Source organism: Archangium sp. (assembly GCF_045802675.1).
GTDB lineage: Bacteria > Myxococcota > Myxococcia > Myxococcales > Myxococcaceae > Archangium.
This window is the reverse complement of record NZ_JBJMQO010000063.1, coordinates 1-57,671: the sequence shown is the minus strand read 5'-3', so window position 1 is coordinate 57,671 and position 57,671 is coordinate 1. Positions and strand designations below refer to the sequence as shown.

Here is a 57,671-nt window from a genome sequence, read left to right as displayed (position 1 = left end):
TCGAAGACCACCCGCGTGACGTAGCCCTTCGCGTCCAGCAGCTCGGTGAGCAGCTCGGCCGCATCGCGGTTGTCGTCCACGACGAGCAGCCGCAGGGCGCTCGCCAGGTCCTGGGTGGAGACGGCGGGCGGGTGGCTCCGGTGCTCGTCCTTCGCCGGCGCGTACGGTGTGGCGAGCGGCAGACGGACCACGAACTCGCTCCCACGGCCCAGGCCCTCGCTGCACGCGGACACGGTCCCCCCATGCAGCTCGACCAGGCTGCGCACGATGGCCAGGCCCAGTCCGAGCCCTCCCTGGGAACGGTCGATGGAGCGGCCCTCCTGGACGAACATGTCGAAGATTCTCGGCAGGACGTCGGGGGAGATGCCCGCGCCGTTGTCCCGGACCCGCAGCACGGCCTGCTCCCCTTCCCCCGTCGCGGTGACGACGATGCGCCCGCCGGGGTCGGTGTACTTCGCCGCGTTGTTGAGGAGGTTCGCCATCACCTGGGCGAGCCGCGCCGGGTCGCCATCGACGAAGAGCGGTTCGCCCGCCCTGGGCAGCTCCAGGTAGTGCGAGCGCTGCTCGAACAGGGGACTCGCCATCTCGGCGGCCTTGGACAGGACGGCCAGCAGCTCGATGCGCTCGCGCTTGAGCTGGATCTTCCCCCGGGTGATGCGGGAGACGTCGAGCAGGTCATCCACGAGGCGCATGAGGTGCTCGACCTGCCGCCAGATGATCGTCCGCTCGCGCTCGAGGGAGCCGCCCGCCTTCATGCTCATCAGCTGAAGGGCCGTGACCATCGGCGCGAGCGGATTGCGCAGCTCATGGCCCAGCATCGCGAGGAACTCGTCCTTGCGCCGGTCCGCCTCCCGCGCCTCCTGGTAGAGGCGGGCATTGTCGAGCGCCACTCCCGCGCGCAGGCCCAGCTCCTCGACGAACTCCAGGGAGTCCGCGTTGTAGAGGCCTGGCTCCCCGAGCCCCAGGACGATGGCGCCGAGCACCCGGCCCCGCGCGGAAATCGGAGCGACGACCGCGTGGATCGAGACACTGGGCCGCGGCTCTCCCTCCGCCGGGAGCAGCTCGCGCGCCAGCTCACGCGCCCGCTCGGCCTGGCTCTCGTCACGGTGGACGCACACCGTCTTCGTCTCGTCCGCTCCGGACGGGGAGTGCTCCACTACCCGCAGCACGGTCCAATCAGCGAACCGGGGCACCAGCAGGTGGGCCACCCGCGTGAGGGCCGCGCCTACGTCGAGCGACGAGCCGAAGAGCGCGCTCGCTTCCGACAGCAGCTCCGCCCGCCGCTGCCGGGCCTCCGCCATGAGCCGGGCACACCGCTCGGCCTCGAGCAGCCGGGCGCGATCACACGCCTGGGCCGCTTGCTGGGCGATGGCCTGGATGAAGGCACGCTCGTCCTCCCCGAAGGGCCGGGGCTCGGCGAAGCTGAGGCACAGCACGCCGAGGCAACGCTTGTCGACCATCAGGGGAGCGGCCGCGTAGCCCCTGAAGGAAGCTCGAGGCCTCCCGGGCTCCGGCGTGGTGGGGTGCTCGAGGCACCCGTAAACCCCCCGCTTCAGCCGAAAGGCCTCCCCGATCGGAAGAGCGACCTCCACCGGAATGCGCCGGTAGCCACGTACGAGCGTCTCGGGATAGCCCACGGCCTGGACCAGGTGCAGCTCGGCGCCGAGCTCATCCACCAGGTACAGGCTCCCCGCGCGCGCCTCCAGGGCGGCCAGGCCCCGGGAGAGCACCACCTCGGCGACCTGCGTGACGGTGTGCGTGCGGGAGAGCCCATCCAGGGCGGAGTGGAGCATCGCGAGCGCGGAGTTCACCCGCTCGAGCCGGGCCCGCTCCTTGGCGAGCGTGTGCCGCGCTCGCGCCTCACGGCTCGACTGCATCGCGAGTGCCGCCTGGTTGGCGATCGTCTGGAGCAGGTGGCGCTCGTGCACGGTGGGGAAGTTCTCGCGCCACGAGCCAACGACGACCGTGCCCGGCTCCCCCAGCAGAGAGGCCGAGACCACCCGGAGGGACGTCCGTCCGATGCTGTTCGGCCGTGGCAGCTCGAAGTGCGCGGGCGAATCCGGGCTCGCGGCCCGGCTCACGGACAGGAGCGCCTCACCGTCCAGCTCCGCGGGATAGCGCCGCTCGAGCCCGCCCTCCGGTCCCTCGATGCGCAACAGGGCCACATCGAGACGCAGCAGGGACACGAGGAGGTCCAAACCGCTCTCGGCGATCTCCCTCGGCTCCCGGCCCTGCCAGACCGACGGCAGCTCGAGCAGCGAGAACAGATCATTGACCTGCCGGCGAAGCGCGAGTGCGCCCAGCTCGGCCAGTTCCGACAGCCGGAAGACTGTCTGCTCCCCGCTCAAAGGAAGGACCTTCCTGGCTCAAGCCCGTTTGTTCGTGGACGTGCCGAGGAGCTCCTCGGGCGGGACGTAGTACGGATTCTCGCGAAGCACGCCCTCGACGAGGGCGTAGGGGTGGGTCCGCAGCACGTCTATAACGGCCAGGCCACTGAATCGGTTGAGATCGTAGATGCAGATGGCGGGCTGCTTCAGCCGGTCGAGCAGGCGGTTGGCACACGACTCGTACTCCATGATGCGATCCACGCCAGGCCGATCCTCGAGCGCCCACTCCATGTGGCCCATCATGCGAACGCGCGAGAAACCCTCGGCGCGGCTGGTGTTCACCAACTCCTCGAGGAGCGCCGCCATCGTGTCGCTGTCGAACCGTCCCTCCTTGAGGTAGGCGTCGGTCCAATCCACCACCTCGAGCTGCCCCGTCCGCAGGCAGTTGCCGGTGGGCACGCCCATCGCATCGAGGTGGCGCAGGTGGTCATGTTTCAGCCGGGGGTCACAGATGTGGACCGCCTTCTCGCCCGCGTCGATGCCCTCTTTGATGTACGAGCGAAGCACCTCGTACTCTTCCTCCCGAGAGCGGAAGAACGCGGCGATATGGAAATGCTCCAGCGTGCGTCCCGCGATGGTCACGTCCTTCAAGGCAGTCCTCCTTGATGAGGGCGAACAGCTCTTCAACTCCTCACGCCCTTCCCCCCGGGAAGCCCCGCTCCTCCGCCACAGACCTGCAAAATACACGCATGGTTGAGGAATAGCGCCACGCTGCCCCTCGGGCCGTCCGCTGATGGACAGCCGCGAGTCCGACGCTGGTGGAGGATCGTCGTACGCCCGATCGACTCGCACCGTGCCCCTCGCCCCCGGGAGTGGGACGGGGTGAGGGTAACGAGCACCCCCGGTTGAACCCTGGAGTCCAGGTTGACGCCAGGAGCCCACGGGCATATAAATTGGTCAACCAACCTAGAAATGGAGCCGCGGATGGCCCGCCCATCGAACACGGAAGAGCGCCGGCAGCAGATCGTCGAGGGGCTGCTGCGCGTCATGGCCGAGCGTGGCTACGAGAGGGCGTCCATCTCGGAGATCGCGAAGGCCGCGGGGCTGAGCCAGGGACTGGTGCACTACCACTTCACGGAGAAGCAGGAGATCCTCCTGACGCTGGTGGAGCAGCTCTCGGGGCGAGTGCGTGCGCGGGTGAAGGCGCGGATTGACCGGGCGCGGGGTGGAGCCCGGGCGCAGGTGGACGCGTTCCTGGATGCGTTCCTGGCCACGGGAGATGACGCGGACCCGGCGTCGGTGGCCGCTTGGGTGACCATCAGCGCCGAGGCGGTGCGCCAACCCGAGGTGCGCGCGGCCTACGAGAAGGTGGTGCGCGCGGACCTCGAGCACCTGGAGGAGCTGGCCGCCGCGGTCATCGGACGCAGACGGTCTCGCGCGGTGGCGGCGGGCCTCTTCGCGGCGGTGCAGGGCTATTTCGTGCTGGCAGCGGCGGCTCCGGGGCTGATTCCCCCGGGCTCCGCCGCGAGCATCGTGAAGCGAATGGCCGCGGGACTGCTCGACGCGGCGGAGCCCTCGGAGGGCACATGAAGACCGCACTGAATACCGGGATGAAGCTCGGGCTGCTCACCAGCCTCTACCTCTCGCAGGGCCTGCCCTTCGGCTTCTTCACGCAGGGGCTCCCGGTGCTGCTGCGCAAGCAGGGCATGTCGCTGCCGGACATCGGGCTCACGAACCTGCTCGCGCTGCCCTGGGCCCTCAAGTTCCTCTGGGCCCCGGTGATGGACCGGTACGGCTCGGAGCGGCTGGGACGGCGGCGCGGCTACATCCTCCCGCTCCAGTTCCTCTCGGCGGCGCTGCTGCTGGGGCTCGCCCTTCCCGAGGGCACCGTGAGCGTGACGGCCCTGCTGGTGGCCGTGCTGCTCGTCAACCTGCTCGCCGCCACGCAGGACGTGGCGACGGACGGGCTCGCGGTGGAGCTGCTCGAGACCCACGAGCTCGGCTGGGGCAACGGCATCCAGGTGGCGGGCTACCGGGTGGGGATGATTCTCGGCGGCGGGTTGATGCTCATCACCTTCGACGCGCTGGGCTGGCGCCCCACCCTGCTGAGCCTGGGCGTGTTGCTGCTCGTGGCCACGGTGCCGGTGGCCCTCTTCCGCGAGCCCCCCTCCCCCACTCACCGGAGCGAGGGCCAGGACATGGGGCGCTGGCTGCATGAGGCCCTGATGTACTGGGTGCGCCGCCCGGGTACGGGTGCGTGGTTCACCCTGCTCGTCCTCTTCAAGGCCGGCGAGAACCTGGCGACGGGCATGCTGCGCACCTTCCTCGTCGACGAGAAGCTCAGCTTGTCGCAGGTGGGCTGGATGCTGGGCCTCGTGGGCTTCACCGCGGGGCTCGTCGGCGCGCTGCTCGGTGGTGCGCTCGTCAACCGGCTGGGGCAGCGGCGCGCGCTGCTCGTCTTCGGCACCCTACAGGCGGGCGCGGTGCTCCTCTATGCACTGGCCGCGCGCGGAGCCACCTCCCTCCCCCAGCTCGCGCTCGTGTGCGGCGTGGAGCACCTGACGAGCGGCATGGCCACCGCCGCCCTCTTCACGGTGATGATGGATATCTGCCGCCCGGAGCACGCCGCGTCCGACTACACGGTGCAGGCCTCGCTCGTGGTGATGGCCACCGGGAGCGCCGCGGCCGTCAGTGGCTTCAGTGCCCAGGCGCTCGGCTACGCATGGCACTTCACGCTCGCGGCGGCCCTGTGCGCCGTGGCCGTGGCCTGGGTGGCCCTCACCTTCCATCCGCCCCGGACGCTCGTGTCCGGAGGCCAACCGGAGGTCTCGTCATGAGCATCGCCGTCTACGCCGGCAGCTTCGATCCGGTGACCGCGGGCCATCTGTCCGTCATCCGCCAGGCCGCGCGCCTCTTCGGCCACGTCGTCGTGGTGGTGGCCATCAACCCCGAGAAGCGCACCCTGCTGTCCGTGGCCGAGCGTGTGGAGCTGCTGCGCGAGGTGGTGGCGCTCCACCCCAACGTCTCCGTGTCCAGCACCGAGGGGCTCATCGTGGACTACGCGCGGGCCATTGGCGCGAGCGTGCTGCTGCGCGGGGTGCGCGGCGCCACGGATGCCCAGTTCGAGACGACGCTGGCCCAGGCCAACCGCGCCCTCGCGCCGGACCTGGCCACCCTCTTCCTCCCCGCCGAGGCCCACCTCGCCGAGGTGAGCAGCAGCCGCCTCAAGGAGAAGCTCGAGCGCGGCGAGGACGTTTCCGATTTCTGCCCGCCCGCCGTCGCGGCCAAACTGCGCCAGCGGATGAGTCCCCCTTCCCTCCGGAGCCCTCGATGAGCCTGTCCTTCATTCCCCTCGGTGTCGGCGATGCCTTCTCCGCGCTGCGCTACTCCTCGTGCCTGGCGCTCGAAGCCGAGGGCCAGGTGCTACTGCTCGACTGTCCCCACCCCATCCGCAAGATGATGCGCGAGGCCAGTCTCTCCGCGGGCGTCGAGCTGGACGCGGACCGCGTGTCGGGGCTCGTCCTCACGCACCTGCACGCGGACCACAGCTCGGGTGTGGAGGGGCTCGGCTACTTCTCCTTCTTCGTGCTGAAGCGAAAGCTGCGGCTGCTCGCGCACCCCGAGGTGAAGCGCCGGCTGTGGGACGGCCACCTCGCCGCGGGCATGGAGGACCTCATCCGCAAGCCCGGCGGCGAGCCCCAGCGCCACGAGTTCGACGACTACTTCGAGCCCCTCTCGCTCTCCACGGAGTCCGCCGTGAGCTTCGGGCCCTTCTCCATCGAGTGCCGCCGCACGTACCACCACGTCCCCACCACGGCCTTGCGCATCCGCGCGGGAGGCCGCTGCCTGGGCTACAGCGCGGACACCGCCTACGACGAGGGCCTCATCTCCTGGCTCGCCGAGGCGGACCTCGTGGTGCACGAGACGAACTACGGCGTGCACACGCCCTACGAGAAGCTCGCGGCGCTGCCCGCGGAGCTGCGCGCGAAGATGCGGCTCATCCACTACCCGGACGACTTCGACCTCGAGGCGAGCAACATCGAGCCGCTCGCGCAGGGGCGCCGCTACAACGTGTGAGCCCGGCCTCGGGCCCTCTACGCCGCACGCGTCGACGAGCGGGGTACCTCCAGCGCATGCTCGCTCCCTTCCCGGGGGTCCTTCGGGCGTCGCACCTCGGGCAGGGGCCTCATCGCCTGCCCGCCGCCCCCAGGGCGAGGGAGTGGGCGGCGCTCGCCATACCGCGTCACGAAGGCGTCACGCCACAGGTGCACAACCTTTCCGGAAATGGGAGATTCACCGTCCCGGCGAACTTCCCATGTCATTTTCCTCTCGTCTGCTGAGCCCCCTGGCCTCGTCCCTGGCCGCCCTGCTCCTCGCCAGCTGCGCCTCGCTGTCCCGCGGCGCGCCCCCCGCGGCGCCCCCGTTCGCCGAGAGCACTTCCCCCGAGGCTCCGCAGGACGACGAGCCCACCGTCACCGTCACGCTGCTGCACGTCAACGACGTGTACCAGTTCTCCCCCGTGGACTTCGGGGCGAGGGGCGGGCTCGCGCGCCTGTCCACGCTGCGCAAGCGCATGGTCGCCGAGTCCCCCAACACGCTCTTCCTGCTCGCCGGTGACACGCTCGGCCCCTCGGTGGAGTCCACCTTCCACAAGGGCAAGCAGATGATCGACGCGTGGAACGCGCTCGGTCTGGACTTCGCGGTGCTCGGCAATCACGAGTTCGACTTCGGCCCCGACGTGATGCGCCAGCGCATCAAGGACTCGCACTTCACCTGGCTCGGCGCCAACGTGATGGACAAGCAGACGGGCCACACCTTCGGGGACACCCCGCCCTTCGTCATCCGCGACGTGGGCGGCGTGAAGGTGGGCATCTTCGGCGTGCTGCTGGGCAAGACGAAGTACAGCTCCAAGCCCGGTCCGGACGTCATCTTCACGGACACGTGCGCCAGGGCGCGCGAGCTCGTGCCGCAGATGCGTCAGCAGGGCGCCCAGGTCATCGTCGCGCTCACGCACCTGTTCGTCGCCGAGGACAAGGTGCTCGCGCGTTGCGCGCCCATCGATCTCATCCTCGGGGGCCACGAGCACGTGATGATGCACGCGGTGTCCAACGGCACGCCCATCGTGAAGATGTCCTCCGAGGGGCGTGAGCTGGGCGTCGTCACCCTGCACGTGGGCACCCAGAGCCACAAGCTCAAGAGCATGGACTTCGACGTGCTGCCCGTGGTGCCCGAGGTGCCCGAGGACCCCGCCTTCGCCACCGCCATGCACGAGTACGACGCCCTCATGGCCGAGCTCTCCCAGCCCGTGGGCCGCACCTCCGTCGCCCTGGACGCCATCGAGGAGTCCAACCGCACCCACGAGACGAACCTCGCCTCCTTCGTCGCCGACGCCTACCGCAAGGCCACGGGGGCGGAGATCGCCCTCATCAACGGCGGCTCCATCCGCTCGGACTCGGTGCTGCGCCCGGGCCCGCTCACGCGGCGGGATGTGCTCGCCATTCATCCCTTCCCGGGCTCGGTCGTGAGCATCGAGGTCACGGGCGCCGTGCTGCGTCAGGCGCTCGAGCAGGGCGTGAGCCGCAGCGCCGAGGAGACCGGCCCCGGCCGCTTCCCCCAGGTGTCCGGCATCCAGTACGCCTTCGACGTGTGCCGGCCCGTGGGCAACCGGATCGTCCGCGTCACCGTGAATGGCGAGCCGTTGGATCCGAAGCGCACGTACGTGCTCGCCACCAACTCGTACATGGCCGAGGGCGGCGACGGGTACACCATGTTCAAGGGCGCGAAGTACCGCATCCCCGTCCAGAAGGCGAAGAGCACCCAGGACGTGCTGCGCGAGGCCTTCGCCTCCGCCCCGTCCATCGCGCCTACGGCCGACGGCCGCATCGAGCGGCTGCGCGGGGGGGCTCGCGACGTAGCGAAGAAGGATGAGAAGGACACTCCGGCCGCCTGCGCCGTTGCTCCGGCTCACGCCGCGCAGTAGGGCGCACGGCAGAGGAACACGGGCCCGGATCCCCTCACCCCCGCCCTCTCCCGGGAGGAGAGGGAGCTCAGGCCCAGCCTCGCATCCGGTACACGAAGCGCCCGAAGAGCTCTCTCAGTGCGTCCGTTCCCGCGGAGAGGTTGGAGGCTCTCGGCTGCCACCAGGCCGCTCTCACGTGCCAGTCGTGGGCTCGCACGTCCACCACCAGCGTGTCCGGCTTCAGCCCCACCGCCTCGAACGTGCCCAGCGCCCTCGGCATGTGCGCCGCGCTCGTGATCAGCACCAGCCGCTTCCAGCCCTTCTCGCGGATGATGCGCTCGGACTCCACCGCGTTCTCCCGCGTGTTCCGGCTCTGCCCCTCGAGGACGATGCGCTCGGGCGGAATTCCCCACAGCCTCAGTTGCCGCGCCAGCACGTCCGCCTCCACCAGCGCCCCTGGCCTCGTGTCCAGCGTGCCCGCGGAGAGCAGCGCCTGCCGCGCATGGCCGTCCCGCAGCAGCTCGAAGCCCCGGAGGATGCGCTCCACCGCGGGGTTGTATTCGGGGAGACCCGAGCGCTCCGTGGCGTCCGCGTCCACCGCTCCGCCCAGCACGATGACGGCATCGTAGGTGACGTCCGGCCGGTACGTGGACACCGCGCCCCGCTCCACCTGGCGCTGCAGCAGGTTGGCCATCGGCTCGGTGGAGAACGCGTACAGCACCAGCAGCCCCAGCACCTGCATCCACGCCGCGAGCCTCGCCCGCCCGCGGCGCAGCAGCAGTCCTCCCAGCCCCAGCAACAGGGCCCAGGACAGAGGCGCGAGCAGCAGATCCAACAGCTTCGAGAGGAAGACGAACACGCCGCGCTACCGCTCGCCCCAGTGCAGCTTCTGCCGGAGGATGGAGAAGTAGCCCACGCGCGGGTTGCGCACCAGGTTCACCCGGTTGGGCGAGCGCACCACCTCGATGCTGTCGCCGCACTGCAGGCTGTGGCCCGTCTGCCCATCCAGCGTGAGGAAGGTGTCCGCCGTTTCAGTCGCCAGCGTGACGCGGATGGTGCGGTCCGCCGGCACGATGATGGGCCGGTGCGTGAGCGCGTGCGAGCAGATGGGCGAGAGCACCGTGCAGTCCACCGACGGGTGCACGATGGGCCCTCCCGCGCTCAGCGAGTACGCCGTGGAACCGGTGGGCGTGGCCAGGATGACGCCGTCCGCCTTGTACGTGGCGATGGGTACGCCCTCGATGGACACCTCGTGGTCCGCGATGCGCGCCAGCGCGCCCTTGTTGATGACCACGTCGTTGAGGACCTCGTCCTGCACCAGCACCTTGCCCTCGCGCACCAGCCGCGAGCACAGCTTCATCCGCGAGTCCGTCTTGAAGCGGCCGGCGAGCACCTCGTCCAGCGAGGTGAACAGCTCCTCGACGGGGATCTCCGTCATGAAGCCCAGGCTGCCCAGGTTGACGCCCATGATGGGCGTGGGGCGGCCGTCGAGCAGCCGGGCCGCGTGGATGAGGGTGCCATCACCTCCCAGCACCACCACCAGCTCCGCCCGGGCCGCCAGCTCCCGGTCGTCCACGCGCTGCCAGCCAAGCGTATGGGCCAGGAGCCGGTCGCCCAGCACCTCGAGCGAGGGGTAGTGTTCGCGGATGCGCGCGGCGAGCTCCGCCGCCTCGGGCTTGTCCTTCTTCGCAACGAGCACCAGGGTCTGCACGATAAGGACGGGTTCTAGTCCAGACGGCCAGGGGAGCGCTGGACGAAATGGCCGCTTCGATGACCCTGTGACACGAGCCCCCTGGACGACAGGATTGCCCATGGACCTCTTCGAGCATGCCAGCCAGAAGGACGCGGCCACCCTGGCCCCCCTGGCGGAGCGGATGCGCCCCACCCGGCTGGAGGATTTCGTCGGCCAGGAGCACCTCACGGGAGAGGGCCGCTTCCTGCGCCGGGCCATCCAGCAGGACCAGGTGCCCTCGCTCATCCTCTGGGGCCCCCCGGGGACGGGCAAGACGACGCTCGCCCATGTCATCGCCCACTCCACCGGCTCCGCCTTCGAGTCCCTCTCCGCCGTGCTCTCCGGCGTGAAGGACATCCGCGAGACGGTGGCCCGGGCCCAGGAGCGCTGGAGGATGAACCGTCAGCGCACCCTCCTCTTCGTGGACGAAATCCACCGCTTCAACAAGGCGCAGCAGGACGCGCTGCTGCCCCACGTGGAGAAGGGCACCGTCACCCTCATCGGCGCCACCACGGAGAATCCCTCCTTCGAGGTGAACGCGGCCCTCCTGTCTCGTGCGCGCGTCGTCACCCTGCGCGGGCTGGAGGAGGAGGAGCTCGTGGCGCTGCTGCGCCGGGCGGTGGTGGACCCGCGGGGACTGGGCGGCCGGGTGGAGGTGGACGACGAGGCGCTCGTGTTCATCGTCCAGGCCTCGGGAGGAGACGCGCGCCGGGCACTCACCGCGCTGGAGGCGGCGGCCGCGCACGGCGGCACCCGGGTGGACAAGGCCAGCGCCGAGGAGGCCCTGCAGCACAAGGCGCTGCTCTACGACAAGGGCGGCGAGGAGCACTACAACGTCATCAGCGCCTTCATCAAGAGCATGCGCGGCTCGGACGTGGACGCGGCGCTCTACTGGATGACGCGGATGCTGGAGGCGGGCGAGGACCCCGTCTTCATCTTCCGGCGCATGGTCATCTTCGCCTCGGAGGACATCGGCAACGCGGACCCGAGGGCGCTGAGCGTGGCGGTGGACGCGCTGCGGGCCTTCGAGCTGGTGGGCCTTCCCGAGGGCACCCTGCCCCTCACGCAGGCGGTGACGTACCTGGCGCTGGCGCCCAAGTCGAACGCGGTGCTCACCGCGTACGCCGCGGCCCGCGCCGCCGTCACCGAGCGCGGGCCCCTCCCCGTGCCCCTGCACCTGCGCAACGCGCCCACGAAGCTGATGAAGTCGCTCGGGTACGGGGCGGGCTACAAGTACCCGCACAACTTCGAGGGCCACTACGTCCCCGAGGACTACCTCCCCGAGGCCCTGCGCGGCCAGCGCTTCTACCAGCCCACGCAGAACGGCCTCGAGAAGGAGCTGTCCGAGCGCTACGAGGAGATTCAGCGTCAGCTCGAGGGCCGCGAACGCGAGCCCGGAGAGGACGGCTGAACCCTCGACGGCGTGACCCGGATGGTAGGCTCTCGTGCATGAGGGCCACCCTTCCGATGGTGCTGGCGGCACTGCTGCTGTGGCCAGCGCAGGCCGTGCGGGCGAAGTGCATCGACGACGAGGCGCGCGTGACGGGGGACACCCTGGAAACATGCGAGGCGAACGCCACGAAGCTTCTCGACGAGAAGCTCCTGGGCGAATGCGTCCAGGCGCCGAACTGGAAGGCGAAGGTCGCCAGCCGGCTCGCGGACTGCACCCGCCAGGTGATGAACGATCGGCTGGACGTGCGGCTGCTGAAGCTCAAGAAGGCGGACCGCAAGCAGTTCTCCGCCGAGATGAAGCTGCAGAAGCTCTACAACCAGTCCATCCAGGAGCAGTGCTCGCTGTACGAGGCGTGTGGAGGCGATTCCAACGCCCGGCGCGCGAGCGAGTGCCGCGACCAGTTCCACCGCTACCGGGCCGCGCAGGCCGTGCCCATCAACGAGGACGAGCTGACGCTGAAGGACGGCATTCCGCGGACGGATGCGTCGCCGCTGCGCCAGCAGTTCGCCGAGGCCCTCTGCGCGCTCCCGAAGAAGGTCTGGGCGGGAGACACGGTCCCCGACAACTGCGTCCCGCGCGCCCTCGCCGGGTTGGAGCAGGCGGTGGGCCCCTTCCAGCCCCAACCCTGCACCCGCTTCGAGTGCCCCGTGTCCCAGCGCATCCAGCTCGACCTGAAGGCCTGGGAACAACCGGAGGGCACCTCGGGAACGGAAGGACCCGGCGAGCATCTGGTGTGGCGGCTCCTCCGGCAGCTCGGAGAAGAGCCCACGGAGACGAAGTGCCAGCTGGCAACGCCCAGTGTCTCCCTGGTCGACGATCTGGCCCTCGTCGACGCGGAGACGCAGGACCGGTTGCTGCGCTTCGACTTCGACTCCGACTGCTACGGATTCCCCGCGACCCTGCTCGTCGTGCTCCACCCGCTCGGCGAGGACGAGTGGTGCAAGCTGGGGACCCTGGGCGCGAATGGCCGGGGATTCGGGGGGTGCTCGGCCGACAATCCCCTGAGCTTCGAGAGCGTCCACCTCACCGATCGCGGCCGGGAGACGCTGCGCATCGTCACCCGCCAAAGCGACTCGGCGCTCCGGGACGATGGCAACCGGGAGTGCGCGGAGTCGAAAGAGACGACCTTCTACGACGTGCGCGGCGCGGAACTCGTCCCCGTCTTCGACTCGAATGGCGAGGCCCGCGTCATCCCCGAGGGCCCCTACCCGCGCGCCATCCTCGCGCCGAGCAAGGAGGACTACATCACGGACACCGTCTACCGCTTCGTCGGCGGCGAGTACGTCACCACCCCCAAGCCCTCGAAATGAAAAAGGCCCCCGGGAGCACCGGGGGCCTGGGACTCAGGACGCCGCCTCGAGCGCGTCGTCGTCGTCCCCGTCCTTGCCGCGCTTCATGGAGCGCCCGGCCACCTCGTACTGCTTGAGCAGGCGGCGGAAGTTGGAGCGGTCGACGCCCGCGGCGCGCGCGGCGCTGGAGACGTTGTGGTTGTGCTTCTCGAGGAGCGCGGTGAGGTAGCGCCGCTCGAAGGCGCGCATGGCCAGGCGCTTGGCCTGGGCGTACGGCAGGTGCGCGAGGCTGAACACCTCCACCTGCGCTCCGGCCTGCGGCGCGTCCTGGAAGCCCGGCGGCAGGTCGTCGGTGTCCAGCACTTCCTTGGACGTGAGCACCACCGCGCGCTCGATGACGTTCTCCAGCTCGCGCACGTTGCCCGTCCACCGGTTGCAGGTGAGGGCCTCCATGGCGCGCGGCGTGAAGCCCGTCACGCGCTTGTCCACCTTCGCCGTGTAGAGCTTGAGGAAGTGGTGCGCCAGCAGCGGCACGTCCTCGGGCCTGTCGCGCAGCGGCGGCAGGTCGATGGTGATGACGTTGAGGCGGTAGAAGAGGTCCTCGCGGAACTTGCCCTGCTCCTTGGCCCGGTTCAGGTCCACGTGCGTGGCGGCGATGACGCGCACGTCCACCTTCACCGGCTCGTTGGCGCCCACGCGCTTGACCTCGCCCTCCTGCAGCACGCGCAACAGGCGCACCTGGGTGGCGGGAGGCACGTCGCCAATCTCGTCGAGGAAGATGGTGCCGCCGTCCGCGGCCTCGAAGAGGCCCTTCTTGTTCGAGGTGGCCCCGGTGAAGCTGCCCTTCACGTGGCCGAAGAGCTCGCTCTCCAGCAGCGTGTCCGACAGCGCCGAGCAGTTGACCGCCACGAAGGGCTTGTCCTTGCGCGCGCTGCGGTAGTGGATGGCCCGCGCCACCAGCTCCTTGCCGGTGCCGCTCTCGCCCTGGATGAGCACGGTGGCCGTCGAGTGGCTCACCGTCTCCACCAGCTTGAAGACGGCGCGCATCTGCGAGGACTGGCCGATCAGCTCCTCGAACTGGTTGCGCGCGGTGAGCGCCTCCTCCAGCGTCCGGGCCCTGTCGCGCAGGGCCTTGCGCTCGGCGGCCTTGGCCACCGTCATGCTCACTTCGTCGATGTTCTCGAAGGGCTTGGTGAGGTAGTCGTACGCGCCGGCCTTCACCGCCTCCACCGCCGTCTCCACGGTGGCGAAGGCGGTCATCATGATGACCTCCACGTCCGGCCTCGCCGCCTTGATACCGCGCAGCAGGTCCATGCCGGACAGGTTGGGCATCTTGATGTCCAGGACGGCCACGTCGATGGACGGGTCCTTGGCCGCCGTGAGTCCTTCCACGGCATCGTCGATGGAGACGACCTGGTAGCTCTCCCGGGTGAGGATGGACGTGACCGCCTTGAGGACGATCTGATCGTCATCCACGACCAGGACCTTCGCACGCTTGGTGGTGGTGGACGGCTGCGGGGTCACGGCAACCTCTCGAGCTGCAGGGGAATGGGGATGTAGACGGTGAAGCGCGAGCCCTCACCCGTCTTGGTGTCCACCTTGAAGATGCCGCCGTGGTCCTCGACGATGCGGTAGGCGATGGACAGGCCCAGGCCGGTGCCCTGGCCGGGCGGCTTGGTCGTGAACGACGGCTCGAAGATGCGCGCCAGGTAACGCTCCTCGATGCCGCTGCCGGTGTCGGTGACCCGGAAGTAGCAGCGATCGCCGTCCCGGCCCGTCTCCAGCACGAGCACTCCACCCTCGGGCGGCAGCGCGTGCAGCCCGTTCTGCAGCAGGTTGAGCAGCACCTGCGACAGCTGCCCCGGATCGCCGAACAGCTCCGGCAGATCCGTCGCCAGGCGCAGCTCCAGCTTCACCTTGGGGTAGCTCTTGAGCTGGGCCCCGAAGAGCACCGCCGAGTCCTCCGCGCACTTGTTGAGCGGGAAGCCGCGGCGATCCTCCGTCCGGCTGTGGCGGCTGAACTTCAGGAGGCTCTCGACGATGCGCTTGCAGCGCAGCGCGCTCTCCTCGATGAGATCCAACGACTCGAGATCCGAGGCGGTGCGGCCCTCGTCGCGCTTCATCAACTGCGCGAAGGCGAGGATGCCGCCCAGCGGGTTGTTGATTTCGTGCGCCACGCCGCCGGCGAGCTGGCCCACCGCCGCCATCTTCTCCGTGTCGATGAGCCGGCGCGTCATCTCGCGCTCGTCGGTGATGTCCCGGTAGGAGCACACCGCGCGGCCCTCGCCCGTGAGCGGATAGGCGGCCATGGCGTAGGTACGCCCGCGCTGCGAAATCTCCGCGCGAGCCCCCTTGCCGCTCTGCAGGGCCTCGGGCACCGGGCAGCCCGCGCAGGGCGTGTCGCGGTCGAACAGCAGCTTGTGGCACAGCTGCTCGCTGCCCTCCTCGGACAGCGGCTCGCGCAGCCGGTCACCGGCCAGCAGGGTGTACGCCCGGTTGGCCCGGCGCACCCCGTAATCGCGGCGCACCACGGCCAGCGGCGTGTCCATGGAGTCGAACGACAGCTCCCACTCGCGCTTGGCCTGGCTCAGCAGGTGCGTGCGAAGGGCCACCCGCGTCTCCAGCTCCGCGTTGAGCCGCCGCAGCTCCTCGTTCTGCTGCTGCGTCACCCGGAGCAGGCGCTCGTTCTCCGTCTGGAGCGCGTACTGCTCGAAGGCGCTCTTGACCGTGAGCACCAGGTGACTGTCGTTCCATGGTTTGGAGATGAAACGGAAGATCTCCGACCGGTTGATGGCCTCCTCGATGGCCTGCTGATCGGCCTGGCCGGTCAGCATGATGCGCTGGGCCCGTGGCACCTGCGCCTTCACGCGGCTGAGGAACTCCACCCCGTTCATCCCCGGCATGCGGAAATCGGAGATGACCACCTCGGGCGTAAAGCGTTCGAGGGCCTTGAGGCCCTCCTCCGCATCGGAGGCCGTCTCGATCTGCCAATCGCCGCGACGGAGCACCCGCCGGATGGACTTCAGGATGTACTCCTCGTCGTCCACCAGCAGCAGCCGTCCGCGTGGCACCGCTCCCTGTGTCTGCGCCAGTTCCAGTGGCAACCTCGTCCTGGGTCCAACCCCGAAGCATTGCAATGACGCGGCCAACCTCCACCCCCGCGCAAAGCCCCCTGATACCGGGTACTTCCGCACCCGGGGCTCGCGCCCACCCTGGGTCTCTCCATACCCCGACCTATGAATCGGGTCAATGATGACCCACTCGGAGTATGAGAGCGGGCTAGCGGGAGAGGGCCCTGTCGAAGCTCAGGCCGGCGGCGTGGACGCAGATGCGGTTACGGCCCTCGTCCTTGGCCCGGTAGAGGGCCTGGTCGGCGGAGCGTACCAGTTGCTCGGCGTTGTTGACGGCGTGGTGGGGGAAGGAGGACAGGCCCACCGAGGCGGTGACGCGCAGGGTGCGCTCGGGGCCGGTTTTCAGCGCGCCCAGCTCGCGCCAGACGCGCTCGGCCACGGTGAGGGCACCGGCCAGCGGGGTGCGCGGCAGGAGGATGGCGAACTCCTCGCCTCCATAGCGGGCGAGCAGGTCCGTCTCGCGCAGGCTGCGCTGGAGGGAGGCCGCCACGTCGCGCAGCACGAGGTCGCCCACCTGGTGGCCGTGCGTGTCGTTGAAGGCCTTGAAGTGGTCCAGGTCGATGAGGATGAGCGAGAGCGCGTCGTCATAGCGCTGGGCGCGCCGGAACTCCTCGCGCAACCGGTCCTGGAAGTAGCGGTGGTTGTGCACCCCGGTGAGGCCGTCGGTGATGGACAGGCGCTCCAGGGAGGCCACGCGCGAGAGGAGCGCCTCCAGGCGCTCGCGCTCGTGGAGGCAGCGGGCCACACGGGCCACCAGCTCCTCGGTGTCCACGGGGGTGCGCACCACCTCGGCGCCCAGCCGCAACACGGCCACCGCCGCCGCGTGCTCCTCCTCGGGCACCAGGGCGATGACGCTCAAGCCCTGCCCGGCGTCCTCGCGCCCCATCAGGTGCTGCAGCAGTGCGCGCGAGGGGCCCCCGGCGGGACCCAGCACGAGGAGCACCAGCTGGGCCTCGTCAATGAGGCGTTGGGCCGCCGCACCCGCCGACACCAGCCGGACGGAGTAGCCCTCGTGCTCCAGGGTGCTCGCCAGGCCCGCCTGCCGCTCGGGCAGTTCGTCCACCAACAGAATGAGGCGCCTGTCTCCCACATCGTTCCCCGAAACCAAGCCCAAGCCGCGAGGCTACCACGGGCGTGTGACGCCGGGCGACCGTTGGATTGCGGTCGCCCGGCAATGTTTGATAGCCACCCGGCTCGTCACACCGCCGTGTCACAGGGGCGCACCGCCGAGGTCTCTCACCGTGGGCAAATCTCCCAGTATCAGCTTGTTCTTCCCCGCCTGGAACGAGGAGGACTACGTCGAGCGGTCGGTATCGCGCGCCATGGAAGTGCTACCGCGGCTCACGGACGACTTCGAAATCATCGTCGTCAACGACGCCTCCACGGACCGCACGCAGGAAATCTGCGAGCAGCTGGCGGCGCGCATCCCCCAGTTCCGGTTCATCACCCACCCCGTCAATCTGAAGCTGGGCGGGGCGATGCGCACGGGCCTGTCCGCGTCCACCAAGGACGTGGTGGTGTACTCGGACATCGACCTGCCGTTCGACTTGAAAGAGCTGGAGCGGGCGCTGCACCTGATGAAGTACCTGGAGGCGGACATGATCTGCGCCTTCCGGCACGACCGCACGAGCGAGGGCCCCAAGCGCATCGTCTACTCGTTCGCCTACAACCTGCTCATCCGCACGCTGTTCGGTGTCCACGTGAAGGACATCAACTTCAGCTTCAAGGTGATGCACCGGCGGGTGCTGGAGGCGGTGGAGCTCAACAGCCAGGGCTCCTTCATCGACGCGGAGCTGGTGGTGAAGGCCATCCACCAGGACTTCCGCGTGTTCCAGATGGGCGTGGACTACTTCCCGCGCACGCGCGGCATCTCCACGCTGTCCTCGCCCACGGTCATCGCGAAGATGGTGCGCGAGCTGGTGAAGCTCTACCCGGAGACGCGTCACCCCCAGGTGGCACAGCGCCCGGTGCGGCTGCCGCCCTCGGTGGCCCCGCTGCACGGCATGGCGCGCGAGCGCGAGCGGGCGCGCGGCCACGGGTAGCGCGGTGGCCGCCACACGCCTCGTCGTCAACGCGGACGACCTCGGGCTGCACCCGGCCCTGGACGCGGGCATCCTCCGGGCGCACCGCGAGGGCATCGTCACCAGCGCCACCGTGCTGGTGAGGGGCCCCGATGCGCCGGAGGCGGTGGAGCGGGCCCGGGCGCAGGGACTGGCCCTGGGCGTCCACCTGGCCCTCTCCACCCGGCTGCCTCCGGCGGCGCCCGCCTCGCACGTGCCCACGGTGGCTCCCGGCGGACTCCTGCGCACGAGCTGGGCGGACTTCGCCCGGGCGTGGCTCACCGGCCAGGTACGCCGCGAGGAGCTGGAGCTGGAGCTGTCCTCGCAGGTGGCACGCGCGCGGAGGCTGGGCGCGGAGGTGGACCACCTGGATGCCCACCAGCACCTGCACCTGCTGCCGGGCGTACGCCCACTGGTGGAGGCCCTGGCCGTGCGCGAGGGGCTCCCCCTGCGCTGGCCGGACCGGCTCCCCCGCGTGTCGTGGCTGCGAGCGCCCGGGCCGGCCGTGAAGACGTCACTGCTGACGCTGCTGGCCCGTGCCGCCCCGCGGCCCGCGTCCGGAGTGCGGCGGGTGAGCTCGGGCGGCGTCTTCGAGGCGGGACAGCTCACCGAGCCCGCCCTGCTCTCGCTGCTGGAGTCCCTGCCCTCGGGGGACTTCGAGCTCGGCTGCCACCCGGGCGAGGGCCGTCCGCACGTGCCGGAGGATCCAGCCTGGAGCTACGGCTGGCAGTCCGAGTTGGATGCGCTCACCAGCCCGCGCGTGCGCGCGTGCGTCGAGCGGCTCGGGGTGGAGCTGACCACCTACGGCGCGCTGGCCGCTCCCAGCGCCACTGTCCCGGCTTGAGGTGGGTCGGTCTCGACCCCCGCCGAGGGAGTAAGGTCCCGCCCATGGCACAGGAGCCTGTCCGTCCCCTCACCACCGACGACGCGCGGTACACGGAGCGCCTGCTGCGCAGTGACACCCTCTGGTGGAAGCGCTGGCTCGACGTCCAGGCGCCCTACCGGTGGAACCTGCGGAGGCTGGAGCCGGGCTTCACCCTGGACATCGGGTGCGGCATCGGCCGGAACCTCGCCCACCTGAGGGGCCAGGGTGTGGGGGTGGACCACAACGCGGCCTCCATCGCGCTCGCCCGGAAGCGCGGGCTCCTCGCGTTCACGCCCGACGAGCTCCAGGCCTCGGAGTACCACCGGCCGGGGCGCTTCGACTCGTTGCTGCTGGCCCATGTGCTCGAGCACCTGCGCGAGCAGGACGCCGTGGAGTTGGTGCGCGGCTACGCCCCCCTGCTCAAGCCCGGCGGCAAGCTCATCCTCGTGACGCCGCAAGAGGCCGGCTACCGGAGCGACCCGACGCACGTGGAGTTCGTGGACCTCGCCGCGCTCGAGCGCCTCATTCGCGCGGTGGGCTTCCAGCCGGTGCGCGGCTACTCGTTTCCGTTCCCGCGTCCGGTGGGCAAGCTGTTCACCTACAACGAGTTCGTGGCGGTGGGCCTGAAGCCCTGAGCAACGCCCCCCCTACGGGGTGGCCTCGGCCACGTAGAGGATGTGGGGCGTGGAGTAGCCCTGCCCCAGTGCCACCGTCTCGCAAGGGGAGAAGCCGGCCTCGCGCAGCAGGGCCTCCACCGCCTCGCGCGGCTGGAGCACCAGCGCGCCCCCGGCCTTCGTCCGGCCGAGCAGCTTCACCATCACCACCTCCTGCGCCAGGCACTTGAGGTGCTTCCAGGAGCGGTCCCCCTCGGCCTCCTTCAGCAGCAGCCGCCCCCCGGGACGCAGCAGGCGCCGGGCCTCGCGCAGGAAGCCGGGCCAGCGCTCCACCGGCAGCAGGTAGAGGACGTCGCACACCACCACCGCGTCGAACTGGCCGGGCATGCGCTCGGCGAGCGACTCCACGGTGCCCACCTCCGTCTTCACGTTGGGCAGACGGCCGGGCCCCTGCCGGGCCCACTCGATTTTACGCGGGTCAGGATCGACCCCGTACACGGTGCGCCGGGAGTCGCCGAGGGCGAGCAGCGCGGAGAGCAGGCCATGGCCGCAGCCCACGTCGGCCACCCTCCCACCCGGGGGTACACGGGCGGCGACGGCCTCGAGGGGCGCGGAGAAGGCGCGGGCGTGCACGTGGAAGCGCTCGCCGGGAGGCAGGTGGGAGAAGAGCGCGAGGGCCGGTGGGAGGGGAGCGTTCACGAGATGTAGTGGTCCAGGCCGAAGGCGGCCGACAGGAGGACGAGCGACACGGCGCCCACGGCGAGCAGGGCCTGACGCACGCGCGGGCGGTCGCGCAGCAGCAGCGCGAGGGTGAGGAAGAGCGGGAAGGCGGAGATGAGGTAGCGCCCCATGCCCATGAAGTCCTTGGTGGCCACGGTGGGGATGCCGACGAGCGCGGCGCAGAACACGCCATAGCCCCAGCCCAGGCGCCGGAAGGTGGGCCACACCAGCGCGAGCGCCCCCAGGGTCAACAGCCCGTGGAGGATGAGCCGCAAGCGCGTCTCGCCATTGGTGGCGTGGGAGAAGACGGTGTGGAGCCAGTGCACCTTCAGCCACGACTCCCAACCGGGAGCCTGGCCCCACCCCGCCTGCGTCTCGGCGAAGGCGAAGGGCGCGCCGAAGCGCTCCCCGAGGTAGAGCATGTAGAGCCCGAAGCCGAGCGCGGACAGCACGGGCAGCAGGTCCAGGGCGCTCCAGCGCAGTCCCCGCTCGCGCTTCCACTCGAGCCGGCGCGCCATCAGCCCCAGCACCACCGCGGGCGCCACGGGCCGCGCCGCCGTCGCCACCGCGCCCAGCAGCACCGCCGTCACCAGGTGCCCCTTCTCCAGCAGGAGGAAGGCCCCCACCACCAGCAGCAGGAAGAGCGCGTCGGAGTACATCACCCCGTAGAGGAAGAAGGTGAAGGGGTAGAGCGCGAGCAGCAGCGCGGCCTGGAGCGCGGTGGTCTCGTCCTCCACGCGCGTGCGCGCCCAGCGCAGGAAGAGCAGGAGCGCGAGCGGCCCACACAGCAGGGTGACGAGCACCCCCGCCTGGTACACGTTCGGCCCGAGCCGCTCCACGGCGCGGATGGCCAGCGGGTAGAGCGGGAAGAAGGCCACCGAGTTCTGCTGGCCGGGCGTGTACTCGTACCCGTCCTGGGCGATGCGCATGTACCAGCTCGAGTCCCAGCCCACCCAGCCCATCACCACGTACTCGTCGAGCCGCACCACCGGGGCCTTGGGGTCCTTGTGGTGGAAGCGCCAGGCCCCCACCCCCGCGGACACGGCACAGGCGAGGACGGCGGCCAGGATGACGAGGGCCAGGGTGCGGGAGGCGGAGCGGACCATTCGGCGCATGGCATCGTCCAGAACCCCGCCCCGGTCAAGACCCGAGGCGCAAGGGCCCGGACCCGGAGTACGGGTGCGCGGCGCTCCGTCTCGAGCGCCTCACACGGCGCTTTCCGCACCGCCACCGCTCACCGACAATGCCGCCTCCCCCCCAGGAGAGTGCATGTCCCTCCCGTTCCGCAGCCTCATGGTGCTCGTGCTCGTCACGCTCGCCGGCCCCGCGAGGGCCCAGGCCGCCAAGACACCGCAGCAGCCCTATGGCGACTCGCCCGAGCGCGCCGAGTACATCCGCTCGCACTACACCAAGTTCGAGTACCGGATTCCGATGCGCGACGGCACGCGGCTGTTCACGTCCGTCTACCTCCCCAACGACGCGCGCCCCGGCGGCAAGACGTACCCCGTGCTGCTCGTGCGCACGCCCTACTCGGTGGCGCCGTACGGGCTGGACCGCTATGCGCGCCGGCTCGGGCCCAACGCGCAGTACGAGAAGGACGGCTTCATCTTCGCCTTCCAGGACGTGCGCGGGCAGCACATGTCCGAGGGCGAGTTCGTCAACATGCGCCCGCACCTCGCCAAGAAGAGCGGCGCCAGGGAAATCGACGAGAGCACCGACACCTACGACACCATCGACTGGCTGGTGAAGAACGTGCCGGGCAACAACGGCCGCGTGGGCCAGTGGGGCATCTCCTATCCCGGCTACTACACGTCCGCGGGCGCCATCGACTCGCACCCGGCGCTCAAGGCCGTGTCGCCCCAGGCCCCCATCGCCGACTGGTTCTGGGACGACATGCACCGCCACGGCACCTTCAACCTGGTGCTCGCCTTCAACTTCTTCTCCACCTTCGGCAAGCCCCGGCCCCAGCCCACCGACACCGAGGAGTGGAAGCACTTCGAGCACGGCACGCCGGACGGCTACCAGTTCTTCATGGACCTGGGGCCGCTGAGCAACGCGGACACGCGCTACTTCAAGGGAGACGTCGCGTTCTGGAAGGACATCACCGCCCACCCCAACTACGACGCCTTCTGGCAGTCGCGCAACCTCCTGCCGCACCTCAAGAACATCAAGGCCGCGGTGATGACGGTGGGCGGCTGGTTCGACACCGAGGACCTCTACGGCCCGCTGCACACCTACGGCGCCATCGAGAAGCAGAACCCCGGCATCTCCAACACGCTCGTCATGGGCCCCTGGCCTCACGGCGGCTGGCTGCGCACGGAGGGCTCCTCGCTGGGCGACGCCGACTTCGGCTTCCCGACGAGCACCACCTTCCAGGAGCTGGAGCTCGCCTTCTTCAAGCACCACCTCAAGGGCGGCGACAAGCCGGACCTGCCCGAGGCACTGGTGTTCGAGACGGGCGCCAACCGCTGGCGACGCTTCGACACGTGGCCGCCCAAGCAGGTGCGCGAGGCGCGGCTCTACTTCCAGCCCAAGGGAGGCCTCACCTACGCGCCGCCCACGAGCACCGAGGAGTCCTTCGACGAGTACGTGAGCGATCCCAACAAGCCGGTGCCCTATACGCAGGAGCTCACCACGGGCTGGGCCAAGGGCTACATGACCGAGGACCAGCGCTTCGCCGCGCGCCGCCCCGACGTGCTCGTCTACCAGACGGCGCCGCTGGAGAAGGACCTCACGCTGGCGGGCCCGCTGGAGGCGGAGCTGTGGGTCTCCACCACCGGCACCGATGCGGACTGGGTCGTGAAGCTCATCGACGTGAACCCGGGCAAGATGCCCGACGCCTCGCCGGGGGCCGGCGGTGACGACCCGGACAAGCGCGACCGGGGCGGCCAACAGACGCTGGTGCGCGGAGAGCCCTTCCGCGGCCGCTTCCGCGACAGCTACAGCGAGCCCAAGCCCTTCAAGCCGGGCGAGCCGACGAAGGTGCGCTTCACCATCAACGACATCTTCCACACCTTCAAGCGTGGGCACCGGGTGATGATCCAGGTGCAGTCGAGCTGGTTCCCCTTCATCGACCGCAACCCGCAGACCTTCGTGCCCAACATCTTCGAGGCGAAGGACGAGGACTTCGTGCGCGCCTTCCACCGCGTGTACCGCTCGGCGGCACACCCCAGCTCGCTCGAGGTGGGCGTGCTGCCCGCGGTGGACGACTGACGCCTTCCCACGGCACCGGAGGAGGAGGGAGCGGCACGAGCCCCCTCCCCTCCCCGGGTGACTAGCGCGGGTAGAACGTCTGGCCCGCCTTCACCCGCTCCACCAGGTACGGCGCGGGGGTGAAGCGCTCGCCGTACTTGTCCTGGAAGTGCTCCAGGCGGCGCAGCAGCTCGGTGGGGCCGAGGCTGTCCGCGTAGCGGAAGGGGCCTCCGAGGAACGGCGGGAAGCCGAGCCCGAAGATGGCACCCACGTCGCCGTCACGCGCGCTGCGCAGAATCCCCTCGCCCAGGCAGCGCACGGCCTCGTTCACCATCTGCAGGGCGCACCGCTCGGCCATCTCGCGGCCATCCAGGCTCTTGCGGTTCCTCCCGTGCGGCAGCAGCTCGTAGACGGAGACGTCCACCTCCTTCTTCTTGCCGTCGTAGGTGTAGAAGCCCTTCTTGTTCTTGCGGCCCAGACGGCCCTCGGCGACCACCTTCTCCAGGGCCTTGGGCGCGGCCATGCGCTTGCCGAAGGCGGCCTCCATGATGGGGCCCACCTTCTGCGCCACGTCGATGCCCACCTCGTCCAGCAGGGTGATGGGCCCCACGGGGAAGCCGAACTCGACGAGCGCCTTGTCCAGCTCGGCGATGTCCGCGCCATCGGCCAGCAGGTGCGCCGCCTCGTTCATGTACGGCGCGAGGATGCGCGAGGTGTAGAAGCCCGGCCCGTCGTTGACGACGATGACCGTCTTGCCCTGCTTCTTGCCCACCTCCACGCAGGTGGCCGTCACCCAGTCGGCGGTGCCCTTGTGGGTGATGATCTCCAGCAGCGGCATCTTGTGCACCGGGCTGAAGTAATGCATCCCGATGACCTGCTCGGGCCGCCGGGAGCCCTTGGCCAGCTCGGTGATGGGGATGCTGGAGGTGTTGGAGGCGAAGATGCAGTCCTCGCGCGTGACGAGCTCCACCTCGCCCATGATGCGGTGCTTGAGGGCCAGGTCCTCGAAGACGGCCTCGATGACCACGTCCACGTGCTTGAAGCCCTCGTAGCCGGTGCCGCCGGTGACGAGCGCCATCTTCGCGGCCGCGTCACGCCACGTGAGCGAGCGCTTCTTCACCCGCTCGTCGTAGATGCCCTGCACCTGCTTGAGCGCGCGGCCCACGCCGGCATCGTCCTTGTCCTTCACGCGCACCGGCACGCCCTGCAGCGCCGAGCTCACATAGGCGATGCCTCCGCCCATCAGCCCGCCGCCGAGCACGCCCACCTTCTTCACCTCGCGCGGCTTCACATCCGGATGGGCCGTGCCGTTCTCCTTCTTGAGCGCGGTGGTGGCGAAGAAGATCTCCACCAGGCGCTTGGAGACGTCCGTCACCACCAGCTCGCCGAAGAACCGGGCCTCGGCCTCCAGGCCCGCCGTGCGGCCGGACTCCACGCCGATGCGGATGGCCTCCAGCGCCTTCTCCGGCGCCGGGTACTTGCCGCGCGTCTTCTTGCGCAGCTGCTTGCGCGCCTGATCGAAGAGCACCTTGCGGCCCACCGGGTTGTCCTCGAGCGCGACCTCGGCCCACATCTCCTTGTTGGCCAGTCCCAGCAGCAGGCCGCCCAGGCCGCCCTTGCGGCCCTGCTGCGCCACCGCCTTGAGGCCCTGGCCCCGGGGACGCTCCACCTTCATGCCCTCGGCCAGCTCGCGGGCGCGCCGCACGGCCACGGTGCGCAGGATGGGCGCGGGCACCACCTCGTCCACCAGGCCCAGCTTCTTCGCCTTGGCGGGCTTCACGTTCTTGCCGGCGAGGATGAGGTCCAACGCGGCCTGCACGCCGATGAGGGCCGGCAGCCGCTGGGTGCCACCCGCGCCCGGAATCAGGCCGAGCTGCACCTCGGGCAGGCCGAGCGTCGTCTTCGGGCTGTCAGTGGCGATGCGGTAGTCACAGGCCAGCGCCCACTCCAGGCCGCCGCCCAGGCACGCGCCGTGGATGGCCGCCACCACCGGCTTGGGGAACGCATCCAGCCGATCAAACCCCTGCTGCCCCTGGCGCGCCGCGGCGGTGGCCTCGGCGGCCGTCTTGATGGTCTGGAGGAAGTCGATCTTCGCCCCGGCCACGAAGCCGTCCTTCTTGCCGGAGATGAAGACGACGGCCTTCACCGCCGGGTCCTTCTCCGCGCGGGTGAGCAGCGAGGCGAACACCTCACCCGACTCGGGGGAGAGCGTGTTCACGGACTCGCCCGGCAGGTCGAACACGAGGAGCGCGACACCGTCCTCGACATGGTAGGAGAAGCCCTGCTTCGCCTCGAGCTCCTGAGCAATCATCGCAGCCATCACGCACGCTCCAGGACCACCGCGGCTCCGAGGCCACCGGCGGCGCAGACGGTGCACAGCACCGTGTTCTTGTTCTGACGCTTCAGCTCATGCAGGGCCTGGGTGACGATGCGCGCCCCCGTGGCCCCGAAGGGATGGCCGATGGAGATGGAGCCACCCGACAGGTTGAGCCGCGTGCGGTCCACCTCGCCCACCGGCCCGCTCCAGCCGGCCTTCCGGGCGAACTCCTTGGAGGCCAGCGCCTGGAGGTTGCTGGCCACCTGGGCCGCGAACGCCTCGTGCATCTCCACCAGGTCGATGTCCGAGAGCTTCATGCCCGCGCGCTCCAGCGCGATGGGGACCGCGTACGCCGGGCCCTGCAGCAGCTGGTCTCCCGGATCCGTGGCGGCATAGGCGTGGGCGCGCAGGTAGCCGAGCGGCTCCAGGCCGAGCGCCTTCGCCCGCTCCTCGCTCATCAGCAGCAGCGCGCCGGCGCCGTCGGTGAGCGGCGAGGCGTTGCCCGCGGTGATGGAGCCGTACTTGCGGTCGAACACGGGCCGCAGCTGGGAGAGCGCCTCGAGGCTCGTGTCCTCGCGGACGATGTTGTCCTTCTGGGCCACCTTCTCGTACCTGGGCGGCATCACCACGTGCATCACCTGGGCGTCGAAGAAGCCGTCCTTCCAGGCGCGCGCGGCGTTGTGGTGCGAGGCGAGCGCGATGCGATCCTGCTCCTCGCGGGAGATGCCGTTCTCCTTGGCCATCTTCTCGGCGCTCTCGCCCATGGTGAGGCCGGTGGAGTACTCGGCGATGGCCGGGGGCACGGGCACCAGGTCGCGCGGCTTGAGCGTCTGGAAGGCCTTGAGCTTCTCGGCGAGGCTGCGCGCCTTGGAGGCGGCCACCAGCGCCTGGGCCAGCGGGCGGCTGGTGAAGATGGGCGCGTCCGACATGGACTCGGTGCCACCGGCGATGGCCACGTCGGCCTCGCCCACCGCGATGGCATTGGCCGCCGTCGTCATCGCCTGGATGGACGTGGCGCAGGCGCGCGCCACGGTGAACGCTTCAATCTTCCGCGGCAGCCCCGCGGCCAGCACCACCTCGCGCGCGATGGACGGCGCGGTGAGCGTGGGGATGACCTGGCCGAACACCAGCTGATTGATTTCGTTGGGATCTATCTCCGCGCGCTGTACCAGTTCCTGGACCACCATCCGGCCCAGGTCCAGCGCGGTGAGCTTCGCGAAGTCGCTGCCCGCCTTCACGAAGGGCGTCCGCAATCCGCGGACGATGGCCACTCGACGGTGGCCGTTACGCTGCTTCTCGCGTGCCATATGTGCCTCACCTTCACTGCGTGGTGAGGCGCATCTAACGGACCGTGGCGCATCGCGTCAACGGGAGATTGATTCCAGAGTCAACCAGCGGCACCGGACGCCCTGGCTCCCTCGGAGGACAGGCTCAGGGGGCGGTGCCCGGCTGTTGGGCAGCCGACTTCGCGAGGAGGAACTCCTCCAAGGGGCGCAGCTCCGGGACGGAGGACCACAGAGAGGACAGGTCCGCCTGCTCGAGCCGGCGCAGCAGGACGTCCGGGAAGGGCTTCTCCCCCGCCTGCGCGAAGAGCTCGGCGAGCACCCGGTTGGGCTCGTAGCGGCCACGGATGAGCTGCTCGAACGAGGGGCTCACCGGCAGCAGGGAGCGCAGCAACTGCTCGTCGCGGAAGAGGAGCACGGCGATCTCGGGTGGGATCAGCTGGACATACCATCGGCCCAGGGAAGGCCCCAATCCACCGATGTTGAATTCCATCAGGCCGGCCTCCTCCGCCATCACGGTGGGCGAGAGCGTGTCCGAATCGGCCACCACGGCCACGGGCACGTGGTCCAGATTTCGGATGGTCGACGCCGAGGAACCAGCTCCGCCACGGCCTTGCCTCACCCTGATCTCGATCCCCTGCTCGCGCAGGCGCGGATGACCATCCACCAGGCGCCCCAGGATCCCACCCGCCACACGTCCCGTGGTCACGATGACCATCCTCATCGGAAATCACTCCTGTCCAACAGGTTCAACTCCGCCGACCCCATTTCCACCGCGTGGCGCAGCTTGGCCCTCATGCCCTTGAGCAACCGCCGTCCGCGGAGGGCCAGATCAATCTCATCTCCCGTCCACAGCAGCACATCTGGCGGCGGCATCATCCGCATCAACGAGGTCGCGACCTGCGAGAACTCGCCCGTGTTGAACAACGCCCCGATGGTGGCTCGCGGACGGCGCAGAAGCTGGGCCTTCAGCTTGACGATGGCAACGGTATCTACTGGTCTGGTCACGTCTTTGAACTCTACCAGACAGGACACCCCATCGAAATAGAGGGCGCCGTCGATCTGCTCCAGCAGCAGTCCATCCTGCTGGACCCGGTACGGCCAGATCACCTCGGCGCCCTCCAATTGGAAGGCCCTCAGGACGAGGTACTCCAGCAGAATTCCCGCGGGCCAATCGGGTGGCGAGCGCCCCTCCCGAAGACCCGTCCACAGCTCCAACAACCCCTCATGCCCGAGCGCGAGCACCCTGCGCTGGTACTCGCCGCTCCTGCCCTCTTCCGTCATGGCCCCCGTCCCCTTCCCCGACCTTCCGCGCCACCCTACCGGGGGCCTCTGACATCCCCGGATGACTCACGGGGTCAGGCCCTCACGCCCCCTGACGGAGCGCGAAGCCGTGCTTGTGCACGGCCTCCACCATGAACTTCGCGGCCTCGGGATCCGTGGGCGGGAGGATGCCGTGGCCCAGGTTGAAGATGTGCCCCACGGGCCCGGCGCGGCGCAGGATGTCCACCACGCGTGCCTCCAGCTCCTCGCGCGGCAGGAAGAGGTGGAGCGGATCCAGGTTGCCCTGCACGGCCACGTCGGGCCCGAGCACGCGCCGGGCCTCGTCGATGGGCGTGCGCCAGTCCTGTCCGATGACGTCCGCGCCCGTGCGCTTGAGCAGCGGCAGATGGTTGGACATGCCCGTGCCGAAGACGATGACGGGCACCCCCTTGGCCTGCACCTCCTTCACCATGCGCGTGAGGTACGGGAGGCAGAAGCGCTCGTAGTCCCAGGGGGACAGCTCGCCGCCCCACGAGTCGAAGATTTGAACGATGCTCGCGCCCGCCTCCACCTGCATCAGCAGGTAGGGAATGAGCGTGTCCGTGAGCTTCTGGAAGAGCGTGTGCACCAGCTTCGGCTGCTCGAAGAGGAGCCGCTTGATGAGGATGTAGCTCTTGGAGCCGCCGCCCTCGACCATGTACGCGGCGAGCGTGAAGGGCGCCCCGGAGAAGCCGATGACGGGCACCGAGTCATGGAGCGCGCGCCGGGTGCGGCGGATGGCCTCGGCGACGAAGCCGGTGCCCTGGACGGGGTCGGGCACGCCGAGCCGCTCGATGTCCGCGGCGGTGCGCACGGGGTTGGGGAAGTGCGGCCCCTTGTCCCCGAGCTCGAGCTCAATCCCCATGGCCTCCACGGGGATGAGGATGTCCGAGAAGATGATGGCGGCATCCACCCCCAGGCGGGTGATGGGCTGGACGGTGACCTCGGCGGCGAGGTCCGGGTTCTTGCACAGGTCCAGGAAGCCGATGGTGCCGCGCACGGCACGGTACTCGGGGAGGTAGCGGCCGGCCTGGCGCATGAGCCACACCGGGGTGGTGTCGGTGGGCTGGCGGCGAGCGGCTCGGAGGAGGCGGTCGTTCAAGGGGTGGGCTCCGTGTGGGCCCCTCTCGCGGGGAGAGCGGGCGGCGTGAGGGTTGGCAGGAGCCATGGCCAGGGTCAACGCTCCTGTCAGGACGAGGCGGAATGATCCGTCCGTCAAAAACGTATGCTTGACAGTGCCGGTCGTGGCCGATACAAGGCCGCCCCGTCGCAACGCGGTGACGCAAGCGAGGGGCGGATAGCTCAGCGGTAGAGCGTCGCCCTTACAAGGCGAGGGTCACAGGTTCAATCCCTGTTCCGCCCAAGCAGCAGTCGCAGATAGCGGTGTCGTGGGGAGTTAGTTCAGTTGGTTAGAACGCCGGCCTGTCACGCCGGAGGCCACGGGTTCAAGTCCCGTACTCCTCGCCAAAAGAAGGGCCCGGAATCGCAAGGTTCCGGGCCCTTCGTCTTTTGGCTCCCCCTGCTCCTCCCCGCGCCCATCGTGTCCAGCAAGCGGATGGCCGCTTCCCTCACCGCCGGGGAGTGGGGCTGGCTTTAGCGGAGGCCCATGTCCGGACCAAAGCCGGGAGGTGGGGAGGAGAGGCTCCCGCGGCAGCACCGAGGCGAGCAGCTCCGGGGGCCGCGGAGGCTGAGACCCCGGACGCGTGCGGCAGCGCGCCTCTGCCGTTCAGGGCCCATCCATCTCCCCATGCGTCTCATGGCAGCTCATCTTCGCTGTAGAACGTGTATTCCGCGTTCGCACTGCCCTTCGTCCACTTCACTTGCGCGAGCGCGTCCCTGGCGTGTGACTCAATCGAGTCGTGCTCGAAATAGCCTTTGTCGAACCCGGCATAGTCTCGTGGCGTGAAGTCCGTCTCCCGGTAGAACACCCTGAAGGTCGCGGCGTATTTGTCTATCTCGCCCTGGGACAGGGTCTTGGCGTTGTATGCCTCAATGACGGATTTCAACTCCGAGCGATCCTTCGGAGGGTGGGCGATCACGAAGTATTCGTTCTTGATCCGATAGGATTCGCCTGAAGCCGTCGTGCCCGTTTCGATGGAGGTCAGACGCGCGAGCGGAAAAACCTCCGTCTGCTGCTTCTTGCAGGAAGAGAGGAGGCTCATGGGCAATGCGATGGACAGAAGCAGCAGGGGTCTCATGACGCAGTCACGGGATGCTCTAGGGGAAACCAGTCCCACCCGGCGCTCGACCTTCATGGCTCAAGGGAGCTGACCCTCGAATGAATAGGTCATTTCCGCTTCCGTGATGAAGGGCTTGTAGGCGAACCGCTTCAGGTGCTGCAGGATGAACCAGGCCCTGAACCCGGCTCCGAATTTGTAGAACTTCTCCACATCGGGTTGATCCAGACCGAAATGGTCGTAGAGCGTAACGCTGAAGTTCCCCTTGTAGCGCTTACCGGACAGCTCGTAGCTCGTGATCGCGACCTTGTAGGCCCACGTGTCATTGATCGCGATGGTCAAGCCCGAGACGATGTCCTCCTTGGTGTTGAAGACGGGCCGGCCAATCAACTTGACGTCCAGGTTCTTGGTCAGCTTGCTGATATCTCCGTTGTGATTCTTGATGGCTCCGGCCAGGGCTTTGCGGATCTGCTCCACGAACCGCTTGGTGGACGCATGTTCCCGCACCGCGCTCGTCAGAATCGCGTCGGAGTAGGCCGCCCCCGTGTTGCTTTCGAACCTGTCGACCATCCTCTGGATGTTTCCCTCCAGGTCCCCCTTGGCGAAAAGGGTGGTCGACATGAACCGCAACGAATCGAAGAGGGTCTTCGCTGAAACCTTGTCGAGGCCCACCGTGAAATCGTCCACCTGGAACATGAACGACAGGTTCTCGATCTGGTCCTGGGTGTAGTCGCCGTACCGCATGTCGTTGGCAGCGGTCCCATCGTCATTGAGCCCTGGCTTCCTCTTGGAGTCAGCGACGATCACCGGGAGGAGGCTGCCGGGTTTCTTGTCGACGCTCATGGCCGCCCAGGTCTTGGGGCCCACGATCCCGTCCGCCGCCAATCCCATGCTCTTCTGGAAGAGTTTGACGGCTTCGACCGTCTTGGCCCCATAACGGCCGTCAATCTTGTCCTTATAAAATCCAGCCTTCAGCAGGCGCCCCTGGAGGTCGACCACGGCCTCCCCGCTGGAGCCCAATCGGAGTATCTCCTGGGAGCCGCCAGCGGAGGCCGCGTACTGGTTCATCTTCAACGACTGCTTCCCGCCGATGCCCGGGCGCGCTGGCGAGGCCCCTCCACCCACTGTATGCGTCCGTGCCATCTTTGTTTCTCCCGAGTTGGAGGGGAAAAATGCGGACGCCAATGTAGCACCGCGCCCCTCGAGCCTCCCAGTCCGGTCCCGAAAGGAATCGCCCGAATGAAGCGCCATCCGTCGTTTCCGCTCCTGCTCCTGCTGGCCCTCGTGTCCTGGACCGGGCTCGCCCGCGCCGCCGAAGTCGTGGTGTGGCACGGCTACCGTGCCTCCGAGCGCGCCGCCCTGGAAAGGGTCGTCGCCGCGTACAATGCGGCCCAGCCCCCCTCGGGCGTGCAGGTGAAACTGCTCGCCATTCCCTCGGATGCCTTCACGGACAAGATCTCCGCGACGCTGTCGCGCGGCGTGGGGCCGGACGTCTTCGTCTTCCCGCAGGATCGGCTCGGAGGCTGGGTGGAAGGGGGAGGCCTGCTCGAACCGCTCGACTTCTTCCTCGATCCCTCCGTGCGCCAGCGCTACGTGCCGGGCACGCTGGAGGCCATGACCTACCGGGGCTCCGTCTACGCCCTGCCCCTGAACTTCAAGGTCATCACCCTCATCTACAACAAGAAGCTGATGCCCAAGCCGCCCCGGAGCACGGGCGAGATGTTGTCCCTATGCAAGGCATTGCGCGCCGGGACAAAGGACAAGGACCGGGTCTGCCTCGCCTATCCGTACTCGGACTTCTACTACCACGCGGCGCTGATGCATGCCTTTGGGGGACGCGTGTTCGACCCTGGCCCTCGCGTGCGGCTGGACGCGCCCGAGAACGTCAAATCCCTCGAGCTGTTGTTGAAGTGGGTGGCCCAACCCGGGCTGGTGCCCGCCGAGCCGTCCACGGCGCTCGTCACCTCGCTGTTCAATGAGGGCAAGGCGGCCATGGTGTTCTCCGGCCCCTGGTTCATCGGGGAGATCGCCCCGGGCATCGACTACGGGCTGGCGCTGCTGCCCACGGTGGACGAGGCGGGCGGCAAGCCCCTCACGCCGTGGATGACGGTGGAAGGAGTGGGCATCTCCTCGCACTCCCAGCACAAGGACGCGGCCTATGACTTCGTGCGCTACCTCACCGGCCCCGAGGGCGCCCACGTCATGGCCCTACAGGGCCGGCAGAACCCGGCGCTCGCCCGGGTGTACGACGAGCCGGCCATCACGTCGGATCCGGTGCTGTCGGCCATCCGCAAGCAGGCCGAGGTGTCCCTCCCCATGCCCAATCTCCCGGAGATGACCATGGTCTGGTCACCGGCGACCTCGGCCATGAATGCCGTGCTCCACCGGGTCGCCACGCCCAGGGCCGCGCTGGACGAGGCCCAGAAGGCCGTCCAGAAGGACGTGGCCGGCCTGCGGCGCGGCGCCAAGGGAACGCCCGAGTCACCTCCCGCCAAGGCCCCGTGAGCAGGATGGGCCAGATGCCGTCAACCAGCCCGAGCCGCCGAAGCGCTCCCCGCCAGGAGCTTTCGCTCGTGCTCGAGCAGCCATTGCTTGGTGGGCACGCCGCCCGCGTACCCGGTGAGCGTGCCGTCGCTGCCCACCACCCGGTGACACGGGACGATGATGGAGAGGGGATTCTTCCCGTTCGCGGCCCCCACGGCCCGCGCCGCGCCCGCCCGGCCCACGTGGCGCGCGAGCTGCGCGTAGGACCAGGTGACGCCCAACGGAATCTCCCGGAGCGCCGCCCACACGCTCTGTTGAAACGGTGTCCCCATCGGCCCGAGCGGTAGGTCGAAGGACACGCGCTCGCCCGCGAAATACTCCTCCAACTGGCTCCGCGCGGCCCGCAGCACCGGATGGTCCTCGCGCTCGCTCGCGGCGAGCACGGGCGCTCCCTTGTGGTTCTCCAGGTAGATGGCCGTGAGCGCCTCTTCCGTGGCGTAGAGCCGCACGGGGCCCACGGGGCTCTTCATCGTCAGCGTGAACAGATTCATCCGCCTGCTCCTTCGGAAAGAGACGTCCAGAGGTGTACCGCCGCGTAGGACCGCCAGGGCCGCCACGCCTCGGCGCGCTCGGCGGCCGCCTTCGCGGTGATTCCGCCGAGCGCCTTGCGAATCCCAAGGTCACTCGCGGGGAAGGCATCGGGCCAGCGCAGCGCCCTCATCGCCACGTAGTGCGCCGTCCAGGCACCAATGCCCGGCAGCGCCTCGAGCGCCGCCATCGTCTCGTCGACCCCGGCCCGCCCGTTCAGCCGCACCGAGCCCCCCACGACGGCCCGCGCCACCGCCAGGAGGCTCCTCGCGCGCGCCCCGGGAAGCCCCAGCGAGGCCACGTCGTCCTCCGTCGCCCGGGCCAGCGTCTCCGGCAGCGGGAAGAGCCGGGAGGCCTCCGCGTGAGGACTCTCGACGGGCTCGCCGAAGCGCTCGACGAGCCTCCCACTCAGCGTGGTCGCCGCGCGCACGGACACCTGCTGCCCGAGGATGGCGCGCACCGTCATCTCGAAAGGATCGAACGCGCCCAGCACGCGCAGCCCCGGATGCAACCCCACGCACCTGCCGAGCAGCGCGTCGCGCCCGAGGCACTCGGCGATGACCTCCGGCCGCGCATCCAGGTCGAAGAGGGCCCGCAACCGCGCGGCCACCGGCATCAGCACACCCGCCAGCGAGAGCGAGACCTCGGCCCGCAGCGAGGGGCGCTTCGCGTCGTGACGCACCACGAGCCAGCCCGTCTTGCCGCCCAGGCGCACCGTGCGCCGGTACTCGGCGTCCCCCACGTGCTCGACGCCCGGAATGGCACGCCCGTGCAGGAACCGCAGGAGCTGCCCCCAGTCGAGCGGCGGCCGATAGTCCAACCTCAGCACGAGCGAGCGCGAGCCCCCCGCCTCGTCACTCTCGCGCCGCAGGGCCGAGGGCGGTCTGCCGAAGCGCGCCTGGAAGAGCGCGTTGAAGCGCCGCACGCTCTGGAAGCCACTCGCGAACGCGACCTCCGCCAGCGGCAGCGCGGTGTCCTGGAGGAGCTGTTTCGCCAGCGCGAGCCGCCTCGACTGCGCCAGCTCCACCGGAGAGACACCCAGCTCGGACTCCATGGCCCGGCGCAGGTGCCGGCTGGTGACGCCCAGCTCCGTCGCGAGCTCCTCGAGCGAGGACTCGTTGAGGAATCCCCCCTCGATGCGGGACACCGCGGCCGCGACGAGCCTCGGCACCGAGTCCACCGGCGCACCGCCCGGCGCCAGCTCGGGGCGGCACAGGAGGCAGGCCCGGAAGCCCGCGCGCTCGGCCTCGGCGGCCGTCCGGTAGAACGCGCACCGCTCGAGACGGGGCGTCTTCGCCGTGCACACCGGCCGGCAGTAGATGCCCGTCGTCGACACGCCGACGAAGAAGAGCCCATCGAAGCGCCGGTCTCGCGCGGACAGGGCCCGGTAGCAGGTTTCGGATTCCAGCGTCTGCATCACACGGCTTTCGTAGCCCGGACGCGCGCCCCTGTCTGGCCGTTTTCGGACCCGACCGCTAAAATCGGGTCGCCGGTGCCCGCATCACTGGGACGGACTGCCCGCCCGCCCGGCGAGCGCCCGCGCCTCGTCGAGGCTCGCCGCGCAGCGGAAACCGAAGTGGTGGAAGATGGGCCGGTTCGCCGGTACGTGCGGCCGCCGGTACACCGTCGTGGCGTACGAGGCCGGCCAGAACCACGAGCCCCCTCGCACTACCTTCTCCGTGTAGCCCGCGCAGGGCTCGCGGCCCTCGCACGGGCCCTTGGGGTCCACGCCCTGGCACGCCTTGCCACACGCCTTCCACGACGGCGTGAACCAGTCCGCCACCCACTCCCAGCCGTTGCCCGCCATGTCGTAGAGCCCGTACGGGTTGGGCGGCCGCGTGCCCACCGGCTCCGGGCGCCCCACGTCCGCGTGCGTCTTCGAGCGCTGCTTCACCCCGCAGCTGCGCCCCCGGCTGTCCATGATGACCGCGCGCTCGCACGTCGCGGGCTCGTCACCCCAGGGGTAGAGCCGCCCGTCCGTGCCCCGCGCCGCCTTCTCCCACTCGGCCTCCGTCGGCAGGTGCTTGCCGTGCGCCTCGCAGAAGGCCTTCGCGTCGTACCAGTTCACCCCGCTGATGGGCTGCTGGGGGTTGTCGAAGTCGCGGTAGTTGGGCCCCGCCTTCCGGCACCGCCCTTCCTTCTCGCACGCCTTGTAGTCCCCGTACGTCACCTCGTACGTGTCCATGTAGAAGCTCTGCACCCAGACCGTCGACTGGGGCCGGGCCGGCGCGTGCTTCCCCCCGTTCACGCCGCGCAGGAAGGGGCCTCCGGGGATGCAGGCCATTCCGGACACCGGCGCCTCGAGGCACGGCGTCACCTCGGGAGCACCGGGAAACGGCTCCTCCGCCCCGGCCACGCCCGCCAGCAACAGTCCGAGCACCAGGCCGCACGTGCGCCATGCGCTCACTTCACCGCCTCGCCCCGCGTGCGCCGCGACCGGGACTTCTCCTTCTTCGCCTGGCGCTTCGCGAGCAGCTTCTGCTTCATCGCCTCACGCGCCTCGTCCGGGCCGGTGTCGAGCCACGACAACCCATGCACCTTCGCGGTGTCCGGCGCGTACCGCAGCATCGCGAGCACGCTCCGCGTCTTCGCGTCCTCCAGCCACGCCAGGAAGCTCGTCCCCGACTGGGTGTTGTAGTGGTAGTACGTGCCCTTCACGTGCGTGATGCCCCGCTGGCCGCTCGTGCGCACCACGACGCTGCTCTCGTCCAGGGGCAGCTCGCGGATGTTGCTCCGGTACCGCGCGTCATACGGGAAGTACTGCTCGGCGTTCGACAGGTAGAGCACCCCCACCTTCTTCCCCGCCTGCACCGCCGCCTGGCCGATGGCGCGCACGCTGCGCTGTGCCGTCAGGTCTCCACGCACCATGAAGACCTTGTCCTCCTGGTACAGACGGCGGATGTGCGCGTACTCGTCCGCGTCCACGAGGAAGCACGGCAGCGCCGCCTTCTTCATCTGCTCCACCACGCGATGCAGCCGCCGCTCCACCGCCCAGCGGGCAATCCCGTAGGCCCGCAGCACCGGCGCCCGCTCCTTCTTGTCCGGGTAGCCCTCCTCGATGAGGCGGCGCACCTCCGGCTTGCTCTCCTGGCTCCACAGGCGCAGGAACGCCTCGGGCGTCTCCGCCTTCTGGAAAAGCACGCGGTAGACCCGGTGCAGATCCACGATGGATTGATCGAAGTCCATCAGCACGAGCAGCTCCGCGCGCGCCCAGGCCCCCAGCAGGTAGTTCTGGTCCGAGCCCACCCCGATGTAGAGGCCGCCCTTGTCCTTCACCGCGTCGTGGAAGAGCTCGAGGTGGTCCTCGTTGGAAATCCAGTAGTGGTTGCCCCGCACGAGCTCGGGCGGGGCGGGATCCGCGGGCAGGCTGGCGAAGGAGGAGAGGGCCGGCTCGCTGGCGGAAGCCACGCAGGAAGCCAGGACGGCGAGGAGGGCGAGAACACGCATCGCGGGCATGATACCGCGCCGCGCGTGATACGCTCGGGTGTCGTCCACGGGCGCTCCGGCGCTCCGGGGGGCCAGCATGTCGGCGCATCTCTTCGCTTCATCGGTCGTCGCGCTCATCGTGGCACTCTTCAACGGGCTGCTGGCCGGCTACGTGCTCGCCTCGGCCCGGGGCGAGCGCCGCATGCTCTTCTTCGCCTGTGGCCCCGCGGGCGTGGCCCTCTTCGCCACCGGCTGGTTCGTCCTCCTCCTCGAGCCCCGGGCCCAACCGTCCATCCGCATCGCCGTCGGGCTCGCCTGCCTGCTGTCCGTCTCCGGCTTCGCCCTCGATGCCCTCGCCGACCTCGGGCCTGGCCGCGCGCGCCTCCTCCTCCTGGCCTCCCTCGTACCCCTGGGGCTCGGACTCTTCGGGGTGTCGGCCCTGGGCGCGGTGGCCTTCGAGCAGCCGCTCGCGGCGCTCCTTCCCCAGGTGCTGGCGATGGCCGCGGTCGGCGTGCTCGGCGGCGTCCGGCTCGTCCTGTGCCGGCACGAGAACGCCACCACCCGGCGGCTGTCGCGGCACATGGTGTCGCTCATCGGCGTCTCGCTGCTCGTCTGCCTGGTCCGCACGGGGATCGAGCTCACCCGGGGCGGGCCCGCCGGCAATGGGATGCTCCTCTGCATCATCCTCGTCGCGGAGACGGCGACGCTCAGCTACACGCTCCACGAGCGGATCTCCTTGCGGCTGCCCGTCTCCCGGGCCCTCACGCAGGCCGTGCTCGCCATCCTGGTGGCCTTCGCCGTCGTCGCGGGGCTGTGGGCCCTGGGCCGGCCGGTGGACCTCGTTCAGGGCTCGGTGGCGGTGGGGGTGGCGCTCCTGGCCGCCGTGCTCTTCATCGGCCTGGGCGAGCAGCTCAACCGGGGCATCGAGCAGGTGCTCTTCCCCCAGCAGGTGCGGCTCGCCGGGCAGCTCGCGGCCTCCCGGGCCGAGACTGCCGCGCTGCGCAGCCGCCTGGAGCGCGCCGAGCGGCTCGCCATCGCCGGAGAGCTGGCCGCGGCCATCGCCCACGAGGTGAAGAATCCCCTCACCGCCGTGCGCGGCTACGCCGAGCTGCTCGCCGCCCAGGCCCCCCACGTCGTCCCCGAGCAGCGCGCCCGCTTCGAGAAGGCCGTTCGCATCATCAGCGAGGAGAGCGATCGCATCGACGCGCGGGTGGCCGAGCTGCTCAACCTCGGCAGGGCGCCGCGCGGCGACAAGGGCGGGAGCACGCTCGACGTGTCGCGCATGGTGCTCGAGGCCATGGCCGTGGCCGAGGGTGAGCCCGACTTCCCCACGCTCGTGCCGCGGTTGGATCCGGCCCTGCGGGTGGTGGGCGACGAGGACGCGTTGCGCGGGGTGCTGCTCAACCTGCTGAAGAACGCCGCCGAGGCCATGCGCGAGTCCCCGGGTGGGCGCATCGAGGTCCTCGCCCGGAACGAGGAAGGTCGCGCCCTCATCGAGGTGCGCGACGAGGGCAAGGGACTCGACGGGGTGGACCGCGAGCGGCTCTTCCGGCCCTTCTACACGACGAAGCCGGATGGGACGGGACTGGGGCTCGCCATCTCGCGCTCGGCCATCGAGGCGATGGGCGGCAGGCTCGGGCTCCTGCCCCGTCCGGACGCACCGGGCGCGATGGCCCGTGTGGAGCTACCCATGGCGCCGGGGAGCGGGGACAACTCCCGCCCGGCTCGGGAGGACGTGAGATGACGGTGGACGAAGGCACGGTGGACAAGCCCGAGGTCGCCCTCGTGGAGGACGAGCGCAACGTGCGCGAGCTCTACCTGGACGTGCTCGGCGCGCGCGGGTTGAACGTCGTCCCGCTCGACTCGGTGGCCGCCGCCGAGGCGTACCTCGCCCGGCACGAGCCGGATCTCCTCGTGCTCGACGTGAAGCTCGGGGATGGGGATGGGCTGATGCTGCTCGACCGGCTGCGCGGCCGGGGCTTCCGCACGCCCGTCATCGTGATGACCGCGTTCGGCACCGTGGAGCGGGCCGTGCAGGCGCTTCGCGCGGGCGCGTCCGACTTCCTCGTCAAGCCGTTCGGCAACGAGCGGCTCGTCTCCTCGGTGGAGGCCGCCCTGGAGTCCGGGCGCCGGCTCGTGGAGCTGGAGCTCGCGGCACCGACGCTCGGCCCGGGCACGGAGGCCGTGCGGGCCCTCATTGGCGCGGAGGGCGGACTGCGGGACGTCGTCGCGCTCCTGCCCCGCGTGGCCGCCTCGGACGCCACCGTGCTCGTGCGCGGCGAGTCCGGCACCGGCAAGGAGCTCGTCGCCCGCGCCATCCACGCCGCCTCGTCGCGGCTCGACGGGCCCTTCATCCCCGTCAACTGCGCCGCCCTGCCCTCTTCCCTCCTCGAGTCCGAGCTGTTCGGCTTCGAGCGCGGTGTCTTCACCGGCGCCCACGCCCGGCACAAGGGCCTCATCGAGGCCGCCGAGGGCGGCACCCTCTTCCTCGATGAGATTGGCGATATGTCGCTCGAGGCCCAGTCGCGGTTGCTCCGCGTCCTGCAGGAGCGGCAGCTCACGCGCATCGGTGGCAGAGAGCCGGTGTCCGTGGACCTCCGCGTCATCGCCGCCACCCACCGCGACCTCGACGCCATGGCCGCCAGCGGGCAGTTCCGCTCGGACCTGCTCTACCGGCTCGCGGTGATTCCCATCCACCTGCCGCCGCTTCGCGAGCGCGTCCGGGACATCCCCGGGCTCATCCACCACTTCCTACAGAAGCACGCCGCGAAGAAGTCCCTGCGCCCGCCCCTCCCCGATGCGGAAACCCTGCGGCGTGCCGCCTCCTGGCCCTGGCCCGGCAACGTGCGCGAGCTGGAGAACTTCGTCGAGCGCGCCGTCGTGCTCGGCCGGTTCGATCCCGAGTCGCTGCGTCCCGCGCAGCCCGCGAAGGCCTCTCCCGCTCCTGCTCCCGCTTCCGTGGGCGCGCAGGAGGCCGCGGCTTCTTCTGGAGAGGGCACCGCTCCCGTCCTCCCCCTCCGCGAGGCCGTCGCCCGCGCCGAGCGCGCCGCCGTCATCGCCGCCCTCCAGGCCGCCAACGGACAGAAGACCGCCGCCGCGCGGCTGCTCGGCGTGAGCTACAAGACCCTCTTCAACAAGATTCACGAGCACGACATCCGCGAAGAGTTGCACATCGGCTGAACTCCCGGCCCGCGATGGCATGCCTGTGTAAGGCGTTACATAGCTCTGTCGAGTGACGCCCTCGATTCACGGGTGGGAGTACGGGCGCGAGATGCCCTCACCCCGTCCCTCGCCCGAGGGGAGAGGGGTATCTGGGCCTGTTTGGGTTCGGGGGGCACGGGGCTTGCTCATGGGTTGCGGCGCGCGATGACGCGCACTGGAGGCCTCTCATGGGCTCTGCTTCTCCCACGGCGGCGGTCAGCCGCCTGGATTTGATCGACTCTCTCCTGCGAGCCGTGGATCGTCCCGCTCGTGAGGCGCTGGACCTCGCCCGGCGCCCCTTCTCCGCGACCCTCGCACCCGCGCTGCTCGGCATCTTCCTCGTGGCCGCGACCTCGGCCGCCGCGGGTGTCGTCTCCCCCGGAGGCGCCCGGCTCGCGCCCCGCTTCGACGCCCTGCGCGCCGTCTTCGAGGCCATGCTCGTCGTCATCCCCGGCACGCTCGTCTTCGCCATCTACCTGCGGCTGCGCCTGTCCACGCGCGTGCTCCTGGCCGCCACCTCCATCGGCCTGCTCGCCGCCGGGCTCGTGGCCACCTGCATCATGCCGCTCATGGCCTTCCTCGTGCTCGTCTCCAAGGAGGCCCCGTTCGTGCTCGCGCTCCCCGCGCTGTTCGTGCCCGGCATCGCGCTCGCCACCCTCGCGGCCCTTCCGGTGCGCGTCATCACCTCGCTCGACTCCTCGCGGGCGGCCTGGTGGCTGTCGCGCGCCTTCGCCCTCTTCCTCGGCGCTGTATTCCTGCTGCGCGTTCACACCCTGCTCCTCAACGCCTGGTCCTGACGAGGTCTCCCATGGAAGCGATCTCCCGGAGTGTCACCTTCACCGCCGAGCCCCTCACACCCTTCATGCCGTGGTCCGTGGAGGAGCGCGCTCCCCTCCCCGAGCCGGCCACCGCCAGCGAGCCCGAGCGGCAGCTGCTCGTGGAGCTCCTGCGCGAGCCCTCCTTCATCGTGGAGCGGCTGTTGGATCCCACGAAGCTGCAGGGCCTGGTGCTCGGCTCGGTGGGCGTCATCACCGTGAGCACGAGCCTCTTCGCCGCGACGTCGAGCGCCGCGCGAGGCCATGGGGAGTCCTGGGCGCTCCCGGCCGCGCTGACGTCCCTCAACGTGCTGATGGCGCTCGCGGCGTCGCTGGGTCCCATCTACGCGGCGAGCATCCTGGTGGCGGCGCGCGTGCCCCTGGCCCGGCTGGTGGCGGCTCTGCTGGCCTCGGCGGCCACGGGCTCGCTGCTGCTCGCGGGGCTCGCGCCGCCGCTGTACCTGCTGTGGAGGCTGGACGCGGAGTGGGCGGGGCCGCTGCTGTTGCTCGGGGCCTATCTGCTCTCCGGGGCCGCGGCCGGCGCGCGCATCCACCGGCTGCTGAGCCTCATGGCCGAGTCCGTCACCCGCTCCGCGCTGGGCGATGCCTCCGCCGTGCTGTCCGCCGAGGACGCGTTCCGCGTGGGCATCCTCGCGCGCGTCTCCTGGATGATGGTGGCATTCACGTCGGGCCTGGGCTTCTGGGCCTTCAACGCGCTGGGCTGAGGAGGGCACACCATGACGGCACTCGTCATTCTCGCGGCATATGCGGCATTGGGCGTGGCGGCGGCGGTCCTCGCCTTCGCGCGGAAGCAGGGCGAGCCCCTGGGGAGCCGGCTCGGGCAGGCCCTGCTGACGCTCGCCCTCTGGCCCTTCCTGCTGCCCGTGATGATCTCTCCCGGGAGCGCGGCCCCAAGCTCCGAGCGAGGAACCCGGAGCGAGCGGGCGCGGCGGCTGGATGAAGCGACGGAGCGGCTCGAGGAGTGCTGGAGGCAGGCGGCGGTGGAGAGCACGTGGGCGGCGGAGCAGGCGCGCGAGCACCGGTTGCTGGACGGGTTCGTCGCGCGCCTGCGGGCCCAGGAGCGGCGCCTGGTGGAGATGGAGGCGGCGCTGGCCCAGGCGCCCACGAGCGTGAAGGAGCGGCTCACCCGGCTCTACGAGCACTCCACCGCGGAGATGGAGAACAGCATCGGGCTGGTGGAGGAGCTGGCCGCGCAGCTCACCTTGCTGCGCTTCTCCGGCCTGGGCAACCCGTCCTCCGCCCGCGTGGAGCGCGGCCACATCGAGGACCTGCTGCTGCGCATCGAGGCGCTCGCCGAGGCCTCCCAGCCGGGCGCGGGCGAGGCGCCACCGCCGGCCCAGGTGGCGCGGGCGTAATCCGTCCGAGGGAGTCTCGCCACGAGCCCTGTGCCAGAACGGAATCCCCGCATCCGACGCGGGTTTTCGCGAGCACTTGTAGTCGACTGCAAGTGATGTAGTCAAAAACCACACGCCACTTGTAGTCGACTACAACCGCCATCACCTTCGCACCTCATCCCTTGGCAGCCGTCCCTGCTTGAGCTGCCAGAGCCTCCAGTAGGTATAGACGACGGGGATGATCTCCAGGGTCAGGAAGGCCGAGGAGAGGAGTCCGCCCACCATCGGCGCCGCGATGCGCTTCATCACGTCCGCGCCGGTGCCCTGGCTCCAGAGGAGTGGCACCAGGCCGAAGAGCATCGTGGAGACGGTCATCAGCTTGGGCCGTACCCGCTGGACGGTGCCCTCCATGTGCGCCCAGATGATGTCGTTCAGGTCTCGCATCTTGCCAGCCCGCAAGCGCCGCTCGAAGGCCGCGTCCAGGTAAACGATCATCACGATGCCCGTCTCGGCGGCCAACCCCACCATGGCGATGAGGCCCACGTAGCTGGCCGTGGAGAGCCTGTAGCCCAGCAGCCACATCAGCCAGATGCTGCCCACCAGGGCGAAAGGCACTGACAGCAGGACGATGAGCGCCTCGGTCAGGTGCTTGAAGTTGGCGACCAGCAGTACCACCACCAGCAGCAGCGTCAGGGGCACCACCCACTGCATCCGGGCCATCATCTTCTCCAGCAGCTCGTACTGACCGGTCCACTGGAGGTAGCCCCCCTTCGGCAGGTGCAGCCACCCGTCCATCACCGCACTCGAGACGGCGGCCTTGGCGTCGTGGACGTACCCGCCCACGTCACGCGCGCCCATGTCCACGTCCACGTAGACGTAGCCCACGAGCAGGCCCGCCTCGTCCCGTAGCATGGGCGGCCCCTGCACCACCTTCACCTCCGCCAGCTCCGAAAGCGGCACGAATGCCTGTCCGGGTGGAAGTGCCTCCGGTCCTCCCATGCGCGTGGGCGCCGCGGCTCCCATACCTCCACCCGCCGGCACCATGGCACCGCCCGGTGGCATCGGACTCATCCCCATGCCGCTATCGGAGGCCGTCCGTCCCGGGCGCTCGGGCAGCCGCAGCTCCGTGCCACCCGGCATCCCCAAGGCTCCCGGGCGGCCCATGCCCGCCTGGGCCAGCGCGTAGGAGCCTGAGAGCAGGCGGCGCACGTCCAGGCCCGTCTTGCCCATCGTCCCCATGCCAGAGGTGCCCGGCCCCGAGGCGCCGGTACGGATGGGCACCAGCACCTCGCGGAGTCTCTCCACATCCCCGCGCATGTCGCGCGGGTAGCGGACATTGACGCTGAAGCGGTTGCGCCCCTCCACCATCGTCGTCACCGGCTCCCCTCCGATGGCGCCCTCGATGACGTCGTTGAGGTCTCCCACCGTCATCCCGTAGCGGGCGAGCGCGTCGCGGTCGGGGATGATGTCGATGTAGAGCCCACCCTGGGAACGCTCATAGAAGGCGCTGCGCGTGCCGGGCACCGCCGCCAGCACCCGCTCCAGCTCCTCTCCCGCTCGCTCGATTTCAGCCAGGTCCGTGCCGAAGACCTTCACCCCCACGGGCGTGCGGATACCGGTCGTGAGCATGTCCAGCCGGTTCTTGATGGGCATGGTGAAGGCGTTGGTCCAGCCGGGCAGTTGCAGGGCCGCGTTCATTTCCGAGAAGAGCTCCTCGGTCGTCTTCCGCCTCGCATCAGGGAAGAGCGGGCGGAAGGGTGCCTGGAGCCACGTGGGCCAGTGGCTGTAGAAGCGCTCCACCTTCACCGTGCGCCACTCCGCGTGAGGCTTCAGCCGTACCACCGTCTCCACCATGGAGAGGGGGGCTGGATCCGTCGCGGTCTCCGAGCGTCCCACCTTGCCGAAGACGGACACCACCTCGGGGAAGTCACGCAGGAGGCGGTCCTGCACCTGGAGGGCACGCCGTGCCTCCTCGATGGAGACGTTGGGCATCGTCACCGGCATGAAGAGCAGATCCCCCTCGTCCAGGGCGGGCATGAATTCGCTGCCCAGCCGGGGAATGAGGGGCAGGGCCGAGAGGACGGCCAGCACGCCGATGGCGAGCGTCGTCTTTGGCTTGCGCAGCGCGACATAGACGAAGGGCTTGTAGAGGGCGACGAGGAAGCGGCTCACCGGGTGGCGGTGCTCGGGGACGATGCGCCCCCGGATGAAGAGCGCCATCAACGCGGGCGCGAACGTCACCGACAGCAGCGCCGCGAAACCCATGCTGAACGTCTTCGTGTAGGCGAGCGGCTTGAAGAGGTGCCCGGCCTGCCCGTTGAGCGCGAAGATGGGCAGGAATGCCACCGTGATGATGAGCAGCGAGAAGAAGATGGGAGGACCCACCTCACGGCTCGCCTCGGTGATGGCCTTCAGCCTCGCCCCCTCGCTCGCGTCCGGTGGCAGGTGCTCCAGGTGCTTGTGGGCGTTCTCCACCAGGACGATGGCCGCGTCCACCATGGCACCCAGGGCGATGGCGATTCCGCCCAGCGACATGATGTTGGTGGAGATGCCGAGCGCGTGCATGGGGATGAAGGCGAGCAATACCGCCACGGGCAGCGTCAGGATGGCCACCAGCGCGCTGCGCACATGCAGCAGGAAGGCGATGATGATGAGCGAGACGACGAGGGCCTCCTCGAAGAGCGTCCGGTTCAACGTGCCTACGGCCCGGTCGATCAGCCCTGAGCGGTCGTAGACGGGTTGCACCTCCACTCCCTCGGGCAGTGAGGGCTTTATCTGCTGGAGCTTCTCCTCGATGCGAGTGATGAGGGCGCGGGCGTTCTCCCCGTAGCGGGCCACCACCGTGCCCCCGACGACCTCGCCTTCGCCGTCCAGGTCGGCCGCGCCGCGCCGGATGTCGCCGCCCAGGGAGAGCGTGGCGATGTCCGACAGCCGCACCGGCGTGCCGGTGGAGCTCGCCTTCACCACCACCTTGCCCAGCTCCCCCAGATCCTGGAGGTAGCCGCGCCCGCGGATGTAATACTCGCGCCCGCTCATCTCCAGCACCCGCCCGCCCACGTCCGCGTTGGAGCGCCGGAGGGCCTGGGCCACGTCCCCCAGGGTGAGCCCGAGCGACTGGAGACGACGCGGGTCCACCGTCACCTGGTACTGCTTCTCGAAGCCGCCCACGCTCGCCACCTCGGCGACGCCGGGGACGCTCTCCAGCGCGTACCTCAGGTGGAAGTCCTGGAGGGTGCGCAGCTCGGCGAGATCGTGCCTGCCGCTCCTGTCCACGAGCGCGTACTGGTACACCCAGCCCACTCCCGTGGCGTCCGGACCCAGGGTGGGGGTGACGCCCGGGGGCAGCCGGCGCTGGAGCGTCTGGAGGTACTCGAGGACGCGGCTGCGCGCCCAGTAGACGTCCGTCCCTTCCTCGAACAGGACGTAGATGAAGCTCATACCGAACATGGACACGCCGCGTACGTCCGTCACCTTCGGGGTGGCGAGCAGCGCCGAGGTGATGGGGTACGTCACCTGATCCTCCACCAGCGTGGGACTGCGGCCCATCCACTCGGTGAACACCACCACCTGCGGGTCCGACAGGTCCGGGATGGCATCCACCGGCACCGCGCGCATGGAGAAGAAACCCGCCGCCGCCGCCACCAGCGTGGCCGCGATGACGATGTATTTGTGGCGGGCGCACCACTCGATGAGGGCTGCCAGCAGGCGGCTCATGGCGACCTCCAGGGCTTGGGAATGGCGTTCTTGCAATCGGCCTCCATCGTTCCCATGCCGCGATGGACGCGCTCGCACTGCTTGCACTGGGCGTACTTGTCGGGGACGGCCCGGGCGTCGAACTCGGTGTCGCAGTCCGGTCCCGAACCGGGTGGGGGTGGCGCCCGGGATGGGGCGGCCTGGGGGGCGGAGGCCACGGAGGCCCGCAGGCGGCTCTCCGAGTCGATGAAGAAGTTGCCGCTCGCCGCGATGCGCTCGCCCTCGGCCAGGCCGGACAGCACCTGCACCCGGTCCCCTGCTCGCGTCCCCACCACCACGGCCCGGGGCTCGAAGCGGCCCGCCTTCACCTCCACGAAGACGTAGCGGTGCTCGCCAGTGTCGATGAGGGCTTCCGCGGGAATGGTGAGGCCCTCGGTCGCGGGGAGGCCCACCGCCACGCTCCCGAACAGGCCGGGCTTGAGTTTCCCGTCCGGGTTGGTGAAGGCGATACGGACTGGCAGGGTGCGCGTCTGCGCATTGAGCGTGGGGTAGACGTACTCGATGCGCCCCTGGAAGGTCTCTCCCGGGTAGGCGTCGAGGTGGAGCTGCACGGAGAGGCCTTTGCGGACACGGGCGACGTCGCGCTCGTACACCTCCGCCACCACCCATACGCGCGAGAGGTCGGCCACCTCGAAGAGAGCGCGATCCGGTTCCACCCGGTCCCCCTGGGCGACGTTGAGGGCCATCACGAAGCCGCTCACCGGGCTACGGAGGGTCAGCGCGTGCTGCGCCTCTCCAGAGGACTCGATGGCCGCGATGTCCGCCGGGGAGATGCCGAGCAGCCTCAGCCGTTCGCGCACCGGTCCGGCGGTATCACCTCCCCAGCTCAGGGCCTGGAGCAGCTCGCGTTGCAGTAGCAGCAGGTCATCACTGTAGATGGCGGCCAGTGGCTGTCCCTTCTTCACGGGGGCGCCTTGCTCGGCGACGAGGAGCTGCTCGACGTAGCCGGTGACGCGCACGGAGACGCGGGCCAGCTTGGACTCGTCCGCCGTGACCCGGCCGAACAGGGAGAGGTTGCCCGCGAGTGACTGGCGGCGCACCTCCTCGACACGCACGCCAATGGCCTGGGCCCGTCCGGGCTCCACCTCCACGGGCACGAGGCCCGGTAGCGCCGGCCCACCCTGGCCGGCCTCCTGAGCGTGCCCGTCCCGCATGGCTGCGTCCTTTCGCTCTGGCTTCACCGGCACGAGGGGCATGTTGCAGATGGGGCAATTGCCCGGTTTGTCGGAGACCACCTGCGGGTGCATCGGGCAGGTGTACCGGGTGGCTGGCCGGGCAGCCTTCTCCTGCTCGGGCGCCGCGTGGTCCTCCTCGTGCGTAGGGACTGGATGCGAGGCTCCGAAGACCGCCAGCGCCAGGGTGTAGACCGCCGCGAGGGCTGCCAGCCCGAGAATGACCCAGCGCACGATGGCCATGGCCCGCGTCCCTGGCGGTGGGGCCTCCTCCCCCTCGGGGAGGGGGCTGTGGGGATGGTCGGTCATGGTTTCTCCTCCAGGATGAGGCTGAGCCCCAGGGCCCGGCGCAGATCCGCGATGGCTTCTCCGAGCGCCACGCGCTGGCGTACCTGTGTGAGCCGCGCGTCCAGGAGCGCGTTCTCCGCATCCAGCAGGGCCACGAGGTCGGCCCGGCCCGCCACATAGGCCGCCCGGGTAGCCTCGAGCGTCCGCTCCGCGCTCGGTAGCAGGCGCTCCTCGATGACCTGGAGCCGCGCCCTGGCGGCGGCGGCACGCGCCCGCGTCTCCGCCACCTCGTAGCGAGCGGCATTCTCCGTGGACGCTTGCGCGAAACGGGCCTCCTCCACCCGGTGTAGTGCCTGCTCGGCTTCCGAGGCCCGCTTGCCCGACACCCATGGCAGCGGCACCTGGACCATGAGGGAGTAGGCGTCTGGCATGCCGGGCATCAACATGTAGTCGAACCCCACCATGGCCTCTGGAACGAGGCGGGCTCGCGCCGTCAGGGCCGCGGTCTCCTGGGCCTGTTCGGCGCGCAGCTTCGCCGCGCCCACCTCGGGACGTTCGGCGCTTACCGAGGGCAGCTCGGCCTCGGGCTCGGCGGCGCGTGGCAGCGGCGCATCCGGCGGCCGACCCAGAAGCGCATTGAGCAGCGCCGTGGTGCCCCGCAGCTCCTCCTGGAGCCCCCCGATGCTGGAGTGCAGCCGGTAGAGCTCCGTCTCGGCTCGGAGGATGTCCGCCTGCCGCGCCTGCCCCGCCACGTAGCGCGCCCGGACGGCGGCGAGAACCTCGTTGCCCAACGCGGCATGACGCTCGTGGAACTCCAGCTCGCGCTGCGACCGCCAGGACTCGGTGAGGGCGTGGGCCACCTGGGCTTCCAGCCGCAGGCGTGCCGCACGGTAGTCCGCTTCCCGTGCGGCGGCCCCGGCCTCGGCGGCCCGGCCCGCTCGCTGGAGCTGGCCCGGGAAGGGCACCATCTGGCGGATGCCCAGCATGTGCATGTTCGTGGCGCTCGGGTCGAAGGGCTTCGCCAGCGGCTGCTGCCATGCCTGATAGGAGAGGCTCGGCTCCGGCCAGGCCCGTGCGCCCGCGACCCCCGCGCGCTCCGCGTCACTTCCGGCCCGGGCCTGGGCCAGCTCCGGATTGTGTTGCAACGCTTCGTGGATGGCGCTGCGTAGGTCCATCACTTCGGGCCCGGCCTGTGCGGAGACCACCAGCGCCAGCCCGCCCACGACGGCGGAAAAGGACATGTTTCCCTCTGGCGGCACCCTGGGAGGCACCGCTTGGATGAGGTGGCGCACCGCGCCCTGGGCAGCCACGCGGCCACCACCAGGTCATGAGCGCGTCACGAGGAGAGCCAGGGCATGGGGACGTGCTTCGGCCCACCCACCACGAGGTGGCACGAGCGCGTGCACGTCACCCTGCGACAACCAGCGGAAGACCGGTTGCTGGCCAGTTCCTCATCTCAGGAGCGGACGGCTGATTTGCAGCGGGGGCGGTGAGGGAGCGAATCTGGGGAGCGCCGGTGGGACGAACCAGGCCGCCCTGAGGGCCTCGAGGACGACGGAACGTGCCGCGACCGCCACCTCAGGCACGTGGGCCGAGCGGGCATGCGGCTCAGCGGGTGGCGGTAGGGAGGCCGTGCGGACGGTACAGCAATCCACCTTGAGCACGGGCCCGCCGGACGCTGGAGCCTTCTTGCAATGCGGGCAGGAGGGCGAGCACCCCGCTCGAGCCTGCGCCGACATCGCATGACACTCGACGGACGCCAGAGCGGGCATGGCGGCCCAGCCCGTCATGGCAATCAGCAGCAGAGTGGTGATGGCGCGCGCCGTCATCGAGGTGAGCTTAACGACCGGATACCCGGGCCTTCAATGGGCAGCTCCGTTTCCATTCCACAGGGAGACGCCAACACGACCATTACGAATCACGCAGCAGGGCCCGGAGGTCTTCGGGAATGGGCATGGGGGTGAAGATGCCGACGTTCGCCCCTCCCGTGTTGCCCAGTGGGGCACGGCCGAGGAGCGAGCCCGGCCCGGCCAGCGCCAGGCGCGGCACCTGCCCGAGCAGCTCGCGCCAGTCCCGCGTACGCCACGCGAAGGTGAACATCGCCCAGTGCACCTGGAGGTGGGGAATGGCATGGGCCTGACTGAGGACGTGCGCGCGCTCGAGAAACGTCCACGCCGAGGACAGCTCCCCACGTGACTCGGCTTCCACCGACTGGCGCAGTTCCTTCTCGAAATGCTCTCGTAACTTGGGATTCATGGGACGCATGGGGCTTCCGCCTTCATGGGGTGCACCTCTACACGACCGCGCGAGGAGCTTCGTCCAGGAAAGCGCCCTCCCGCTCGGAGATTACTCCCGCCCCTCCCTCCGGGCCGCGAGTCGCTGGCCCATGCGCTCCTGCACGCCGTGGACGAGCGAGTAGAACGTGGGCAGGGCCAGCAGCGTGAAGAGCGTCGAGGTGAGCAGGCCCCCCACCATCACCACGGCCAGCGGACGCTCTATCTCCGTGCCATGCAGCGGGAGCACCAGCAGCGGCAGGAGGCCGAGAATGGCCGTCCCCGCCGTCATCAGCTTGGGCCGCACGCGGCCGATGCTGGCCTCGCGGAGGGCCTCGGAGAAGGGCCTGCCTTCCGCTATCAACCCCTTCGTCTGCGCCACCAGCACCAGGCCATTCTGTACCGCGATGCCGAACAGACCGATGAGGCCCACGAGGCTGGACACGTTCCACGTCTCCCCGGCCAGCAGCAGCGCGAGGATGCCGCCCACGAAGGCGTCCGGCAGGGTGGCGAGAATGACGAGCGCCTCGGCCAGCGAGCCCAGCGCCAGATACAGCAGGAGGAAGACCGCGAGCAGCGCCACTGAAATCGCGATCGCCAGGGACTGCCAGGCCCGCTCCTGGCTCTCCACCCGCCCCCCCACGTCGAGGAAGTAGCCCGTGGGCAGCTTCAGCCCGGCCGCCAGCCGCTCGCGCACCTCCGCCGCCGTGCTGCCCAGGTCCCTGCCCGCCACGCTCGCCTCCACGGCGATGCGGCGGCTGCCCGCCTCGCGGCGCACGCTTCCCGCGCCGGTCGTCTCCTCGATGGTGGCGAGCTGACTGAGGGGAATGCGGGAGCCGTCATGCCCGTCCACCAGCAGGTTGCGGATGGCGTTGATGTCCCCCCGGTGGTGGTCCGCCAGGCGCACCAGGAGGTCGAAACGGCGCTGGCCCTGCCACACCTGGGACGCCTCCTCGCCCACGAGGCCAATCCGCACCGCCCGGATGACGTCGCCGGGGGTGAGGCCCACGCGGGCCACGGCGGCGCGGTTCACGTCGATGCGCAGCTGCGGCAGGCCGCTGAGCTTCTCCACGCGCAAGTCCTCCACTCCCTTCACCCGCGCCATGACGGCACGGGCCCGCTCCGCGAGCTGGGCGAGCTGCTCCAGGTCCGGGCCGAAGATGCGCACCGACACGTCGGCGGGACTGCCGCCGAGGCCCTCGTCGATGCGCATGCCCAGGGGCGTGGTGAAGAGGACGGAGACGCCGGGCACCTTGGACACCGCCTCGCGCATGTCCGCCTCCAGTGCTTCCGGGCCGCGTCGCCTGTCCTTCTTCAACACCACCAGCACGTCGGAGACGGTGTGCGGCATCGGGTCCTCGGTGCGCTCGGCCCTTCCCGTGCGGCGCACCACGTCCTCCACCTCGGGGAAGCCGCGCAGCACGTCCTCCACGCGGTGGTTGAGTCGGTCCACCTCCTCCAGCGACGCCTCGGGCGGCAGCATCGTCTGGAGGAGCAGCGCCCCCTCGTCCAGTTTGGGCATGAAGTCGCTGCCCACCGCGAAGGCGAGCCCCAGGGCCGGCACCGTGATGGCGAGCGCCACCACGCGCACGAAGCCCGCCCTCCGCATGCAGGCGTCGAGCAGTGGGGCATACACGGCCTTCACCTCGCGGATGAGCCACACGTCCTCCTCCTGTCCCTCCTTCCGGGGCCGGAGGAAGAGCGCCGAGGCCACTGGCACCAGCGTGACGGCGAGCAGCAGCGAGGCGGCGAGACACGCCACCACCGCCGCCGCGAGCGGCCGGTACATGCGCCCTTCAATGCCCGACATGGCGAAGAGGGGGATGAAGACGGAGACGACGATGAGGGTGGCGAAGGTGATGGGCCGGCCCACCTCGCGTGCCGCCTTCAGCGCCTGGGCCTTCCGGGCGGCCTTGTCACTTCCCGCCCGGAGCCGGTGGACGATGTTCTCGGTGACGATGATGGCCGCGTCCACCAAGAGGCCCACCGCGATGGCCAGCCCTCCGAGCGTCATGGTGTTGATGCCCACTCCGGCGGCCTTCAGCAGCAGGCCCGCGAGCGCGAGCGACAGCGGCAGCGTGAGGGTGACAATGGCCGCGGCGCGGATGTCCCCCAGGAGGCCGAAGAGGACGAGCACCACCAGGAAGGCGCCGATGAGGATGGCCCGGCTGACACCTCCCAGGGAGGAGGACACCAGCTCCGACTGGTCGTACACGACGCGCAGGCGGACTCCTGGCGGGAGACTCTCCTGCACTTCGGCGATGGCCCGGCGCACGCCGTCCGACACCTTCATGGTGTCCGCGCCGAACTGCTTGATGACGCGGCAGCTCACCACCTCGCCCTTGAGCCGGTGAGCCATGCCCCGGCGGATGGCGGGCGCCTCTCGCACGTCGGCCACGTCCCCGAGCAACACGGGCGTCCCTCCACGCAGGGCCACCACCGTGCCGCGCAGGTCGTCCAGCGTCTTCGCCCTCCCCACCGCCCGCACCGTCCACTCCATGGGCCCCTGCACCACGAAGCCCCCCGAGGCGTTGAGGTTGGCGCCTTCCAGAGCGTGCACCACCTCGTCGAGGGAGATGCCCCGGGCCACCATCTGCTCCGAGTCGAGCTGCACCTGGAACTGGCGCAGGTAGCCGCCCAGCCGCTCCACGCCCGCCACCCCGGGCACGGCGAGCAGCCGGTTCTTCACCTCGAATTCGGCGATGTCTCTCAGCGCCATCAGGTCCACCGCCCCCGGCTCTGCTTCCAGGGTGAACTCGAACACCTCATTGAGCCGGCCAGTCAGGCTGGAGACGAGCGGCGCATCGGTGCCGGGTGGCAGCTCGCTGGCGGCCGCCGCCACGCGCTCCGCGACGAACTGACGGCTGCGGTAGTAGTCCGCGTCCGGCTCGAACTCCACCGTCACCTGGGTGACGCCGAGCTGCGAGGTGGAGCGGATGCGGCGCACGTCCGGCAGGCCCGCGAGCGCCACCTCCATGGGAATGGCCACGGCCGTCTCGAGCTCCTCCGCGCCCATGGCCGGGTTCTGCACGATGACGTTGAAGATGGGAGCGGACAGGTCCGGAAACACGTCGCGGCGCAGTCCTTTGAACGCCACCACGCCGAACGCGGAGAGCGCCAGGGCCAGCACCACGGTGAGGCCGGGACGCGAGAAGGACGCCTTGAGAATCCTGGCAATCACGAGAGGCTCCTGTCAGTGCTCATGCTCTTCACCCTCGCCCCGTGACTTCTCCACCTCGGCCTTGAGGAGAAACGCTCCGTCCACCACCACCCGCTCGCCGGCCTTCAGGCCCGAGAGCACCTCCACGTCTCCCCCGAGGGTGCGGCCACGCCCCACCTCACGCCGCTCGAAGGCACCCTCGCCCTTGGGCAGGAAGGCGAACCAGCCGTCCTCCAACCGCTGGAGGGCCGCCGCCGGGACGGTGGTGACGAGGGCTCCCGGCTCCCCCACGGGAATGAAGGCCGAGGCGGACATGCCCGGCCTCAGCACGCCGTCCGGGTTGTCCAGCTCCAGCCGCACGGGGATGGTGCGCGAGGCCGGGTCCACCCGCTGGCCGATGAAGCCCACCTTCGCGGCGAAGTCCTTGCCGGGCAGGGCGGCGAAGGTGACACGCGCCTGGGATCCGCGCTGGATGCGCACCGCATCCCGCTCGAAGGAATGGACGGTGAGCCACAGGCGCGACAAGTCCCCCACGTGGAAGAGCGCCCGGGACGGCTCGGCCATCTGCCCCACCAGGGCGTGGCGTTCGATGACGGTGCCCTCGACGGGCGAGCGCAGGATGAAGGCCGCGGACCCTCGGCCACCGGCCGCCTCCTGGGCCTCCGCGCCGAGCGCCAGCAACTCCGAACGTGCCGCCGTCAGGTCGGCCTCGGCGGTGGCGGCTTCGGCTTCGGCGGCCTGCACGTCCTTCTGGGCCACGATGCGCTCGGCCCCCAGGGTGCGCTTGCGCTCCGCCGCCTGTTGGGCCGCGGTGGCACGGGCCTGGGCCGACTGGAGGGCCGCGCGTGCCTTGCCCAACTCGGGACTCTGCAGCTCCACCAGGGGCTGGCCCTTCTTCACCTGCTGGCCCGGCGAGGCCAGAAGAGACAGCACCCGGGCGGGGATGGGCGGGGCCACCTCGGCATAGGCATTCTCGTTCACCCCCAGCTCGCCCAGGGCGGTGACGCCTTCACCCCCGGGACGCTGCTGCACCGGGGCCGTGGTGACGCGCAAATCCCGCAGCATCTCCGCGTCGATGTGGACGAGGTTTTCGTCCTCGCCCTCATGGTGGGCGGGAGTCTCCGCTTGCTGCTCGTGGGCCTGCCCCTCTTCATGCGAAGGCGTCTCGCGCTTGCAGGCGCAGAGTCCGAGGAGGAAGGCCAGGAGGACGTGAACGGGCTTCATCGAAGGGCTCCGGTCTGAACGGTGAGTTGGACGCGGGAGAGAGCGGCTTGCAGGAGGCGGTCGAGGTAGTCGGTGCGGGACTCGAGGACGTCCCGGCGCACGAGGAGGAACTCGGCCAGTCCCATCTCCCCGGCCTCGTAGGACTTGCGCGCGAGCACCTCGTTGTCCGCGAGCAGCGGGAGGGCCTCGCGCTCCAGCAACTCCACCGCCTCGCGCTCCTTGCGGTACTGGGCGAGGGCGGCCCGCACCTGGACGGATTGGGCACGGCGAGCGGCCTCCAAGGCCACCTGGAGACGCCGCACCCGGGCCTCGCCCGTCACCCGGGCGGACTGTCCCCGGGCGAAGAGCGGCAGGGACACGCCCAGGGCACCGAGGATTGCACGCTCATCGCCCTCGTTCGCATAGCGGACCCCCACGTTGACGTCAGGCCACGCGGAGCCCTCTCCCAGGCGCCGCTCCGCCTTGGCCTCCTCCAGCTCCGCCACCAGGGCGGTGACGTCCGGGCGCTCGGGCAGCGTGGGCGGAAGCTCCATCGGCTGGGCAGCCAGGGCGCTCAAGTCACCACGCAGCGCGAGAGCGGCGTCAGCGGGCAGGCCGAGCAGTCCGCGGAGCTCTCCGAGAAGGGCCAGCTCCGCCCCCTCGGCGCTCGCCACCTCCGCCCGGGCACGCGCCAGGGCCACCCGCGCCACGTTGACGTCCACCACGGGCACATCCCCCGCCTCGAATCGCCGCTGGGTGGACTGGGAGAAGTCCCGGGCGGCCTCTTCCGCTCCTCGCGCCAGGCGAAGCCGCTCCCGGGCATGCAGCGCCCGCAGGAAGGTGGCCGCCACGTCCCCGAGCACCAGGCGCTCCGTGTCCCGCTGGCGGGCCGTCTCACGGGCGAGGCCGGCGCGGGCCGCATCGAGACGAGAGCCCCGCTTTCCACCCAGCTCGAGGGGTTGAGAGAGCCCCACCACGACATTCGGCGCTATCTCTCCGGTGGCGAGCCTGCGGGGGCCCGCTTCGAGCTCCAGCGTGGGGTTGTCGTGCAACAGGGGGGAGGCCCCAGCCACGGGCCCTCGAGCTTCGGCCACGCGGCCCGCGGCCTCCAGGAGGGCCGGGGCACGCTGGCGGGCCAGGGCCAGGGCCTCCTCCAGGGTGAGCTCAGACGGCTGGGCCGCACCCGGGCGCGGCCAGAGCAGCACGGCGGCGAGCCCGAGGGCTGCCGTCGTCAGACGGTGGAACACGAGACACCTCGCGAATGTGGGCGAGCGTCAGAAGCGAGGTGCCACCCAGGACACACCCGGGGCACACCCTTCCTGATGACGCTCGAGGCGGGGAGACGAACAGGGCCTTACGCGAGGGACGCTATGGGGACGTGCAGGATGTCACCCATCTCGGCGGAGGGTGGCTCGTCCTCTTCGTACTCGGTGGCGGGAGCAGCGCTCCAAGCCAACGAGATGGTCGCAGGGGTGGGGGCCACGACAACCGGGCGCACGTGGGAGCAGCAGACGCAATCAATGCAGTCCGGGGCACACTGCCCGCGCTCATCATCATCCCGGCAGCTCTGCTCGCACACGTCACCCGAGCTGACGGGGGGCAACAGGCCACCGCCCACCGGAGCGAACAGCAGGAGGCTGAGGAAGAGCCAGACGCGGAGCACCGGGAGTCCTCCTAACACGTCGGCGAATGGCCTGCCCACGGGTGCTGTCCAGCAAGTGTGCACAGCAGCCTTTGAGACATGTCACTTGTAGTCGACTGCAAGCGATGTAGGCCAAACACGCACATCGCTTGTAGTCGACTACAACTGTCCTCGCCTCTGATGCAGGCATTTCGGCAGTGCCAGATGAAAAGATACAGGTGTATCTTGAAGTTACCCATCTGGAGGCCAGGGGTGCGTGGGAGCCACCCCACCGAGATGAATGAGCGAGAATTCCCCTGCGCGCTGGCTCCTGCTGCTGCACCAACTTCCGCCGAAGCCGGCCTATCTGCGCGTGAAGGTGTGGCGGCGGCTGCAGCGGCTGGGGGCCGTGGCCATCAAGCACTCGGTCTACGCTCTCCCGGCCACGGAAGAGGCGCGCGAGGATTTCCAGTGGGTGGCGCGCGAGGTGGTCGAGAGTGGTGGCGAGGCCACGGTGTGCGAAGCCCGCTTCGTCGAGGGGCTCACCGATTCGGCGGTCGAGGCGCTATTCCAGGCGGCGCGGGACGCTGACTATTCCCAACTCGCCGAGGAGGCGCGTGCCTTGTTGCCGCTCGCGCGGGATGCCCGGAAGGCTCCGCCCGGCGGCACGGACGAGTTGCAATCCAGCGTGGCCCGCCTGCGCAAGCGGCTCACCGAGGTGGTGGAGCTCGACTTCTTCGGCGCCTCCGGCCGGGAGGCCGCCGAGGGGCTCATCACCTCGCTGGAGCGTCGGCTGGAAGAGCTCTCCCAGGGCGCGGCGGAGGGCCGGCTGGCCGAGGTGTTGGACAAGCCGCCGCTCGGCGGCACCTGGGTGACGCGCCGGGGCATCCATGTGGATCGCATGGCGAGCGCCTGGCTCATCCGCCGCTTCATCGACCCGCGGGCGCGCTTCCGGTTCGTGGACGGGCGCGACTACCGGCCGCGCAAGGGCGAGCTGCGCTTCGACATGTTCGAGGCCGAGTACACGCACGAGGCAGACCTGTGCACCTTCGAGGTCCTCGTGCAGCGCTTCCGGCTCGAGGCCCCCGCCCTGCGCCTGCTCGCGCAGGTCGTCCACGACCTCGACCTGAAGGACGGCAAGTTCGGGCTCGCCGAGACGCCGGGAATCGAGCGGCTGGTGGCTGGAATCGCCCTGGCCCACTCCGACGACGAGATCCGGCTCGAGCGGGCCTCGCAGCTCTTCGATGATCTCCACGCGGCCTTCGAGCGGCTGGGGGGCCGAGCGCTCCCGGCGGCCCGCGCCGCGCCCCGCCGCGCGAAAGGACGCAAACCATGAACCCCGTGCCCGCCTCCGGGGACGTGCGCGCCCCCGTCCCGTCGATGCGCGAGCTCTTCTGGTACTTCCTCAAGCTGGGCTGGCTGGCCTTCGGTGGACCGGTGGGACAGATCGGCCTGATGCACCTGGAGTGTGTGGAGCGGCAGCGCTGGATCTCCGAGGAGGAGTTCGTGCGTGTGCTCAACTTCTGCCACGTGCTCCCGGGGCCCGAGGCCACCCAGATGGCCATCTACCTGGGCTACCGCAAGCGCGGCTACCTCGCGGGGGTGATGGCCGGGGTGCTCTTCATCCTGCCGGGCTTCCTCACGCTGTCCGCGCTCGCCTGGGTGTACGTGCACTTCGGGCTGCGCCCCGAGGTGCAGGGCGTGCTCTGGGGATTCCGTCCGGTGGGGCTCGCGCTGCTGCTGGCGGCGATGGTGCGCATCGCTCGCGCCGCGCTGAAGAGCACCGTCCAGGTGGTGCTGGCGCTCGCGGCCTTCGTGGCCTTCTTCTGGTTCCACGTGGGCTTCATCTACGTGCTGGTGAGCTGCGGGCTGCTCTACCTCCTGGGGCAGCGGTACGGGGGACGTGGGGCG

At 69.9% G+C, this 57,671-nt stretch carries 46 protein-coding genes and 2 tRNA genes (1 of these 48 running past the window's edge); 21 read left to right on the top strand and 27 right to left on the bottom strand.

All coding sequences use genetic code 11. From position 1 onward, the window contains the following. Window positions 1-2,348, bottom strand: the 5' portion of a protein-coding gene (locus ACJ8AN_RS18150) for an ATP-binding protein (RefSeq protein WP_407756636.1). It extends 298 nt beyond the left edge of the window; 2,348 of the gene's 2,646 nt are visible here — the first part of the coding sequence; its start codon is at window positions 2,346-2,348; its stop codon lies beyond the left edge, outside the window. Between the two features lie 18 nt (window positions 2,349-2,366). Beyond that, window positions 2,367-2,969, bottom strand: coding sequence for an MEDS domain-containing protein (locus tag ACJ8AN_RS18145; protein WP_407756693.1), 603 nt, complete (start codon window positions 2,967-2,969; stop codon window positions 2,367-2,369). A 342-nt stretch (window positions 2,970-3,311) separates the two neighbouring features. On the opposite strand from ACJ8AN_RS18145, the gene ACJ8AN_RS18140 reads away from it, so the two are divergent. From ACJ8AN_RS18140 to ACJ8AN_RS18120, 5 genes are all read left to right on the top strand, one after another. Further along, entirely contained in the window at window positions 3,312-3,917 is a 606-nt protein-coding gene (locus ACJ8AN_RS18140; RefSeq protein WP_407756635.1) for a TetR/AcrR family transcriptional regulator, read from the top strand. Next, window positions 3,914-5,164 (top strand): MFS transporter, encoded by a 1,251-nt coding sequence (locus ACJ8AN_RS18135; protein ID WP_407756634.1) that lies wholly within the window; start codon window positions 3,914-3,916, stop codon window positions 5,162-5,164. Before ACJ8AN_RS18140 ends, ACJ8AN_RS18135 begins: the two co-directional genes overlap by 4 nt. Further along, window positions 5,161-5,661, top strand: coding sequence for a pantetheine-phosphate adenylyltransferase (coaD, locus tag ACJ8AN_RS18130; protein ID WP_407756633.1), 501 nt, complete (start codon window positions 5,161-5,163; stop codon window positions 5,659-5,661). Before ACJ8AN_RS18135 ends, coaD begins: the two co-directional genes overlap by 4 nt. Then, window positions 5,658-6,404, top strand: a complete 747-nt coding sequence (locus ACJ8AN_RS18125; RefSeq protein ID WP_407756632.1) for an MBL fold metallo-hydrolase — start codon at window positions 5,658-5,660, stop codon at window positions 6,402-6,404. The genes coaD and ACJ8AN_RS18125 overlap by 4 nt, the downstream gene beginning before the upstream one ends. A gap of 238 nt (window positions 6,405-6,642) precedes the next feature. Next, window positions 6,643-8,307 carry a bifunctional metallophosphatase/5'-nucleotidase gene (locus tag ACJ8AN_RS18120; protein WP_407756631.1) on the top strand — a complete coding sequence of 555 codons (1,665 nt, stop codon included), beginning with the start codon at window positions 6,643-6,645 and terminating at the stop codon, window positions 8,305-8,307. A gap of 67 nt (window positions 8,308-8,374) precedes the next feature. Here the strand turns inward: ACJ8AN_RS18120 and ACJ8AN_RS18115 are convergent, their stop codons facing one another. Together ACJ8AN_RS18115 and ACJ8AN_RS18110 are read right to left on the bottom strand one after the other, a co-directional pair. Beyond that, window positions 8,375-9,145 (bottom strand): YdcF family protein, encoded by a 771-nt coding sequence (locus tag ACJ8AN_RS18115; protein WP_407756630.1) that lies wholly within the window; start codon window positions 9,143-9,145, stop codon window positions 8,375-8,377. Window positions 9,146-9,151: 6 nt separating this feature from the next. Next, complete coding sequence (locus tag ACJ8AN_RS18110) at window positions 9,152-9,997, bottom strand: NAD(+)/NADH kinase (protein WP_407756629.1); 846 nt, start codon at window positions 9,995-9,997, stop codon at window positions 9,152-9,154. 100 nt (window positions 9,998-10,097) lie between these two features. Between ACJ8AN_RS18110 and ACJ8AN_RS18105 the strand changes: the two genes are divergently transcribed. Beyond that, window positions 10,098-11,429 carry a replication-associated recombination protein A gene (locus ACJ8AN_RS18105; protein ID WP_407756628.1) on the top strand — a complete coding sequence of 444 codons (1,332 nt, stop codon included), beginning with the start codon at window positions 10,098-10,100 and terminating at the stop codon, window positions 11,427-11,429. Between the two features lie 38 nt (window positions 11,430-11,467). Beyond that, complete coding sequence (locus ACJ8AN_RS18100; protein WP_407756627.1) at window positions 11,468-12,781, top strand: hypothetical protein; 1,314 nt, start codon at window positions 11,468-11,470, stop codon at window positions 12,779-12,781. A 33-nt stretch (window positions 12,782-12,814) separates the two neighbouring features. On the opposite strand, the gene ACJ8AN_RS18095 is transcribed toward ACJ8AN_RS18100, so the two are convergent. The 3 genes from ACJ8AN_RS18095 to ACJ8AN_RS18085 form a co-directional block, all read right to left on the bottom strand. Further along, entirely contained in the window at window positions 12,815-14,284 is a 1,470-nt protein-coding gene (locus tag ACJ8AN_RS18095) for a sigma-54-dependent transcriptional regulator (protein WP_407756626.1), read from the bottom strand. Beyond that, window positions 14,281-15,858, bottom strand: a complete 1,578-nt coding sequence (locus tag ACJ8AN_RS18090; RefSeq protein ID WP_407756692.1) for an ATP-binding protein — start codon at window positions 15,856-15,858, stop codon at window positions 14,281-14,283. The genes ACJ8AN_RS18095 and ACJ8AN_RS18090 overlap by 4 nt, the downstream gene beginning before the upstream one ends. 181 nt (window positions 15,859-16,039) lie before the next feature. Next, window positions 16,040-16,954, bottom strand: a complete 915-nt coding sequence (locus ACJ8AN_RS18085; protein ID WP_407756691.1) for a diguanylate cyclase — start codon at window positions 16,952-16,954, stop codon at window positions 16,040-16,042. Between the two features lie 178 nt (window positions 16,955-17,132). Here ACJ8AN_RS18085 and ACJ8AN_RS18080 point away from each other — a divergent pair, with 178 nt between their 5' ends. Genes ACJ8AN_RS18080 through ACJ8AN_RS18070 form a run of 3 tightly spaced genes read left to right on the top strand, consistent with a single transcriptional unit; the run spans window position 17,133 to window position 19,451 of the window. Next, window positions 17,133-17,933, top strand: coding sequence for a glycosyltransferase family 2 protein (locus tag ACJ8AN_RS18080; protein ID WP_407756625.1), 801 nt, complete (start codon window positions 17,133-17,135; stop codon window positions 17,931-17,933). Window positions 17,934-17,937: 4 nt separating this feature from the next. Further along, entirely contained in the window at window positions 17,938-18,795 is an 858-nt protein-coding gene (locus ACJ8AN_RS18075; RefSeq protein ID WP_407756624.1) for a ChbG/HpnK family deacetylase, read from the top strand. A gap of 44 nt (window positions 18,796-18,839) precedes the next feature. Then, entirely contained in the window at window positions 18,840-19,451 is a 612-nt protein-coding gene (locus ACJ8AN_RS18070) for a class I SAM-dependent methyltransferase (protein WP_407756623.1), read from the top strand. Between the two features lie 12 nt (window positions 19,452-19,463). Here ACJ8AN_RS18070 and ACJ8AN_RS18065 read toward each other — a convergent pair whose 3' ends face one another. Further along, the gene (locus ACJ8AN_RS18065) at window positions 19,464-20,129 is read right to left on the bottom strand and encodes a class I SAM-dependent methyltransferase (protein WP_407756622.1); all 666 of its coding nucleotides are present in this window, start codon (window positions 20,127-20,129) and stop codon (window positions 19,464-19,466) included. After that, on the bottom strand, window positions 20,126-21,256 hold the full coding sequence (locus ACJ8AN_RS18060; RefSeq protein ID WP_407756690.1) for a mannosyltransferase family protein: 1,131 nt from the start codon (window positions 21,254-21,256) through the stop codon (window positions 20,126-20,128). The genes ACJ8AN_RS18065 and ACJ8AN_RS18060 overlap by 4 nt, the downstream gene beginning before the upstream one ends. 163 nt (window positions 21,257-21,419) lie before the next feature. Here ACJ8AN_RS18060 and ACJ8AN_RS18055 point away from each other — a divergent pair, with 163 nt between their 5' ends. Further along, a complete protein-coding gene (locus tag ACJ8AN_RS18055) occupies window positions 21,420-23,363 on the top strand; it encodes a CocE/NonD family hydrolase (RefSeq protein WP_407756621.1) in 1,944 nt (647 codons plus the stop codon). Between the two features lie 61 nt (window positions 23,364-23,424). On the opposite strand, the gene fadJ is transcribed toward ACJ8AN_RS18055, so the two are convergent. The 5 genes from fadJ to hemE all read right to left on the bottom strand — a co-directional run bounded on the left by fadJ (window position 23,425) and on the right by hemE (window position 29,346). Beyond that, window positions 23,425-25,662 (bottom strand): fatty acid oxidation complex subunit alpha FadJ, encoded by a 2,238-nt coding sequence (gene fadJ, locus ACJ8AN_RS18050; protein WP_407756620.1) that lies wholly within the window; start codon window positions 25,660-25,662, stop codon window positions 23,425-23,427. Beyond that, complete coding sequence (gene fadI, locus ACJ8AN_RS18045; protein WP_407756619.1) at window positions 25,662-26,966, bottom strand: acetyl-CoA C-acyltransferase FadI; 1,305 nt, start codon at window positions 26,964-26,966, stop codon at window positions 25,662-25,664. The genes fadJ and fadI overlap by 1 nt, the downstream gene beginning before the upstream one ends. Before the next feature lie 124 nt (window positions 26,967-27,090). Continuing rightward, window positions 27,091-27,666, bottom strand: coding sequence for a hypothetical protein (locus ACJ8AN_RS18040; RefSeq protein WP_407756618.1), 576 nt, complete (start codon window positions 27,664-27,666; stop codon window positions 27,091-27,093). Beyond that, window positions 27,663-28,226, bottom strand: coding sequence for a hypothetical protein (locus ACJ8AN_RS18035; protein WP_407756617.1), 564 nt, complete (start codon window positions 28,224-28,226; stop codon window positions 27,663-27,665). The genes ACJ8AN_RS18040 and ACJ8AN_RS18035 overlap by 4 nt, the downstream gene beginning before the upstream one ends. 82 nt (window positions 28,227-28,308) lie before the next feature. Then, window positions 28,309-29,346 carry a uroporphyrinogen decarboxylase gene (hemE, locus tag ACJ8AN_RS18030; RefSeq protein WP_407756616.1) on the bottom strand — a complete coding sequence of 346 codons (1,038 nt, stop codon included), beginning with the start codon at window positions 29,344-29,346 and terminating at the stop codon, window positions 28,309-28,311. Between the two features lie 189 nt (window positions 29,347-29,535). On the opposite strand from hemE, the gene ACJ8AN_RS18025 reads away from it, so the two are divergent. Both ACJ8AN_RS18025 and ACJ8AN_RS18020 read left to right on the top strand, forming a co-directional pair. After that, window positions 29,536-29,607, top strand: a tRNA-Val gene (locus tag ACJ8AN_RS18025). Between the two features lie 27 nt (window positions 29,608-29,634). Further along, window positions 29,635-29,711, top strand: a tRNA-Asp gene (locus ACJ8AN_RS18020). Window positions 29,712-29,998: 287 nt separating this feature from the next. On the opposite strand, the gene ACJ8AN_RS18015 is transcribed toward ACJ8AN_RS18020, so the two are convergent. Both ACJ8AN_RS18015 and ACJ8AN_RS18010 read right to left on the bottom strand, forming a co-directional pair. Beyond that, window positions 29,999-30,499, bottom strand: coding sequence for a hypothetical protein (locus ACJ8AN_RS18015; protein WP_407756615.1), 501 nt, complete (start codon window positions 30,497-30,499; stop codon window positions 29,999-30,001). A 3-nt stretch (window positions 30,500-30,502) separates the two neighbouring features. Further along, a complete protein-coding gene (locus ACJ8AN_RS18010; RefSeq protein ID WP_407756689.1) occupies window positions 30,503-31,489 on the bottom strand; it encodes a DUF3289 family protein in 987 nt (328 codons plus the stop codon). 171 nt (window positions 31,490-31,660) lie between these two features. On the opposite strand from ACJ8AN_RS18010, the gene ACJ8AN_RS18005 reads away from it, so the two are divergent. Continuing rightward, window positions 31,661-32,926: an extracellular solute-binding protein gene (locus tag ACJ8AN_RS18005; RefSeq protein WP_407756614.1), complete on the top strand. Its 1,266-nt coding sequence runs from the start codon at window positions 31,661-31,663 to the stop codon at window positions 32,924-32,926. A gap of 20 nt (window positions 32,927-32,946) precedes the next feature. On the opposite strand, the gene ACJ8AN_RS18000 is transcribed toward ACJ8AN_RS18005, so the two are convergent. The 4 genes from ACJ8AN_RS18000 to ACJ8AN_RS17985 form a co-directional block, all read right to left on the bottom strand. Further along, window positions 32,947-33,456 (bottom strand): methylated-DNA--[protein]-cysteine S-methyltransferase, encoded by a 510-nt coding sequence (locus tag ACJ8AN_RS18000; protein WP_407756613.1) that lies wholly within the window; start codon window positions 33,454-33,456, stop codon window positions 32,947-32,949. Next, window positions 33,453-34,910, bottom strand: a complete 1,458-nt coding sequence (locus ACJ8AN_RS17995) for an AlkA N-terminal domain-containing protein (protein WP_407756612.1) — start codon at window positions 34,908-34,910, stop codon at window positions 33,453-33,455. The genes ACJ8AN_RS18000 and ACJ8AN_RS17995 overlap by 4 nt, the downstream gene beginning before the upstream one ends. 84 nt (window positions 34,911-34,994) lie before the next feature. Next, complete coding sequence (locus tag ACJ8AN_RS17990) at window positions 34,995-35,900, bottom strand: formylglycine-generating enzyme family protein (RefSeq protein WP_407756611.1); 906 nt, start codon at window positions 35,898-35,900, stop codon at window positions 34,995-34,997. Then, window positions 35,897-36,988, bottom strand: coding sequence for a hypothetical protein (locus ACJ8AN_RS17985; RefSeq protein WP_407756610.1), 1,092 nt, complete (start codon window positions 36,986-36,988; stop codon window positions 35,897-35,899). Before ACJ8AN_RS17985 ends, ACJ8AN_RS17990 begins: the two co-directional genes overlap by 4 nt. A 28-nt stretch (window positions 36,989-37,016) precedes the next feature. Between ACJ8AN_RS17985 and ACJ8AN_RS17980 the strand changes: the two genes are divergently transcribed. The 5 genes from ACJ8AN_RS17980 to ACJ8AN_RS17960 all read left to right on the top strand — a co-directional run bounded on the left by ACJ8AN_RS17980 (window position 37,017) and on the right by ACJ8AN_RS17960 (window position 42,311). Beyond that, the gene (locus ACJ8AN_RS17980; RefSeq protein ID WP_407756609.1) at window positions 37,017-38,663 is read left to right on the top strand and encodes a sensor histidine kinase; all 1,647 of its coding nucleotides are present in this window, start codon (window positions 37,017-37,019) and stop codon (window positions 38,661-38,663) included. Beyond that, entirely contained in the window at window positions 38,660-40,099 is a 1,440-nt protein-coding gene (locus tag ACJ8AN_RS17975; protein ID WP_407756608.1) for a sigma-54-dependent transcriptional regulator, read from the top strand. Before ACJ8AN_RS17980 ends, ACJ8AN_RS17975 begins: the two co-directional genes overlap by 4 nt. A 209-nt stretch (window positions 40,100-40,308) precedes the next feature. Continuing rightward, window positions 40,309-40,917: a hypothetical protein gene (locus tag ACJ8AN_RS17970; RefSeq protein ID WP_407756607.1), complete on the top strand. Its 609-nt coding sequence runs from the start codon at window positions 40,309-40,311 to the stop codon at window positions 40,915-40,917. An 11-nt stretch (window positions 40,918-40,928) separates the two neighbouring features. Beyond that, complete coding sequence (locus ACJ8AN_RS17965; RefSeq protein WP_407756606.1) at window positions 40,929-41,660, top strand: hypothetical protein; 732 nt, start codon at window positions 40,929-40,931, stop codon at window positions 41,658-41,660. 12 nt (window positions 41,661-41,672) lie between these two features. Beyond that, a complete protein-coding gene (locus tag ACJ8AN_RS17960; protein WP_407756605.1) occupies window positions 41,673-42,311 on the top strand; it encodes a hypothetical protein in 639 nt (212 codons plus the stop codon). Between the two features lie 141 nt (window positions 42,312-42,452). On the opposite strand, the gene ACJ8AN_RS17955 is transcribed toward ACJ8AN_RS17960, so the two are convergent. The 7 genes from ACJ8AN_RS17955 to ACJ8AN_RS17925 all read right to left on the bottom strand — a co-directional run bounded on the left by ACJ8AN_RS17955 (window position 42,453) and on the right by ACJ8AN_RS17925 (window position 55,386). Then, on the bottom strand, window positions 42,453-46,004 hold the full coding sequence (locus ACJ8AN_RS17955) for an efflux RND transporter permease subunit (RefSeq protein ID WP_407756604.1): 3,552 nt from the start codon (window positions 46,002-46,004) through the stop codon (window positions 42,453-42,455). Continuing rightward, a complete protein-coding gene (locus ACJ8AN_RS17950; RefSeq protein ID WP_407756603.1) occupies window positions 46,001-47,524 on the bottom strand; it encodes an efflux RND transporter periplasmic adaptor subunit in 1,524 nt (507 codons plus the stop codon). Before ACJ8AN_RS17950 ends, ACJ8AN_RS17955 begins: the two co-directional genes overlap by 4 nt. Continuing rightward, entirely contained in the window at window positions 47,521-48,744 is a 1,224-nt protein-coding gene (locus tag ACJ8AN_RS17945) for a TolC family protein (protein ID WP_407756602.1), read from the bottom strand. The genes ACJ8AN_RS17950 and ACJ8AN_RS17945 overlap by 4 nt, the downstream gene beginning before the upstream one ends. Window positions 48,745-49,414: 670 nt before the next feature. Further along, window positions 49,415-49,768 (bottom strand): DUF3703 domain-containing protein, encoded by a 354-nt coding sequence (locus ACJ8AN_RS17940; RefSeq protein WP_407756601.1) that lies wholly within the window; start codon window positions 49,766-49,768, stop codon window positions 49,415-49,417. 81 nt (window positions 49,769-49,849) lie between these two features. Beyond that, entirely contained in the window at window positions 49,850-52,957 is a 3,108-nt protein-coding gene (locus ACJ8AN_RS17935) for an efflux RND transporter permease subunit (protein WP_407756600.1), read from the bottom strand. Between the two features lie 12 nt (window positions 52,958-52,969). Beyond that, entirely contained in the window at window positions 52,970-54,160 is a 1,191-nt protein-coding gene (locus ACJ8AN_RS17930) for an efflux RND transporter periplasmic adaptor subunit (protein WP_407756599.1), read from the bottom strand. Further along, on the bottom strand, window positions 54,157-55,386 hold the full coding sequence (locus ACJ8AN_RS17925; protein ID WP_407756598.1) for a TolC family protein: 1,230 nt from the start codon (window positions 55,384-55,386) through the stop codon (window positions 54,157-54,159). The genes ACJ8AN_RS17930 and ACJ8AN_RS17925 overlap by 4 nt, the downstream gene beginning before the upstream one ends. 675 nt (window positions 55,387-56,061) lie before the next feature. Here ACJ8AN_RS17925 and ACJ8AN_RS17920 point away from each other — a divergent pair. Both ACJ8AN_RS17920 and ACJ8AN_RS17915 read left to right on the top strand, forming a co-directional pair. Beyond that, window positions 56,062-57,096, top strand: coding sequence for a chromate resistance protein ChrB domain-containing protein (locus ACJ8AN_RS17920; RefSeq protein ID WP_407756597.1), 1,035 nt, complete (start codon window positions 56,062-56,064; stop codon window positions 57,094-57,096). Then, window positions 57,093-57,671: chromate transporter (locus ACJ8AN_RS17915; RefSeq protein WP_407756596.1), on the top strand; the 579-nt coding region annotated here is incomplete at its 3' end. The genes ACJ8AN_RS17920 and ACJ8AN_RS17915, both read left to right, overlap by 4 nt.

Coding starts and splice junctions, on each gene's coding strand:
- ACJ8AN_RS18140 (WP_407756635.1), top strand. CDS start 3,312: ATGGCCCGCCCATCGAACACGGAAGAGCGCCGGCAGCAGATCGTCGAG.
- ACJ8AN_RS18135 (WP_407756634.1), top strand. CDS start 3,914: ATGAAGACCGCACTGAATACCGGGATGAAGCTCGGGCTGCTCACCAGC.
- coaD (WP_407756633.1), top strand. CDS start 5,161: ATGAGCATCGCCGTCTACGCCGGCAGCTTCGATCCGGTGACCGCGGGC.
- ACJ8AN_RS18125 (WP_407756632.1), top strand. CDS start 5,658: ATGAGCCTGTCCTTCATTCCCCTCGGTGTCGGCGATGCCTTCTCCGCG.
- ACJ8AN_RS18120 (WP_407756631.1), top strand. CDS start 6,643: ATGTCATTTTCCTCTCGTCTGCTGAGCCCCCTGGCCTCGTCCCTGGCC.
- ACJ8AN_RS18105 (WP_407756628.1), top strand. CDS start 10,098: ATGGACCTCTTCGAGCATGCCAGCCAGAAGGACGCGGCCACCCTGGCC.
- ACJ8AN_RS18100 (WP_407756627.1), top strand. CDS start 11,468: ATGAGGGCCACCCTTCCGATGGTGCTGGCGGCACTGCTGCTGTGGCCA.
- ACJ8AN_RS18070 (WP_407756623.1), top strand. CDS start 18,840: ATGGCACAGGAGCCTGTCCGTCCCCTCACCACCGACGACGCGCGGTAC.
- ACJ8AN_RS18060 (WP_407756690.1), bottom strand. CDS start 21,256: ATGGTCCGCTCCGCCTCCCGCACCCTGGCCCTCGTCATCCTGGCCGCC.
- ACJ8AN_RS18055 (WP_407756621.1), top strand. CDS start 21,420: ATGTCCCTCCCGTTCCGCAGCCTCATGGTGCTCGTGCTCGTCACGCTC.
- fadJ (WP_407756620.1), bottom strand. CDS start 25,662: ATGGCTGCGATGATTGCTCAGGAGCTCGAGGCGAAGCAGGGCTTCTCC.
- fadI (WP_407756619.1), bottom strand. CDS start 26,966: ATGGCACGCGAGAAGCAGCGTAACGGCCACCGTCGAGTGGCCATCGTC.
- ACJ8AN_RS18040 (WP_407756618.1), bottom strand. CDS start 27,666: ATGAGGATGGTCATCGTGACCACGGGACGTGTGGCGGGTGGGATCCTG.
- ACJ8AN_RS18035 (WP_407756617.1), bottom strand. CDS start 28,226: ATGACGGAAGAGGGCAGGAGCGGCGAGTACCAGCGCAGGGTGCTCGCG.
- ACJ8AN_RS18015 (WP_407756615.1), bottom strand. CDS start 30,499: ATGAAGGTCGAGCGCCGGGTGGGACTGGTTTCCCCTAGAGCATCCCGT.
- ACJ8AN_RS18010 (WP_407756689.1), bottom strand. CDS start 31,489: ATGAACCAGTACGCGGCCTCCGCTGGCGGCTCCCAGGAGATACTCCGA.
- ACJ8AN_RS18005 (WP_407756614.1), top strand. CDS start 31,661: ATGAAGCGCCATCCGTCGTTTCCGCTCCTGCTCCTGCTGGCCCTCGTG.
- ACJ8AN_RS18000 (WP_407756613.1), bottom strand. CDS start 33,456: ATGAATCTGTTCACGCTGACGATGAAGAGCCCCGTGGGCCCCGTGCGG.
- ACJ8AN_RS17995 (WP_407756612.1), bottom strand. CDS start 34,910: ATGCAGACGCTGGAATCCGAAACCTGCTACCGGGCCCTGTCCGCGCGA.
- ACJ8AN_RS17980 (WP_407756609.1), top strand. CDS start 37,017: ATGTCGGCGCATCTCTTCGCTTCATCGGTCGTCGCGCTCATCGTGGCA.
- ACJ8AN_RS17975 (WP_407756608.1), top strand. CDS start 38,660: ATGACGGTGGACGAAGGCACGGTGGACAAGCCCGAGGTCGCCCTCGTG.
- ACJ8AN_RS17970 (WP_407756607.1), top strand. CDS start 40,309: ATGGGCTCTGCTTCTCCCACGGCGGCGGTCAGCCGCCTGGATTTGATC.
- ACJ8AN_RS17965 (WP_407756606.1), top strand. CDS start 40,929: ATGGAAGCGATCTCCCGGAGTGTCACCTTCACCGCCGAGCCCCTCACA.
- ACJ8AN_RS17960 (WP_407756605.1), top strand. CDS start 41,673: ATGACGGCACTCGTCATTCTCGCGGCATATGCGGCATTGGGCGTGGCG.
- ACJ8AN_RS17955 (WP_407756604.1), bottom strand. CDS start 46,004: ATGAGCCGCCTGCTGGCAGCCCTCATCGAGTGGTGCGCCCGCCACAAA.
- ACJ8AN_RS17950 (WP_407756603.1), bottom strand. CDS start 47,524: ATGACCGACCATCCCCACAGCCCCCTCCCCGAGGGGGAGGAGGCCCCA.
- ACJ8AN_RS17945 (WP_407756602.1), bottom strand. CDS start 48,744: ATGTCCTTTTCCGCCGTCGTGGGCGGGCTGGCGCTGGTGGTCTCCGCA.
- ACJ8AN_RS17940 (WP_407756601.1), bottom strand. CDS start 49,768: ATGCGTCCCATGAATCCCAAGTTACGAGAGCATTTCGAGAAGGAACTG.
- ACJ8AN_RS17930 (WP_407756599.1), bottom strand. CDS start 54,160: ATGAAGCCCGTTCACGTCCTCCTGGCCTTCCTCCTCGGACTCTGCGCC.
- ACJ8AN_RS17920 (WP_407756597.1), top strand. CDS start 56,062: ATGAGCGAGAATTCCCCTGCGCGCTGGCTCCTGCTGCTGCACCAACTT.